Origin of the sequence: Paenibacillus pasadenensis, assembly GCF_023715725.1 — a bacterium.
GTDB lineage: Bacteria > Bacillota > Bacilli > Paenibacillales > Paenibacillaceae > Paenibacillus_O > Paenibacillus_O pasadenensis_A.
Genome location: NZ_JAMBOT010000015.1, coordinates 57672 through 101557, shown reverse-complemented (window position 1 = coordinate 101557; position 43886 = coordinate 57672). Strand labels below are relative to the sequence as shown.

Below are 43886 nucleotides of genomic sequence, written 5' to 3'. Positions count from 1 at the left end.
ATCGAGTTCTACAACCAGGAGCGTTTCCAGAAAAAACTCGGCGACCGCTCTCCGGTAGAGTACCGAATTGCAGTCGCCGCTTAATTTGCACTCTTTTTTAGCTGTCTACTTGACGGGGGTAAGACCAAGAAGTCTGTCGGCGTTATCGTTTATTTTGAAGTAGGAAGGATCAGCAAGCGAACCCCAACGGGTTAATACCGACATTAAAAGGCTTAATATGCCAAGCGGGCTCGCCGATTAACGTCGCCTACTCAAATTTCACAAGGAAATAATTCTTCTTGCCCCGGCGAAGCACGACATAACGTCCGTGCAGGCGCTGCTCCGCTGTGAGCACGGTGTCGATGCCGCTCTGCTTCACGCCGTTGACGTACACAGCGCCGCTTTCGATGTCCTGCTTCGCTTGACGGCGCGAAGGAGAAGCCTTCGTGTCAACGAGCAAATCGATCAGCCCCGTCTCAGCGTCAGCCGCCGCAACGGTCGTTGGCATATCCTGCAGCGCCTCTACCAGCTCGGATTCGTTAAGCTGCGTGACGTCGCCGGAGAACAGCGCAGCGGTAATTTTCTCGGCGCTCCCCACCGCTTCCTCGCCATGCACGATGCGGGTCACCTGGCGGGCAAGCTCGCGCTGCGCCTCGCGCTTCTCCGGCTGGGAAGCGACGAGCGCTTCGAAGGACTCGATTTCTTCCCGCGAGAGGAACGTGAAGTACTTGAGGAACCGAATAACGTCGCTGTCGTCCGTGTTGATCCAGAACTGATAGAACTGGTAAGCGCTCGTTTTGGAGCGGTCCAGCCATACGGCGCCCGACTCGGACTTGCCGAACTTTTTGCCGTCGCTTTTGGTGACAAGCGGCATCGTAATGCCGTAAGCTCCGCTGCCTCCGGTTTTGCCAATCAGGTCCAGACCGGCCGTAATATTGCCCCATTGGTCGCTGCCGCCTAGCTGAAGGTTGACGCCATGATCGCGGTTCAGCTTGTAGAAGTCGTACGCCTGCAAAATCATATAGCTGAACTCGGTAAACGAAATGCCGTTCGCCAGGCGGGAGTCGACGGAATCCTTGGCGAGCATGTAGTTAACGGTGAAGTTTTTGCCGATATCGCGCAGGAACGTAATGATGTCGAGCGAAGCCAGCCAGTCATAGTTGCTCACAAGCTGAGCCGGATTTTGCGCCGTCTCAAAGTCCAGGAAACGCGACAGCTGGCGCTTCAGCGATTCCGTCCAGCCCGCCACCGTATCGTCCGTATTCAAGGAGCGCTCCGTGGAGCGGCCGCTCGGATCGCCGATCAGGCCGGTGCCGCCGCCGACTAAAGCGATGGAATTATGGCCCGCCTGCTGAAAACGGCGCAGCATCAAAATGGGCAGCAGGCTGCCGATATGCAGGCTGTCCGCCGTCGGGTCGAAGCCGCAATACAGCGTTACCGGACCCTCGTTCAACTTTTGACTCAATTCCTCGCGGTTCGTCACCTGGTATACAAGACCCCGGTATTCCAAATCTTCCAGCAGCGCCGCGTTCACAGCGGCCTGTTGTTGTGCCATAATCTATCCCTCCAATATAAGTTCAGCCATCTCAGCGCGAAAAAAGAAAAGACCCCTCCCTGCAAACAGGGACGAGTCATCGCGGTACCACCCTAAATTGAGCTTTTTCGAATCAAAGCTCCGCTCTCCCGGATAACGGCCGGTTGCCGTCCCCGTTCTTCTGCCGCAGGGCAGGTTCAAACGGAAATGCTCCAGGATGTAATTCACGGGCGGCTGTCGCTCCGGCTCGCACCAACCGCCGGCTCTCTGAAATCGAAGCTCCGCTCCGCTACTTGTTCCCTTCTACGCTGAATATGGCTGTTTGATACGTATTTGCTCGGTAACACTTTAGCGAAAACGCCCCCTGCTTGTCAATGCCGAGAGCGCCGCAGCGCCTGCCGGAACGGGGAGAATCATCCTTTTCCGCATGCGCCGTCTAATCCCCCGCCAATTTTATCAAACAAGTCCGCTGTATACCTCGGTCACGTATTCAAAATTCACCTTGCCGTCTTCCTGTGTCTCGTCGAAAATGCGGCGCAGCTCTTCCAGCATCGGCTCATGTTTCGGATCTCCTGCCTGCGGCGCATAGGAAGAGGACAGCAGCCGTCCCTTTACGCCGTCGAAGTCGAACAGCTGGCGGTTTGAGAACCGGTTCAAGGTCATCGTGCCTTCACGGAAAAACGCGTTCAGCTGCTCCTCCGTAACGTTGCGGTGGTTCACCTTTCCATAATCGGTGCCGAGTGAATGCAGCAGCTCCTCGTACCGCTCTAGAAACGGACTGCCGCTCGTCTTGCGTGTATTCCAGATAAGAAACACCTTTTTGTCCGGCTTCAGAATGCGGGCGAATTCCGCGCGGGCGCCCTCCATATCGAACCAGTGAAAGGACTGCGCGCATGTTATAGCGTCCATGGAATTTGAGGAAATCCCCGTATCCTCGGCTGGCGCCAGCATAATGCCGAACAGCTCGTTCGGCCCGTGCGCCGTCCAGGCCGCCCGGGCCATATCGGCGTTTGGCTCGATCGCCATCACGCGCACTCCCCGTTCCATTAACAGACCGGAGAAAATACCCGTGCCCGCTCCGACATCGGCCACATAAGATTCGGCAGCGAGCCCTCCCTGCTCCATAATCGAATCCAGAGCTTCCGCCGGGTAGCCCGGGCGATATTTAACGTAATCCTCTACGCGGCTTGAAAACCGCTCCTTGCTGTCCATGAAACTTCCTCCTTAAGAACACAATCCTTGCTCTATTCCTGTTTGGGCTCATAAAACGTCAGGCGATTACCGGAAGGATCGCCAACCGATAGCTCAATGCCGCCCCAGGGCGGCTTTTCCAGACCGGGACGGGCGTAAGTATAGCGCTTCGCCAGCAGCTCGGCTTGATAACCTCTAATTTGGCCCGGCTCCATCTCGATCCGCACGTTTGCACCAGGGCTTCCGTCTCCATGATGCTCCGACAGATGCAGCTCAACACCGCCAAGCTCAACCGCCATATAGAGGGGCATGCCTTCCTCGAAACGATGCTCCCACAATACGGTCCCGCCCAGAAAACCGACATAAAACTCTTTCGCCTTGCTCTCGTCAAAACTGCGAAGTATCGGAATCGTCCGTTTGTTGTTCATCACGCTGCCGCGCCTCCTCTTCATCATCTCCAGCCCGTCCGACCAACAGCACTATCATAGCGAAGTCGGGACCGTTTGTCAGCCGCTGCGCGCCGCATGCCGGAATAAACGGTTAACCGTACTCCCCTGCCGATTGCGGCATAAGCTATATAGACCAAGTTCATCGGAAAGGCTGAACGCCCATGTCATACGCCGAACAACCCTTAAGACGTCTGTCCTGCCGAATACAGACACGCATTCAATCCGGAGCCGCAAGGGATAACAAAGACCAAAAAGCCGCCATTCCAAGGAATGACGGCGGCTTTATCATTGAAAAAACGGGCGTTTATCTGATTCGCGTACGTACGGAATCATCTGGAAAAACAGCGCCTTTGCCTTGCCTGACTGTAGGCGGCAGCCTGCTGGGCGGCCTGCTCTACGATCCGCCCGATCTTAAACATCCCGGATGTGCGTCCGGCTGGCTATTAACCCGGCTGACTCAGGGAGGCAAGCTGGAGCTGACGGACCGTTCCCTGCCTTTGGACGGATTCCGCCAGCCCGCAGCTTCTCCGGAGCCGCCTGCGGCACTGGCCTCCCCCGCATGGGAGATTACTTTGGAGCGGGTTGGAGACTAGCGGCTTCGGCTGCGCTTATCTCCAGCGGCAGATGAACCTCGCAAATGGTCCCTTGATTCGGCTTGCTGCGGAAATACAGCTTCCCGCCCATCGCCTGAATCAGATTGGTGACAACCATCAGACCAAGCCCGGTGCCCTTGTCCTTTGTTGTATAAAACGGCATGCCAATCCGCTTCAGCTGCTGATCGTTCATGCCGATGCCGGTATCGCGGATAAAAATCAGCGCTTTATCGTCTTCCTTGCGCGAGCTGATCGTCAGCACCCCGCCTTCCGGCATCGACTCTATCGCATTTTTGATAATGTTCAGGAGGCACTGCTGCAGTTTTTTGGAATCCCCCGTAACCGTAAGCGGCTCCTGCGTTCCATGCCTCGATACCAGCTCCACATTGGACATGACGCAGAGCGGTTTTATCCACTGCTCTACGCTGGCCAGCTCCTGCCTGACATTCAGCAGCCTTGGCTCCTCTACGGAAGGCTTCGAATAATTCAGGTATTCCGTAATGATTGAATTCGCCCCGTCGATTCCTTCCAGCGCATTGATCCGGTAGCGCTCCAGCGCGGCCGGGTCCAGATTGGGCCGGCCCATTAGCTGCAGGAACCCCCGTGCAGTCGTCAGCGGGTTGCGGATTTCATGCGAAATTGAAGCGGTCAGCTGGCCGATTAAATGGTATTTTTCGGCGTTGAACAGCTCCTCCGTCAGCCTCTCCTGATGCTTCACCAAATAATAGGTATAAGCAACGATCGGCGACGACAGCAGCGTGCCGATGCCCGTAGCGAGCATCCGCCGAAGCTCCATCTGCTCTCCTGTCCAGACGGACAGCCCTATGAACATCCCGATGTACGCCAGAATGAGCAGAAAATGGACAAGCAGCATTCGTTTGATCGACTCCGGCGACGGCATCCAATAGTGATAGGCGATGCCGACCGCCGTCACGGCGATGGACGATATCGTCCCGGGCATCCACTCATTCCCCGCTATGAATATATTGCCCCATATAAAAGCAGCGGTGGTAGCTACTCCGGGGATCCATCCTTCATATATGGCGATGAGAGCAACGCATACCGGCACAAGATGCAGCACGTAAACGAGCGGATCGATTTCCTCGTACGCCAAATAGAAATACGAGGTCAGCGCTAAAATCGCTACAAACAGCAGCTTGCGCCCGTATTTGATGAACGATACTCTCGGAGTGATGATCAGAAACAAAAGGCACGCAGTCAGATAGTACATCAGACCTTGGAACTCGCGCGCAAGAATGTATTCTATCACGGCAGGGATTTCCTTCCGATCAGCTAGCCGACAATTTTCCCGTTCCAGGGGAGGCCTTCTTGCCAGCGGGACTTGTCGTTACGCTGCCATAATCCAAGCAGCTCGAACTCGTACATTTCCCAAATCCGGCACTTGTCAGCCTTGATCTCATAATAATCGATAATGGCATTAACAGCTCTTCTCGCAGCCTCGTTGGCTCCTTCCATCGTAGCCAAATCCGTATTGGTCCGGACATAGTCAGAAGCCAGATACAGATTCGGAATCGCCGTATACGCATTGGGTCTTAAATCCCATGTATGTACTCGGTTAACAAGCAGCGGCTCCATGTTGGTCGCTTCATGCGGATTGGGGAACTGAATATCTTCGTCGAGGAACCAATGCTCAAGCAGTCCGTCATGCAGCACGTCGCTGCCGTGGTTAAAATGATCCTTCAGCTGCTGCCATACCTCCTGGCGAATCTCCTCCGCCGAGCATTTCATAGCCGGTTTGCCAAACAGCGGGCCGGGAGCCTCCCAATCCGACACGTCGACTGACAGCACGCCCTTCACGTTCCCGTTGCCGTATTCCGCAAGATCGGTATTGGGCCAGAATTGCTTTTGCGAAACGAGCGTAAGCGCCCAAGGGCTGTCCATACAGATGATATGGCCGTGGATCAGCGGCAATTCTTCGTTCAGATAAAATTGGATGCCGTTCATCCATTCGACCGATTCAGCAAGCGTCTTAAGCTTGCCGAGCAGCGGGTCGGCGCTGATAAGCTCCTCGTTCACTAGTCCCGCCATTACCTCAACCGGAAGCGCTGAGATGAAACAGTCTCCTGTCACCAGCTGTTCCTGCCCGTCCATAACGACGGTGATGCCGGTAATCGCACCGTTATCGCAATGGATTGCCTTCACAGGAGCATCCCGGTTAAACTGCACGCCGATCGAATTCAAATAGTCGTACCAAGGGTAGATCCACACCTCGTTGGTCGGGCCATTCAGCAGTCTGTCGGCGCTTCCGCCCGGCGTCACCATGTCCAGCATCAGCTCGGCGCCTACCGTTCCGATCGTGCAGGCGTTGGCTTCCTGAGCTTTGGCTGCGACGAGAATGCGGGACAGCCCGACAAATATGCGCTTGAACTGCTCCGACTGCTTGTCCGCCTCAATGAAATCCCACCAGGAAATCCGCTGATAGTCCAGGTAACGCCTCAGCTCGCAGCTGGAAGCAAGCTCGTACAGCTTCCCGCCGTAATGCGCCGCTTCCTCTGCCGTCAGCCCTAGATGATTCTCAAACAGCGATTGATAGAGAACCTTCAAATCCCGGATCGATTCCGGGAACTCGGTTATGAAAGGAAGCATGGCCCGGTCATTAAACGCAAGTCCAAGCCGGGTGCCTTCGATTAAATTGTCAAATACTCCGTGGCGGTTGTCTCCATACGGAATTCTTTTCATTGTATCGGTTACATGCTTGTAGAATTTAGGGAAAAACCGAAAGCCGTGCTCGCCGGGCAAATCCTTGCGCCCATCAATGCCGCTTCCTTTTACGTCCATGCTGCGGGCTTTGCCTCCCGGGGTGGTTCTTGCCTCATAGACAGAAACTTCAAACCCTCTCTCCGCAAGCTCATGAGCGGCGCTCATGCCCGCTACGCCTCCGCCCAGTACGACAACTTTCGGCAGCCTTTTCTTCAACCTACCCTCTCCTCCTCTAGCATCCAATATTTAGGCGTCTCTACCAATAGGTCATTTTTCTCATATACTCGTCCATAATAGTACCATCGAACTAATGTCGGTTGCTGTCGAATCTTATCGGTTATTGAAATTTTTCTGTATAAAGGTCGCTGAATGAAATATTTCTCAAATTTTGGAAACGCTAAATGCGAATTTACCTAACAAATTAAAAAACAATAAAATGCCATAATTCCGCCCGGATTTCCGTCCAGCGTCACCATGGCTTTGGATTAAAACGCTCGTTCTAACTCTTCGTTTCAAAAAAATTCCCTAACGGGCGCAAAGCCGCGTATGGGACAAATCCCTGAATTAATAGAATGAAAGAGGAACAAGCCGATAAGCGAGGAGGACGCCGATTCCCGTGCTTCAATCCATCCTAAAAAAAAGGATGATCATCGTCATCCTTCCCAAATACTCCATTCATCAGTTTCTTTGGTGCGACTTCGGCGCCAGCTCTCTATGCGGCTGGCTGATGGAGGAATCCAATTTTACGCGAGCCGCGATCTTCATTGGCAGCTCCGCTGTTCCTTTTGTGCTGCGCCAAACCATTAATTCTCACCGCAGCCCGCTTCAGCCCCGTCTGCTGCGCACGCACGGGAAACTTTGGTCCAAGCGAGCACGCAGCCGTCCACTGAATCCCCATGCTTCCGTCCGTTGACGGAAAGCGTGGTGTAATTTGACACTGATAATGATAATTGATATCATTTGCATGCCTTATTCATTTATACTGATCGTTTTAATATCCAAATCGAGGAGGGCACTCACCTTGTTTTTTAGAAATAAAAGATCCGTTCTGCTGCTGATCAGTCTCTTGTCGACCTTACTGCTCTCTGCCTGCGGCAGCAACACCAATAACACGCCATCTGGCGGCGAAACCAGTCCGGCCCCATCTGCCGCGCCAACCGCCTCGCCTGCATCTGAGCGCACGCTGACAGACAGCCTGGGCAACGAAGTAACTATTCCCGCCAATCCCCAGCGGATTATCGCTTCTTATCTGGAGGACTACCTCGTTGCGCTTGGCGTTACACCAGTCGCGCAGTGGACGGTGAAAAACGGCAAGCAGGAGTATTTGCAGGATTCGCTCAAGGACATTCCAACGATTCCGTACGATCTCCCGTTTGAAGACGTAACCAAGTTTGAGCCCGATCTGCTCATTATTGGCTCCAACGCTACCGTTGAAGGAGAAAAATACGGACAGTACTCCAAAATCGCTCCGACCTACGTGCTCGGCGACGCTGTAGTGAACGATTGGCGTAAGGCGCTGCTCCAAATCGGCGAAGTGCTGGACAAGCAGGCTGAGGCGCAGAAGGTGCTGGACGATTACGAGAAAAAAGCCGCCGATGCCAAAGCGGACATTCAAGCAAAGCTGCCCGGCCAATCGGTCGCCGCCGTATGGCTCGTGAAAAACAGCTTTTATGTCGTCAGCGACAAACAGTCGAGCGGCGCCCTGCTCTACGGCAATCTCGGCTTTACCGCTCCCGCCATCGTGAAGGAAATTTCCGCTACGGGTACAGGCAACTGGAACTCCATTTCCCTGGAGAAACTGGCCCAGCTCGACGCCGACCATCTGATTTTGGTCAACAGCGACAAAGATTCCGGCGCCAAAGCGCTGGAAGACCCGATCTGGAAATCGGTCAAAGCGGTGAAAAACGGCAACGTCTACGAATATCCGAGAACGTCCAGCTGGCTGTATTACGGCCCGATCGCCAGCTCTAAAATGATTGACGACGTCATGAACGACATCGTGAACAAGTAACAATGAACAGACCGTTCCCCCGGCTCCGTCCGGGCGGACGGTCTTTTTTTTCACACCTGTGTAGATGCCGCCAAGCCGCGCCAGCGCTGGATTCCCGCCATTGTCGCCCGATTCGAATTCAAAAATTGTTAACGTTTTCAAAAAGTGTTCATTGCTCTTCCTATTATCGCTATTTAACATGGGACATACGGTACGGGCCCGTACGAAGCGCTACTCACGGAAAGGAGTTGGCATCATCGTGAAGGCAGCTCCATCGGTCAAAGCAGCAACGGTGAAGCGCAGAACTCCGTCTTTTCGCTTTCGGGAAAACGTTCAGTTATATCTGATCATGCTTCCCGTTTTGCTGCATATTTTCATCTTTAGCTATATTCCGTTATACGGAATTGTAATCGCTTTCCAAAATTATTATCCCGGCAGCCCCTTCCTCTCCTTTAGCGGCGGAACGGACTGGGTCGGCTTCAAACACTTCACCGATTTCCTGAACAGTCCTTATTTCGCGCGACTAATGTACAACACGTTTAAATTGAGCTTTTTATTTCTCGTCTTCGGCTTCTGGGTGCCAATTCTATTTGCGCTGCTCGTGAACGAGCTCAGAAACGGCGTGTTCAAAAAATACGTGCAAACGGCGAGTTACCTGCCCCACTTCATCTCCAACGTTATCGTGGCCGGCATGGTGCTGTCTTTCGTCAACACGGACGGAATCATCAACTCAATCGTCAAGCTGTTTGGCGGAACGCCGATATCATTTACGACGGAACCCGGATATTTTGCATCCATTTATATCATTACGATGATCTGGAAATCATTCGGCTGGAGCAGCATTTTATACTTATCCGCCATGTCCTCCGTTGATCCCCATCTGTATGAAGCGTCCAAAATCGACGGAGCAAACCGGTTCCGGCAAATGCTGCATATTACGCTGCCGTCCATCCGGCCAACGATATTTATCCTATTAATTTTCGCCATTGGAGGCCTGCTTGGAGCAAACAGCGAATTCATCCTGCTCATCTATAACCCGACACTCTATGAAACGGCCGATGTTATCGGAACCTATCTGTACCGCTACGGCCTGCTGGGAGGCAATTTCAGCTCCGGTACGGCAATCGGGCTGTTCATCTCCGTCATCAACTTCTCGCTGCTGTTTCTGGCGAACAGGATGAGCCGCAAATATTCCGATTACGCGCTGTGGTAAAGGAGGAGGAGCGTCATCAACGTCCGGGTAAAACGAAATTCAACCGCCATTAAACAAGGCTCAATCTCGGTCGATATTGCCCTCTATGCAATCGCTGGCGTGATATGCCTGGTTACGCTGTATCCTTTTTACTACGTTATCATTATGTCTATCAGCTCGCCCCGCGAGGTCGCAGCGATGAACGTGCTGTTTTGGCCAAAAGGATTTTATCTGGGCTCCTATGAGCTGATCATCAAGGACGCAAAAATGTGGTGGGCGTATTCCAATACACTGATATACGTTATAAGCGGCACCTTGTTGAACTGCTTTGCGGCTGTGCTTGGCGCTTATCCGCTGACCGCCCGCAATTTGAAGGGGCGCAAATGGGTCATCGCCTATCTGATTATCCCGATGTATTTCGGCGGCGGTCTGATCCCGTCCTACCTGCTCGTCAACCAGCTCGGCTTGTACAACACGATGTTTGCCGTCATCATTCCCGGCGCGGTCAGTATCTGGAACATTATTCTCGTCCGCACGTTTTTTATGACGATACCGGAGGGGCTAAAGGAATCGGCGTTTATCGACGGCGCCTCGCACTGGCAGCTGCTGTTTAAGGTCATGCTGCCGGTATCCAAGCCGATTCTGGCGGTTATCGCCATCTACTCCATCGTCCTCATCTGGAACAGCTGGTTCGACGCGCTTGTGTATTTGCCAAACGAAAAGCTGCATCCGCTGCAAATGTATCTGTACCGTGTCGTCGTCCAGCAGTCCATCGACCTGAAGGAGCTCACCATGGACGAAAGCCGGACGGCGCTGGCCAATCTTTTGACGAACACGCAGCTGAAATATTCCATTATCGTGTTTACAACGCTGCCGGTCATCTTCACGTATCCGTTTTTCCAGAGGTATTTCATCAAAGGGGCGCTGCTGGGTTCATTAAAAGAATAGTCCGTAAAGATGAAGGGGGATTGTTCGATGAAAAAGGGAAATAAAATGAAGCTGCTGGCGCTGACCTCACTAGCCTTGACGCTGACTCTGACCGCATGCAGCGAAAACGCCGGCAACGGCGGCTCCTCCGAAGCGCAAACAGGTAAGCTGCGGCTGCTGGGACCGGATTTTGGCAACCGTTACATTAAGTTCAACGAACGCGACAAATATCCCGTCTGGACGGAGATCGACAAGCTGATTAAAGAAGCGGGACTTGATCCAAGTTATGAGCTTGTGCCAAACGAGCAGTATAACGTTGTTATTCAGACAAGGATGGCCTCGGGCAACAAACTGCCGGATATCGTCAACATCTCCGCGCTGGACAATGTGACTGTCCTTAATCTTGCCAAGCAAGGCGCGATTCTCGATCTGAATCCGCTCATTGAGAAGTACAGCAACGGAAATATCCGCAAGATGTACGACGAGCAGTTCCCTTTTGCCAAAAAATCGACCACATCGCCTGACGGCAAAATGTACTGGTTCAGCAGCCTGCACAAACTAACGTACAAGGGTGATCAGCCTTCCCCGGTATCTCTGACGATGCTGCTCCGCAAGGATTGGCTGGACAAGCTGAACATTCCGGTGCCAAAAACAGCGGAGGAATATTTAAGCGCGCTGGTCAGCATGCGCGAGCAGGACGCCAACGGCAACGGACAGAAGGACGAGGTGCTGCTTTACAATCCTGGCGTCTTCGGCAGCTCCATTGCGCAGTGGTTCGGACTCGGCTCCGACCTTACGGCAATTGATGACGAAGGCAAAAAGGTCGTATCGCCGTGGTACCAGGATGGCATCAAGGATTACTTCCGCTATCTCCAGCGGCTTGTGAAGGAAGGCGTGCTCGACACCAATATGATCGCCGCCAGCTACGAGCAGACGCAGCAGAAAATGATCGACAACAAGGTGTCGTCCTTCCACAGCTATAACCTTGAAACTTGGTCGGATCTTAATGTCGGGAATGGAGCAGGCTACTTGCCGCTCATGCCGCTGCAGGCGGTTGACGGCATTAAACCTGCAATGCAGGTTGAGCCTCATCATCTCGTCTGGGAGAAATACGCCATTACGAAGGATGTTAAAGACGTCGCGGCTGCGATCAGATTTTTTGACATGATCTATTCCGAGGAGTACGCCGACCTGCATTATTGGGGGATTAAAGATCAGACGTACCAGGTGGATGAAAACGGAGCCAAACATTTCATCAACAATGGGCCTGATTCCGAACTGGCCAAAAGCAAACAGGTGCAGGGAGCGCTGCTGTTCGGCGGCACTGTATTCCCGCGCGTCCAGCTGGCCAATCTCGAATTCTCGCTGGCGCGTGCCCCTAAATATAAAGCTGACAACCAGCTTGAAGTTCTGAAGTATAAGCCGTATTATTACAACTCCACGGCTAATTTTCTGACGATACCTAACGAGGAGCAGCTGAATGAAAAAACGCAAATTATGACTAACCTGACGACCTACTCCACTGAGCTGGCGACCAAGCTGGCGTTGGGCCAAAAGTCGCTGGATGACTGGGACCAATATATCGCAGAGCTGAAAAAGCTCGGCCTGGACAAGCTGATTGAAATTGATCAGCAGCTGCTGGACCGGTACAACAGCATTCAATGAACGAAGACGCTTGCAGAAGGGGGCTTTCTCAAGGATGCTTAACGGCAGCATTTTTCAAAAGACCTTCCTGTCCTACTTGCTTATAGTCATGATTCCCATCCTGGCGTTTAGTGCCATCGGCGTATACCGCAACGTAAAGGCGGAGCAGCTGAGGCTCTATGACAGCCAGATGGCGGACGCGCGGCGCACCTCGGATATTATGGACACAAAGCTGATTGACCTGCAGAACGCAGGCAGTATGCTGAGCCAGGAGAGCTGGGTCCGCAAACGGATGGAAAGAAGCGATGTGTTCGACCGTGAATTCGACGCGCTGAGCATGATAAAGCTTAACAAGGATTTGAAAAATCTGTTCAGCTCTTTGAAAATCGTCTCCTTCGGAGCAATTGTCTATCCGGAAAAAAAGCTGGTTCTTTCCCAGTGGGGCTCGTATTCCGAGCAGGATTTTTTTTCCGAGGTGGCTGTTTTTGGCAAGAATACGCAGCAGAATTTGCTCGACGGCGCCCGCAGTTACGCGTACTTCGACGTGGGCGAACCGTTGACGCTCAGCCTTTGGGGCAATGAAAAAAGAGTTATCCCCGTACGGCAAAGCCTGGAGGTAGCGGGCAAGCCGCGGGCGACGCTGCTGCTGTTTATCGACAGCTCGTACTTGGCGACATACTTGAAGGAATTCGGCGTCATTAATTCGGGGGAATTCACCGTAACTGCCGATGACGCCGTTGTATACCGCCATACGGCGGAACTTGCCGCCGGAGGAAGCCGCAGCGGCAAGCCCTATAAGGTTGAGCTTCCCTCTCAGGCGAGCAGCTGGAAGTATACGCTGCTTTATTACGATGACAGTCTGGTCGGGCTGAAACGCTGGTTTGGCTCCCTGTTTACTTTGCTGCTGGCGATGCTGGTTGGCGCCATTCTGGCATACGGGCTCGCCCGGGTCAGCTATCGTCCGCTCGCCGCCTTGCTTGGCAAGCTGTCCGAGATTGGCCGGGACAATACGGACGCGGAGCCGGTGCGGATTGGCTCCGAATACAATCAGATTGAGCGAAAATTCCGGCGCCTGCTGAACGAGAACCAATCGCTGCAGCAGGCAGCGGCCGAATTTGAAAGCGCGGCGCGCTCCACTCTGCTGCTGCGGCTGCTGAAGGGTTATTTTACGGACGAACGCCAGTCGCTTCTGCTCCGCAAATCCGGCATTGGCTATACCGAGGAGATGTATTACGGCACGATGCTGCTGCGGTTCGACGACATTGGCGAGGCGACCGGGCTGGACGGCCTATGGCAGCTTGAGCTTGGCGTCATCATCGCTGCGGAGCGTGTGTTCGAGCAGCACGGACTCCATTATCAGCTGTTCGAGGTAACGGATGCGGACAAAGCGATTATCGTTTCGTTCACGCAGCCGCCGGAGGACAGCACCCTGCTGCTCCGTATCGCCGCCGAGCTTGCTGACCTGATCGAGCGCCACTGCCGGAAGCGCCCCGAAATTCGCCACGGCACCGTCGAAAAAGGGCTTATCGGCATTAGCAAATCTTACTATGCGGTAAGCGAGAGCATGCAGAGAGCTCTGTTTCGCCGGGAGCATGTCCCGGGGCAGCAGGAGGAGCCTGTGCTGGCGGATAACCGCTATTATTACCCGACAGACTGGGAAGTGCAGCTGATCAACAACTTAAAAATCGGCAACCTGGATACGTCGATGCGGATTCTCGGCGAGATTAAGGAAGAGAACGAGCGGCGGAGCCTGCCTCCGGCGAGCGGCCAGCGGCTGGTGACGCTGCTGATGGAAACGATGCTGCGCGTATTATCCGAGATGAACATCGACTCCGGCCTGTATGCCAAGCAGTTCCGCAGCCGGGCCGAATCGGGCGATACCGGGGAAATGTGGAGTTATCTGTTCGAGGTCAGCACCGTCATTTGCGAGCGGATTCAATATTCCAACACGCCTTCGGCCATGGAAATCGGCAGCAAGCTGCTCGACTACGTCAACCGTAACTTTACGGAGTCCGATGTGTCGCTTAAAACATTGGCGGCCATGATTGGCATGTCAGTATCGAGCGTTTCCAAGACGTTCAAGGAAGTGGCTGGCGTCAACTTCTACGATTACTTGTCCCGGCTCCGGATGGAACGGGCCAAGGAGCTGCTGCGCGAAAGCGGCTGCGATATGGAGCAAATTGCTTCGACAGTCGGTTACGAAAATGTGTACTCGTTCAAACGCGCCTTTGCGCGTTACGAGGGCATCAAACCGGCGGAGTACGTGCAGAAATACGATGGCGCGGGGTGAAAGACACAAGCGGAAACGGCTGCTGGAGCCGTTTCCGCTTTTTATTTTCCAACGGACAGGGGGAATTATGAAGTACGGAACGTCAGCGTCAGCCCGCTGATGTCATATATGATTGAGCCGTAGATTGGCTCCCGCACGAATTGCACACGATCAAATCTTCTGTAAGAACCCGCAATACTAGATTCAAAAACGGCCATTGTTACGTTCACCAGTCCGTCCCGATCATAGTCCGCGCCCCCCCTGGCAGGATGGACGAGAAAACTCGAAGTGACCTCCTTTCTTGATCTTACACTAGGATTGATAACGTATACTGTGGTGCTTCCGCCGTTAGGACGAAGGTCAAAAGATGTTGGATACCCGCCAATATCCCCCGATATTTTGTACATGAAGAAAACGTAGCTGGTTTGATTTACGATGTTGAACGGTACGGGATCCTTTCCCATAGCACTACCTCCTTCAGATGCGAGGGGGCTGGGAAAGAACATGCCGATAACAACGCAAAGAAGAATGAAAAGCACAAGAATAACGCTTAATTGGGCGCTTCTGCCGCCGCCGATTCCGCTGATCTCGGCCTGCCCGGAATATTGAGTCATGATTGATCGCTCCTGTTAGTCTCTGAAATCCATCTAAATAGAATAGATTATGAGAGCAGCAGGAGGATTGCGGCGGCACGAACCTATTCAGGTATAAAATCGTCCAGATTAGCGGATTTCTCCACTTCATGCCATTCCATGTACAGTAAGACAGGCGGAATATAGATGGGGTTGCTCCACGAATAACTGCCATCGTGAAGGATACTGCCGATTAGCACTTCCCCTTTAGAATCGGTTTGCAGCTTCCATTTCCCGCTTGCCATTGCCTTTCCTTGCTCTACCATACGGTACGCTTCCGACCAGCTTAAACGAGGCCCTGGAAGATGTTCAATTTCGGCAATATGTCGCTCATAATTACGTATTCTCTCTTCGTCAATTCTGGCTGCTTCTTCCGAGTCTTCTTCAGAGTCCCATTCGAGTTCAAAATAAACTCCTTTAATTTTTGCTTTAAGTACAGCGTCACGGAAAGTATCGGTGACAAAGACGTGAGTCCCCACAGACTCTTTAACTTTAAAAATGTTTCCCTTAATACGTTCTGCATCAAAAACAATTTTTTTAAATGCAACAACTTTTCCATCCTCATATCTAATAGTGTCAGATTTTTCATAATTAACGGCATCTGATAAATTCATAACATTAATAATTATAAATTCATCGTCTCCAACAAAAACTTCTAACGGCTGTATTTGACCTCTCATGTATTCCTCAAGACATCTATACATCGTTTTACTCATAACAGGAATACTTAGCAAATATCTGGGGTAATCCTTTCCACTCCCTTTTTTTATCACACTAATTTCTGTTTTAATCCAATTTTCAATATACTTTCCTGTGCAAAACTCTAAATTGGTATCGTACTCTTTAATTGAAATGGAGTATTTAGCATCGGATTTTAATCTCCAAACCTTCATGTTTCATTCTCGTTCCTTTCTATCAAATTAATTTCGCCTAAATGTGCGGAATTCTCTACTTCATGCCAATCCATAGATCAAATTTTTATCGACTCTAGTCAGCAATTAATGTAGCGTCCATGCTGCGTGATCTCTCCTCTTTTGCTATACTCTTAAATATATGGAAAATTAAAGGAGTCTCTGACATCGATGAAAATTCTATCTTATTCGTCCTTGCTTGCGAGTGCTGTAATTGGAATATCGTTAGTTGCCAGCAGCTTAATTCTTCGTGATGGAGCCTCAACGGATACGGTCGCGTCCGCTATCGCCTCTCCTCTTCCATCTCCAGCCGCCTCAACGGTTCACGATAAACCTCTGCTTACAATTGCGGAAGCCGGAGAGCTGCTTGGCTTGACCGAGCAGGAGCTTAGGCAAATGATTGCTGCTGAAAAAAGTAAACTGAATCGCACTGGATCCTTTACCGGAGAGATGATTCCCTATATTAAAATCGGGAACAAAATTCTGATATCCCGCGATGGGCTTATGCGCTGGCTGGACGACGCTTCCCGCTCCAGAAGAGAATATGCGGATGGAATCGTGACTAATTAATTGCACTCTTGCCAAAACAAAAAGCGCCTCCCTTCGCAGGGCAGGCGCTTAATCGATTCAATCTATTACTTGGACAGAGCGTCCGTCAGAACAGGAACAACTTGCGATTTGCGGGAAACGATGCCTTTCAGCGTCGCTTTGTTGGCGTCCAGCTTCACGCTGAAGGCTTGCTCGAACGCAGCCGTCTCTTTGCCAAGAGCGATTGCAACGGAGTCATTGTTCAGGATGTCCGTCGTTACGAATACGAACAGGTCCAGACCTTTGGAAGCGATGATGTCGTTCAGAGCCGCTTCCACTTCCGCTTGGCGGGAGAATACGTCGTTCAGGTCAACTGCGTTGACTTGAGCGATTTCGACTTTAGCGGAGCCCATGGAGAACTCTTTGGAGTCAAGGCTGATCAGCTGGGCAACGGTTTTGTCGCTCAGATCCGCGCCTGCTTTGAGCATGCTCAGACCGTATTCCTCAGCGTTAACGCCGGCGATTTCAGCCAGCTCGCGAGCTGCGGCTACGTCCTGCTCGGTGCAGGTCGGGGATTTGAACAGCAGGGAGTCGGAAATGATCGCCGACAGCATCAGGCCGGCAATTTCCTTCTTCACAGCTACGCCATGCTCTTTGTACAGCTTGAGCAGAATCGTCGCGGTGCAGCCGACAGGCTCGGCACGGTAGTACAGCGGAGCCTTCGTTTCAAAGTTGGCGATGCGGTGGTGGTCGATAACCTCAATTACCGTCACTTGATCGATATCGCCCGCGCTTTGCTGGCGCTCGTTGTGGTCGACGAGAATAACCTGTTTAGCTTCCGCAGCTACCGCTTCAACAAGGCGTGGAGCGGCTACGCCGAACTGATCCAGCGCATATTGAGTCTCGCTGCTTACTACTCCAAGGCGAATGGCTTCAGCGTTCAGGCCGATTTGGTTTTTCAGCTCCGCGTAAGCAATTGCCGAACAAATGGTATCGGTGTCGGGATTTTTATGACCGAAAACTAGTACTTTTTCCATCATCGTACTCCTCCGCAAATAGATTCATATAAGACCTGTCCCCGATTATACCTCAAATCCGCCCGGCAAACCATACCTTCACAGCGAAAAACCGACAATTCCGATGGTTAATTCTTTTCCAGCCTGATTGATCAAGGGCACCAAGCAGTTTTTCGTCCGGCGGGTGGCACTAGAGCATATCCAAATGCCTCGCCCTGCAGCTATATGACAAGCTTTACTCCGCTTGTTTTTTGCTCCAGCATCTTGGAGACGATCGTGCCGATATGCGCTCCTCCTTCGACGGGCGGCGTTCCTCCCTGATGAATATTGGACAGCACAGTGCGGGCCGATTCCACCATTCCCTTTCTGGGCCGGTAACACATATAAGCGCTCATCGATGAGGATGACACGAGCCCGGGCCGCTCCCCAATCAGCATAACGAGGACATCCGGCTCCAATATTTCTCCGATATGATCCATTACCGCGACACGTCCGCCCTTGATGAATATCGGCGTGCCCGCCTTCAGCCCATAAGCGTTAAGCGAGTCCATCAACGCGGGGTACACGTCAGAGAGATTATGCTCAATCGCGTTGGCGCTCAACCCGTCCGAGACGACAATTTGCACTTGCGCCCGCTTCTGGCATCCTGCACGCAGCCGGTTGATGCTCTCTTCTGTCAGCAGCCTGCCCATATCGGGGCGTTTCAAATAATTTTCCGTATTCTCGTAGAGCGTCTCCACTTGAAAAAGCTGGAACTTCTCGATCAGCTTATCGCTAACTTCACCATAAACTGTGTCCACAGCTCCAGCGTGATCGCAGCGGAAAAGCAGCATTTCCCGGGTTAACGGCCGCGTCCCCGCTCTCCATACGCCAATCCGGGCAGGCGTCGCAGCTTGCAGCTCCTCCAGCATTTCCGCCGAACGCGGCTGCGGAATATTGTTTCTCCGGTTATGCCTTAACGGAGTAAACGATTCGTTTGATTCCGCCACGGCAGACGGCAGCTGTTCCTGTGGTTGGAATTCGTCCTTGATGTCGCTTCGGGTCGTTCCCTTTGACTGCGATGCCGTGCCAAGCCGCTGTTGGAGCTCCTGCATAATTCGGTTGGTCATTTCCTCCAAATCTAACGAATCCATGCCGCCTGCACCTCCTATCGAAATGAATGGAATATCGTCGGGTCTCCGGCGTCTGCCGTCAGCTTGCCGTTTGCCATAATCCCCATATTCTCCAGCCATCGCTCAAATGCAGGCGCCGGCCTGCGCCCGAGCGTTTCTCTTAAAGTCGCGATATCGTGGAAGCTTGTCGATTGATAGTTCAGCATGCAGTCGTCCGCCATTGCAACACCAATCAGGAAATTAACGCCTGCCGACGTCAGCAGCACCGACAAGTTATCCATGTCGTTCTGATCCACTTTCATATGGTTCGTATAACAGACGTCAACGCCCATTGGCAGCAGGTGCAGCTTGCCCATAAAGTGGTCTTCCAGACCTGCGCGGGTAACTTGTCTGCCGTCATACAAATATTCCGGACCGATAAAACCGACAACGGTGTTTACGAGAAACGGCTTGAACCTTCTCGCCAATCCGTAACAGCGCGCTTCCAGCGTCACCTGATCGATGCCGTGATGAGCGCCTCCGGACAGCTCCGAGCCTTGCCCCGTCTCGAAATACCAGAAGTTCGGCCCGGCGGATGTGCCTTGGCTGCGAACAAGCGCATCTGCCTCGTTCAGCAGCGCAAGATCGATGCCGAACGACGTATTCCCGGCTTGCGAGCCCGCAAGACTCTGGAAGATGAGATCCGCATAACCGCCGTTCCTGATCGCCCGCATTTGCGTGGAAATATGCGCCAGAACGCAATTTTGGGTCGGAATGCTCCATTTGTCCATGACTTCCTTCGTCATGTTCATAATCGCTTTTACGCTATCTGTTGTATCAATTACAGGATTGATGCCAATCACGGCGTCTCCGATCCCGTAGCTCAATGCCTCGTACAGGGCCGCCTGAATGCCGGTCACATCGTCGGCCGGGTGGTTAGGCTGCGCCCTTCCCGATAACACGCCGCGCTGGCCGATGGAGGTGTTGCAGTGGGTAATGACTTCGATTTTAGCGGCGGCTTGAATTAAATCCAGATTGCTCATCACCTTGGCGACAGCCGCGACCATTTCGCTCGTCAGTCCTCTGGAGATGCGCCTAATCTCGTCCGCTCCGGTCGTGGAAGCCAGCAAATACTCGCGCAGCTCGGCAACGGACCAATTGCGGATTTCGGCATAGATTTTCTCATTTATATCTTCCTCAATCACCCGGGACACTTCATCGTCTTCGGGCGGCAGAAGGGGGTTTTCGCGAATATCGGATAAGGTCAAATGGGCCAGCACCCATTTCGCCGCCATTCGTTCTTTGGCATTTTCGGCCGCAAGGCCTGCGAGCTGGTCCCCGGATTTCTCTTCGTTGGCTTTCGCCATTACTTCTTTTAAATGACGAAAAGAATACGTTTTGCCGAGCACCGTCGTCGATAGATTCATCCGTACTCCTCCTAACCGCTGTGGAAAGCCAGCGTCTTCACAATAACCGGAATCATCGTATCCCGGATCGGTTCCCCCAAATCCAAATAATCGCCAAACTCGACTTTGATCTGGTCTACGCACACAATGGATAATTCTCCGGACGAGCGCAGCTTCAGCGCTTGCCCGAGCGCCTTGCCCATATCGTTCTCGCATAACACGATCAGCGTCCGGCAGCCCGGAATCATCGTCCGGTAATGGGCAACAAGCGATTCGGAAAGCTGCCGGATCAGTTCGTAAGTGACGGTCTGCAAATGGGGAATAAACAGCGCAAAAGGCGGACAAACATCGGCATCGTATACTTGCAAGCCGAGCTCGATCGCCTTTTTCACCTCTAAATGGTCCAGCTTGATGACAGGAATGTTTTTCATCGGTAGCAGCCCCGGGGACATATGGATCGTAGCGCCGCTAATCTCCGTGCTCTGCATGCCCGCTCCGATTACCGTCGCCCTGAACGTATGGTCGGGAACAGCAAGCGCAAACGGATAATGTCTCGCTTCTTCGCGCAAACAAGCGGCCAAAAGCGGGCCGAAGTCGCCGTACACAGCCGTTTCCGGCAAGCTCTGCGGGTTGGCGGTAATCAGCATGCCGCCTACGCCGCCGGAAATCATCAGCTCTTCGACCGGCGGCATGATCGGCACTTTCCCATTCACGCTCAGCAGTACGCCCGTTGAATCCGTATCCCCTGCCAAGCAATCAAGCATGCTGCGGCTCATTTGCCTTGCGACCTCTTTCAGGTACCCGAAGCTTACCGTCTGGCCAGCCTCAAGCTTGAACCCGTTCGCATCCAGCCACGGCCGGATCGCCGCGGATATATAAATCACTTCGCCTTCCGGGCGAAGCCGGACCAATCTTCCGCCGACATGGAATGTCACCGTCTCCACCATATGCCCACGGCGGAAAAACGAGGTGTTCGCCGTCCCCCCGCCGACATCGACATTGCAGACGACTCCGCGCATTTGCAGCGATCGCTTCATCGCCCCGGAGCCTTTACCCGCAAGCAGCGACTCCAGATCAGCGCCCGCAGTCGCGACGACAAAATCCCCGGCTCTGTCGGCAAGCGAGTGCAGCAATTGCTTGGCGTTGCCCTTGTTCGCCGTTTCTCCGGTAATGATTACCGCGCCCGTTTTAATGTCGGACAGCCGGATGCCCGCCGCCTGATATTCCTTTTGCAGCCAAAGCGACACCTCGGCCATATCAATTTCAGTCTCGCTAAGAAGCGGCGTTGATGTTACCTCGCTCTCATAGGCGAGCAGACGCTCGGCAATTTCAAATCTCGGCAAGCCGAAAGGGCTCGATTTGCGGGCCAGCTTTAACCGGCTGACAATGAGCTTCATCGTGCTTGTGCCGAGATCGATGCCGACGCTTATGATCCATTGTTCATCCATAAGCTATCCCCTATCGCTCGTTCCCTTCGGCTGAAGCAGGCTTTCGATCCGTTCGCGCAGCTGTTCTACGCCCTCCAGCGTCATCGCGGACACTTCGAAGATGTCCCCTTTCGGCATCGCTTGCCGCAAGAAACGCTTCGCTTTGGCCGTATCCGCCTTCGGACTGTCGATTTTCGTCACCACACCGAGCGATGGAACCGGAAACCCTCCGGCAAAGCCGGGCGGAAAATAGCTGCGCTCCCGCGTCGCATCCTGAACGAGTACGAGCAGGCGCGTGTCGAAGGAGGTTGCGATCAGGAATCGGTACTGCAGCGGGTTCTCGCAGTATTCCCCGGGCGTATCAATGAGCCAGTCCCGGAATACGAGGCTTTGGGTTTTGGAAGCAGGCCGCTCCTCATCAAGCAGCGCCCGGATCAGCGTCGATTTGCCGGCTCCGACCGAACCGATGACCATCGCCCGCTTCATCTACGACCTGGTAATGGAAGCCGGGGTAAAGTCCAGCTTCCCGCTTAAAAACTCATTGACGGCTATTACGGCCATCTCTACCGCCGACACTTCGCCGCTAACGACAAGCGAGCCGGTGAAGCGATCCAGATAACCGATCCCGACTACGGCCGCTTTTGTCGCGATGTCTGCGGCGATGATCGCCGTTTCCGTCGGCGTAAGCGTCATAATGCCGATCGCGCCCGCTTCCTCGAGCCCCAGTCTCTCATATAGGATGGGATCGGGATTCGCAATAATATGGGACAAAGTGACCTGTTTGCCCGGTACATATTCTTGAATGACTCGTTGCTTTTCCATAACTTGGCCTCCTTACGGCTCCCCGACCTCCAGCGAATCGACGATTCCGACGATAATCGCATCAATCGGCACAACCTTCTGCGGAAACAGCATGCGTGCGGGATTGCCTCGGGAGACAATAACTCGCTCCCCTACACCGGCGCCGATCCGGTCAACGGCGATTACCGTCTGACCGGAACTGTTGCCGGAGCTGTCGATCGGCTGAACAATCATCAGCTTCAAGTTTTCCATGCCGGCTTCCTTCTGCGTCGCCCACACGCTGCCGACCACTTTGCCCAGGAGCATTTCCATCACCCTTTATCCGAAAAGTGCAGGACAATCCCTTTGTCCCGTAACAAATCTTTAGCCAAAGGGGACACGATCGTCCCGCGCTCCACTTCAAGCAAGCCATTGAGCGAAGCCGCCTGGGCGGATACCCAATCCGCCGTTATCAACGCGACATCCGGCTTAGTTGATGCCGTACGGGAGGCCGCTGCTGCGGCGGACGAGCCGTCTGCCTCATAACCGGCCCCATCGCTTTTCAGAAGCTGGAAGTAACGGACAACTTCCCCTGCCAGATCCTGTCCCGGCCCGAACGTAATGCCCAGCTCCTCCAGCTCAGCCAGCCGTTTTTGAAACAGCTTCGTGTAACCTGGAGACAGGCTCAGCACCTTTAACGTTTTGCGGTCGTTCCTTTTAACTCCCGGGCTATCCTTCCCGACCCACACCGGCTTGTTCAGCAGCAGCGCGGAGAACACGATTTCCGCTTTAACCGATCCTTTCAAGCCGGCAGCGATACGCGAGGCGTTATCCAGATCGATCTCCGGAATAACAACGCCGTCATAATCTTTGGGCAGTTCAATCGGAGCAGGCGCATATTCATCAACGGCAATCGTCTTGCCTGCGCCGGAAGACTCCATGCGGCTCATCCCGATCCACGCTGACGTTACGCCGTCCAGAAACATGAGATCATATTCGATTCCGTGATTGTCTAATAAAATAAATTGGTCCGAGTGCGCCTCATGCGCGCGGCTGTCGCAGAAAATAAAAAGCAGTTTCGGCGCTTTCCGCTGCGGATTCGGCTTGTCGGACAAGCTCATTATTTCCCTGGCAATATCTTGGACAAGCTGTCGAATGTCCACGTTTTCACCGCTTTTCTGTATCGTTAAGTCGAGAGGCCTACAATAGACGCCCGGTCTCCCTGATTGATAAATCCGGCATTCGCTTCGTCCGTGTCGATATGGAGATCAAGCGAGAAACGGGGGTCAACGCGGATGACGACCTCATGCAGCTCGAGCGGACGCTGTCCATGCGTCCGAACCTGCACGCGATCCCCGTTTTTCACCCCGTAAGCTTGGGCATCGCCGGGCGACATATGGATATGAGCCTTGGCCGCAATGACCCCCTGCTGAAGATAAATGAAGCCTTTCGGGCCGTAGACGGCAATGCCCGGCGTATCCGCGATATCACCAGACAGCCGTAGCGGAGGATGAATCCCGATCTGAAACCCGTCTGTTCGGCTGATTTCCACCTGCGAAGCGCCCCGAGACGGCCCAAGTATGCGAACGTCCTTAAGCATGCCTTTTGGACCGGCAAGCGACACCGTCTCTTTAGCGGCGAATTGGCCTTTCTGCGACAGCTCCTTAAGCGGAATAAGCGAATATCCGGAGCCGAACAGCTTCTCGATATGCTCGGCGGACAGATGAATGTGCCGGTTGGATACGCCGATCGGGATGTCCGGCAATGCCGGCGAAGCTTGTTTCCCCGGCATTGCGCCTGACTTTCCGACGGTAATGCCCCGGCTCTGCAAGAAATCTCTCGCCGCCGGCGTTAATCGGCAGCCGTCGCTGAGTACGTAAGGATTCGGCAATTCTCCTTTGCTCAGCGAAGCCCGCAATTGCATTTCCGTGATGAAGGGCATAGGCGATTATCCTTGAACGCGCGGCAGAATGCCCTCAATATCCGTGTGCGGTCTTGGGATAACATGAACGGACAACAGCTCGCCCACTTTTTCGGCAGCCGCTGCGCCCGCATCCGTAGCAGCCTTAACGGCGCCTACGTCTCCGCGCACCATAACGGTCACGATCCCGCCGCCTACATGCTCCTTGCCGATCAATTTGACGTTGGCCGCTTTCACCATTGCATCCGCCGCTTCAATTGCGCCTACCAGACCTTTTGTCTCAACCATGCCTAATGCCGTGTATTCTCCTGCCATTTGTAATTCCTCCTCATAGGATCAAATTAAAGTTATGAATGGCCCGCTTGAATTTCTTCCAGAACCTTACGAATAATGTCCTTTACTTCGTCGCGGCTGATCTCCGCAGCAAGTTTACTTTCAACTTGCCGGGCAGCCTGATCGACCCGATTCTCCAGCTCCATTTCCCGGAGGCCGAAGGCGACGCGTTTGATATTGATCAAATGCATCGGACCTACGTTGTCGGAAGTGATGTTGTGGCCGTAAGAGCCGCACCCGAGCGTCAGCGACGGGAAAATGCCGCTAGTCGCGCCAATCGCCCCGAACGTCGTCCCGGCATTCACAATTATGCGTGAAGCCGGCTTCTCCAGGCCGAAAGCTTCGATGACGTCCATCTCCTCGCAATGAATGCCAAGCGAATGTCCCAGCCCGCCGTTTTCCAGCAGCTTCGTGCAAATCAGGCAGCCGTCGCGCCAATTGTCGCATGTGTACAGCGCCAGAATCGGGCACAGCTTCTCGAGCGAGAACGGAACCGCTTTGCCGATTTCCGTCTCTTCCGCGACAAGGACCCGGGTGCCAGCCGGAACCGCGATGCCTGCCATTTCTGCGATATGGGCTGCAGAACGGCCGACAATATTCGGATTTAACCTGCCGCCCGCCAAAATGACCGAAGCAACCTTGCTTTTCTCCTCCGGATTCAGCAGATACCCGCCGTTAGCGCGAATTTGCTCCATGACTTTTGTTTTAACCGCCCGATCGGTTACGATCGCTTGCTCGGAAGCGCAGATCGTTCCGTAGTCGAACGTTTTGCTTTCGAAAATCCGCCGAACCGCCTCTTTCACTTTTGCGCTTTGATGAATGTACACCGGCACGTTGCCGGGTCCGACGCCGTAAGCCGGCTTGCCTGAGCTGTATGCGGAACGCACCATCGGCGTGCCCCCGGTAGCCAGAATCAAATCGGACAGCTTCGACTTCATCAGCTCCTGCGTCGCTTCCATCGTCGGCTCGGTCATGCAGGCGACCGCATCCTTCGGACCGCCCGCCCGCTCAATCGCGCTTTGCATGATGCGCGCCGTCTCCAGCGTACAAGCAAGCGCCGAAGGATGAGGACTGAACACGATGGCGTTCCTTGTTTTAATCGAGATCAACGCTTTGTACATCGTTGTCGACGTCGGATTGGTGGAGGGGACGATGCCGCAGATGACTCCGAACGGCTGAGCGATTTCCCACAGCTTGTTCGCCTCGTCCTTGCGGATAATGCCAACCGTCTTCATATCCTTGATGGCTGAATAGATCGTGCGTACCGCGAACAGATTTTTCGTCTTTTTGTCCGCTGCATTGCCAAAGCCTGTCTCGTCCACTGCCATTCGAGCCAGACGTTCCGCTTCGCGCTCTCCTGCCTCCGCCATTGCGCCGACAATCGCATCTACCTTTTGCTGGGACAGCGATTCCAGCGCTTTCTGCGCCGTTCTCGCTTTGCGCAGCAGCTCGCGGGCTTCCTGAATCGATCTAAGATCCTTATCTTCGATAGTCAAACCTCTTCACCCCTTACGTGCCGATATTCAAGTCAGCCAACTTTCAACGGTTAGCTTTCCTGCGCCGGCTTTACAGACTTGGGTGCAGCAGCTGCGCTTGCCGCTTTTGCAGTCGCAGCAGGCGCTCCGCTTGCCGCCGCTCCCTTAACCGCCGTCTTTTTCTGAATCCATTCCGTAAAATCAAACGCCGGTCTTGGAATAACGCTGTAATGAAGCAGCTTGCCAAGCGCCTTCGCCGTTTCCATGCCTGCACGAACGGCCTCCTGTACGGAGGATATATCCCCATAGATGTAAACGGTCATAATGCCGGCATCCGCCTTCTCATACGTGTGCACTTTCACATCAGCCGTCTTGGCCGCCGCGTCTGCCGCCGCAATCAGAGCGACAAGCCCCATCGTCTCAATCATGCCGAGCGCCTGTCCATTTCCTTCTGTCATTCGCTTCCCCTTTCTCGCTAGAAGTCTATCGGCTTAATCGCAACGCTTCTAACACCTGCAGCAAAGGCTTCAGCAGCCGCTGTGCAATCCGACTGGCTGCCGGTCAGCAGCGCGCCCGCGAAGTTTGTCTCCGTCGGCGGGCCGAAAAACCGGCAAAGCCTGACGTTCGCCGCCTTCATCGCGAGATCAAGAGCGATCATCGCCTCCGCCGGCGGCGCGATCAAATAAGCGAGCGGCTCGCCCGGGCGAATGCCCGCCAGCTCCGACAAATACGTTCCCGTACTGGAAACAACGTGAGCGTAGTAAGCATGAGAGCCTTCCTCGTTCAAGGAATAGAAGCAGGCGGAGCCCCTCATCGTTTCCACGGCGGCGTCCAGGCCGCTTTTCACTTCTTCCGGGCTGGCCCCGCCGAGAATGCCGATGAACTCGCCCGATAACGGCCCGGATGCATGCGCCGAACCCGCGTAAAACGACTTCGCGTACACAACCTCCACGTCGGCTTTTTTGGTCGCTTCGTCAATCGCGGTATACCCGACATCGTCAATCGTGCAAGTTAATATGCCCAGGCTGCGAATATGCGGCTTGACCTGCAGCTGCGCGCCAAGCTCGGGGTCCACGTTCGGAATGACGCGCGCGGCAAGAGGCACTGCCCTTACTTCCCGATCCATCCTGACAACCACCTTATCATCCGTTTGTTCACCGCTTGATTTCCGTGACTCAGCCTGCAGCTTCCAGCTTTCCTTTGCTGTCTTTCGGTTTTTTCAGCGCTTTAGTAGCGATATACTGATAGTCGACTTTCACGACTCCTTCGGTCGTTCTTAAATCATCCAGCAAGTAAGGAATCTTCTTAAACTTATCGACTTTCAGATTCAACCGCAGATTTACCAGCGAAGCCTCATGATCCTCTGCCTGTGAATCCGTTGAAATCTGAGTAATCGTCGCCCCGTACTGCTCCATTCGCGCTATAACCGTTTGCAAGCAGGACGGCCCGTCCGTCATGGCCAGGCCAAGCTCGATATGCTTGCGGTTTCGAGTAAAATACTTCTCCAGCTTGTTCAGCAGAAACAAACTGACAAGCACGAGAAAAGCGGTAAGCAGCGCCCCATAGTAGAAACCCGCGCCTACGGCCAAGCCGAGCGCGGCGACAACCCACAGCGACGCGGCCGTCGTCAGGCCCGAGATCGACAGGCCAGTGCGCAAAATCGTTCCCGCGCCGAGAAAACCGATGCCGCTGATTACTTGGGCGGCCAGGCGGGCAGGGTCCATACGAACATTCGCTTCATAGGCGAATTGGCTGAAACCGTAAATCGACAGCAGCATGATGAGCGCGGAACCCAGACAAACGAGAATATGGGTGCGGAAACCCGCCGCATGATCTCCCCATTCTCTCTCCAATCCGATTAAGCCGCCGATAATCAGCGCGGACACGATCCGAATCGTCAGTTCGGCATGGCTGATCTCCCATATGCCGGGCGTCATGTGCAGGTCCATTTTACTCGTCCCATTTCACACTGATTCTTTGCTTTTTCTCGAAATACACGATTTCTTCGTAACCCGTGCGCTTGGCTAATGCCATCGCCTCATCCAGCATCGTGCCGATATCGTCCGGAAAATGCGAATCCGAGCTTAGCGTAATCGGCACGCCGTGCGCGTGAAGCCTGCTCAGGAACGCGGGGCTTGGACACATTTCCTTAACCGGATACCGGTAAGCAAGACCCGTATTGATCTCCGAAGCGACGTTCGCTTTTTTCAGCGCTGCAGCTACCTCGTCATACAGATCCAGCAGCAGCTTCTCGTCAGGTCTGTACCCGAACACTTTCAAATTGTCGAGATGGGCTATAATATTGAATATTCCGGAGTTGGCTGCTTTGATTACATGCTCGAATAAATACTTGTACAAGCCTAACAAATCCTTGCTTTCATACAGTTCCTTCGTCTCCGGGTTGTCAAAACCCCAGCCATCCAGGAAATGAACGCTTCCAATAACGTAATCCAGCTCGTACTTGTCCAGAAGAGACTTCAGCTCCTCCTCCCCTCCCGGAAAATAATCGGCTTCCACGCCGACGGATAAAGGGTAGCCCTTCCTCTGCAGGTTGCGCGCGGCTGTGAGGAACTCGTCAATCGAGCCAACGCGAACCCGGTCATACCAGTAACGCTGAAGCTTTCCAAGCTCGCTGTCGTCCATCAAAATATATTTCTCGTAATAATCGCGGAACTCCTCGAACCGGTAAAGATGATCGACCATCCCGAAGCGCTGAATCCCTTTTTTCTGGCCTTCAATCATGTACGCCTCCAGCCATCTTTCGGAGAAGCAGCCTTCGTCCAATCTTACTTTCAGTCGATCTACCGTATGTTCAATCCATGAGAGCGTATTCGGCTCGCTGTCCGGCTTCGATTCCCCAGGCACAATTTGCAGCGCCTTGGCCGTTCTCTGCAGCCAAGAGAAGGAATAAGGGCCTTCCTCAAGATGGAAATGAAAATCTACTTTCACTGTTAGTCCTCCTTGTCGGCGATGAAGATTGCAATATCTCTGTCGTTCAGGTTATTTTGCCATTCCTCCGGGCATTCACGATCGGTCACAATGGAGTAGACGTCATCCAGCGAGCATATTTTGGCGAACGTCGCTTTGCCGAATTTGGACGAATCTGCGAGGAAAATCGTCTCATCGGCTCTCTCGATCATCTTGCGGGAAATCGTAGCTTCCGAAAGCGCGTAATCCGTAACGCCGTCCTTCAGCGACAAGCCGCCTGCCGAGAGAAACGTTTTGTTCACCCTAAGCTGGTCCAGCATCAATTCGGAAAGCGGGCCGGACGTTGTTTTCTGATGTTTGTTCAGCTCCCCGCCGGTAAAAATAATCCGGCCCGGAAACACTTCCATCGCTAGCAGCATCGCCGGCGCCGAATGGGTGACAATCGTTACATCCGCACGGTCGCCGAGGTTGCGAATCACTTCCAGCATCGTTGTCCCGTTGCCGAGCATGACCGTGTCCCCGTAATTGATCATGGCAGCGGCATATTTGCCGATAGCCGCCTTCTGGGCGGCATTGATCTGCGTTTTCTGCTCAAACGGCAGCTCCGACGAATCGGCTCTTACTTTGACGGCCCCGCCATATACCTTTTTCAGCTTTCCGTCGTTGTCCAGACGTTCCAAATCGCGTCTGATCGTCTCGGCGGATACGTTAAACTCGTCGGCGAGCACCGTCACCTCGACTTTGCCCTCTTTGCTTACGTACTCCAATATTTTTTTCTTTCTCTTCTCAAAGGATAAAGACATAAAGCCACCCTATTCCGATTTATTAAAGCTTTTCATTCGTCGTTTAACGCGAACACTTCATTTGGATTTATGTTGATTGTTGTTGTTTGTTAGTTGAATTATAAGCGCTTACACCATTTTAGTCAACAAACTTCCATAAGTTCAGAGCGCTTCGGCATCGGATATCAAAAAAAGCCGCCTGTCCGGAATCGGACAGGCGGCTTAACAAGATTAGTGACCAGCGGCATACTCCCGCTCTTGCTCGGCCACGGCTTGAGGATCCATTTTGCCGTTGCCCATGAAGAAAGCAAAGATCAGGGCAAGCGCTGCCGGAATGAGCGCCCAAGCGAAGGTTTGGACGATCGAGGAGGATAGTTCGCCCGTAATTTTCTCCAGCAGATCCGGCGGAATTTTGGCGCGCATAGCCGGGTCCATCAGCTCGCGCGGATCATGCAGCGTAAAGCCTGGAAGCCCGGCCCCGTCCGCCGCTCCAGCAACAGCTCCGCCAGCCGTGCCGCCTGCTCCAGCGGCGTCGGCGCCAGCAGCTGCACCCGGCTCAGCTCCGCCTCCAGCACCAAGCACTTTGGCCAGTTTATTGGAGAACAGGTGGCTTTGGATAATGCCGAAAATCGTAATGCCAAGCGCCATGCCAAGCGCCCGCAGGAAGTTCAGCGTGGAGCTGGCTGCGCCGCGGTCCTGCACTGGCACGGAGAACATGCCGGCATTGCTCAGTACGGAGAAGGACGCGCCGATGCCAAGTCCGACAAGCACCATAAACAGCCTCAAGATCCAGATGTTCGTGCCGCCGGAAATTGTCGTGAGCAGGCCGAGGCCAATGACAAGCAGAGCGAGCGTCGGAATCATAAGCGTGCGGTACTTAAACTTGGTCATCAGGAAACCGCCCAATGTGGCCGTTACTACGGAACCGACCATCATCGGCAGCAGCACGAGACCGGAGTTGGTCGCCTTGCCGCCCATTACGCCGGAGATAAATATTGGAATGTACATCGATGCAGTGACAAACGCCGCGCCCGCGAAAATACCAATCAGGTTACTGGACGCGTATACTTGGCTGCGGAACATGCGGAACGTAATGATCGGCTCCTTGGCGCGCAGCTCGAACATAACAAACAGCACAGCCAGCAGCGCAAAACCGCCGAACAGTCCAAGAATGAGCGCGGAATCCCAAGCGTAGGTCGTTCCGCCAATCGTTTTGCCGCCAAGCTCAAGCGCAAAGATCAGACAGATGACGGCGCCGACAAGCGTAGCCGCTCCGCCCCAGTCGATTTCCTGGCGGCTGTGCTTTGCGGACTCCTTGTAGAAAGCCCAAACGAACACAAGTGCGAGTAGACCAAGGGGCAGGTTGATGTAAAAAATCCAGTTCCAGTGAATGTAATCCGTAATGTACGCCCCAAGCAGCGGGCCGAAAATACTGGAAAGACCGAATACGGCGCCGAACAAACCGCCCAGCTTGCCGCGTTTCTCTGCCGGAACGGCATCGAACATAATTGTAAATGCGACTGGAATCATCGCGCCGCCGCCAAGGCCTTGAATGGCCCGGTATATAGCCAGCTGCTCAATCGATTGGGCAATGCCGCAAAGAGCAGAACCAATCATAAATACGATAAGTCCAAACACAAAAAATCTCTTTCTGCCGTACATATCGGACAGCTTGCCGAAAATCGGCATACCAGCCATTTCCGCGACCATATAAGCTGAAGTAACCCAGACGAATTTGTCGAGCCCTCCTAACTCCCCTACAATCGTCCCCATTGCCGTTGACACGATCGTTTGGTCCATGGACGCCATCAGCATGCCAAGCAGCAAGCCGGCGATAACCAGGCCCGTGTTGTTGCGTGAGGTCTGATTCATACGTTTGATCCTCTTCCTTTCCTTGTGCTGCCGGCTTCTCCGCCGGACGCATACCCAATTATTATAGCCATGTACCCCGGGCATAAAATCAGCCTTCAGACGGATTAAATTCCGGATGCTTTACAACTATAACAAAACAATCCTGACAACAGTCTGTCAGGATCGCTCATCCACCGCTTGCTGATTCATGTATTTTGCTTCAATACGCTTGCACACATACCAGGAGGCAAAAATAAACACAACAACGTAGAGCAGTTGAACCGGATCACGGTAAAAACGAGCCACATCATGGCCGACATAGGAAACGGTAAGCACCATAATTCCTTTGCCTATGGCAATCGCCGTAAAAAAACGGGCGACACTCATGCGCGACACGGCTGCAGCCATATTGACCAAAACAAACGGGCCGACAGGGAACAGGCTTAGCACAAATACGTAACTGAACGCATTGCGGCGAATCCAGCCCATGCTGGCCTGCACCTTAGGCTTGTCCGCCCAGCGGCGGGCAAGCCGGTGTCCTGCGGCAGCCCGCACGATAAGAAACGTCGTCATGCAGCCGCCGACGATACCGATCCACGAATAAAGAAAACCGGCCCAAAGACCGTAAACCGCTGCATTAACGCCAACGATCAGCAGGGTCGGCAGCGGAGGAATGAATGATTTAAGAAACGTGAGCAAGATGCCCGGCAGCGGCCCGAAGGACCGGTAGCGGTCCAGCAACTCTAGCAAACGTTCCTCAGTCATATAGGACATGATTTCGTTCAACATATGGTATACTCCTCACGGGAGAGACTTGGAATCCGTTTCGCCCTCCAACAGCCTTTGTGCTTCATTTTACTCTTGAGAAGCGGCGGAGGAAAGAACATTAAGCAAGGATTTCGGGCAACCGGCATAACCCGCCCTCCCCAGCATACCCTAACAGAAAAAGCGGAGACGCTTCGATCCTAAGGAGTTTATATGAATCCAATCCTGCTTGGCAGCTTGGCGACGGCAGTGTGCACCATTGTCGGGGCACTTCCTGCCTTGTTTTTCACGAATATTACCCATAGAGGCAAGGACGTTCTTCTGGCTTTTACGGCTGGAATTATGGTTGCCGCCTCCACATACGGCCTCATTCCGAGCGCCCTTAAGCTGTCGAATATGCTTACGCTCACGGTGGGCATCCTGCTTGGAACGATCGTCCTGATGCTGCTGGAGCTGCTTATTCCTCATACCGATCCGTCGCATGACTCCAACGTCGATCTGTCTCCGGGCAGTATGGCAGCCTCGCGAAAATGGTTCGGGATGGACCGCAGCTCCATGCTGTTTCTGACCGCCATGGCGCTGCATAACTTGCCGGAAGGACTATCCGTCGGCGTCAGCTATGGGAGCAGCGAAGCCCAGCTTGGGCCGATCGTGGCAGTCAGCATCGGAATGCAAAATATCCCCGAAGGCTTCCTGACCGCGCTTTTCCTGATTACCCAAGGGATGCGCCGAGGTCATGCGGTGCTCATGTCCATCGGCACCGGCGGGCTGGAGCTGCTCGCCGCGCTTGCAGGAGTCAGCTTTGTATCCGTCATTGAACCGATTGTGCCGTACGGCCTTGCTTTTGCGGCCGGAGCGATGCTGTTTGTCGTGTACAAGGAGTTGATCCCCGAAAGCCATGGCGACGGCAACGAACGCGCCGCGACGTTTTCGTTCATCGTAGGTTTAATCGTGATGATTGCAATGACCCATACATTAGGCCAATAATGCGAAAAAGACCGCCCCTCGTCGCAAACGACGCCTGGGGCGGCCTTTTTTTCATGCCATGCTCTTATTCCTTGCCGGGAAGCTCGCAGGCTTCGTCAGGCGCGCAAGCCGCTCCGTCTTCAACCTCTGCGCTGGATGATCCGCTCTGCTCCTGCTCTGCCCAAGCCTGCTGCAGCACCTGCAGGAACGCCGCTGGCGACTGGGCTCCGGAAACGCCAAGCTTACGATCAAGCACGTAAAACGGCACGCCGCGAATGCCCAGCTCGGAGCCGATTCCTTCCTCGGCGCGCACCAGCTCGCTGTAGCGTTCGGAAGCGAGCACTTCCTCCGCCTCTGCCTGCGGCAATCCAGCCTCAGCGACCAGTCCGGCGAGCACGCTGCGGTCCTCCAGCAGCAGGCCATCCGTAAAGTACGCCTTGAACAAACGCTCCGCCATAACGTCGCCTTTGCCCTTTTCTACCGCCCATGCCATCAGGCGATGCGCGTCAAACGTGCTGCCCCGCTTGATGTCGTCAAAGTTAAAGGTCAATCCCATATCCGCCGCCTGACGGCCCAGATTGGCGTTGTTCGCCCGAATCTGATCCGATGTAGCGCCGTACTTATCAGCAAGAATGTCATGGATATTGCTGCCTGGAACGTACTTTGTGCCAGGATCAAGCTCGAAGCTGCGATAAACAACCTCAACCTCGTCTTTATGCTCAAAAGCAGCCAGCGCCTCCTGGAACTTCCTTTTGCCGATATAACAGAACGGACAAGCGTAATCCGACCAAATTTCCACTTTCATGAAGTGAACCTGCCTTTCCGGCGGCAAAACTCCGCCCGCAAATGTAACTATAATAGTTACATGTTAACACAAGAGGGCTTCATGAGCAAACAACCCGTTAAATGCCGCTGTCGCCGCCAAAAAATGGCTTCAAGCCGCCATTGTCCGGCTGTCGCTCCAAATGCTCCTGCGTCTGCGTTTGCGTCTCCGGTTCTTCAACCAATAGCCGCAGGGCGTTCAGCTTGTTCTCCCAATAAAGGTCGAAATACGCCAGCCAGCGCCGCAATTCCAGAAGCGGATCGGGGTTCATTTGGTAGCGCGTTTCCCGCCCGACCTTCCGCTCCCGCACAAGTCCCGCATCGGACAAAATATGAAGATGCTTCGAAACGGCCGCCCGCGTCATGGAAAAATGGGGTGTTACTTCTTTAAGCGGCAGCTCGCCTGCATCCTGCAGCAGCAGAAGCATTTGCCGCCGCGTCGGATCGGCGATCGCCTGATAAACATCGGGCTTCGGCTTCTGCAGTCCCACCTCTAGCTCTCCAAAACAGACGCCAGCTTTTTGACGATGCCGACCCAGCCGCCGCCCATCCGCTCGCGCACTTCGCTATGCGGCTGGCCGAACTCGGTTACGCCTTCCTCCAGCCAGCCGGAATGAATCAGCGTGAACTCCGTAACGCCTGGCTCAAGCTCCTTCAGCAAAAAGGTGACCGTCCAATCCTTGCTCCACTTGAACGAAAGCTTATGAGGCGGAGACAGCTCGGTTACGACACATGGAGAGTCGCCGAACGGCCCCGAGCGCAAAATGAATTCCGCCCCTTCCTCCGGACGAAACGTATTGGGCATAAACCACGAAGCGATTCCTTCCGAAGTTGCGGCAGCCTGCCACACTTTATCAATCGGCGCTTTAATCACTTGTACCTGGCGGACTTCCGGCAGCTGGCGCGAGGATATGCTCATCTTATAATTCCTCCATTATTCTGTAATTTGAGATTAGGACATGCCAAAACACAAAATTAGGATACCATAGGGTATCCTAATTTGGCAACGGCTCTTACTCGTAGTGGAGTCATTAAGTTTTACCTCTTCGCCTAATTTTTACCAATATTTAGCGATACGTACGCTTTTCCATTTGATCGAGGCTTTTAAAGGTATAACCCTGCGACCGGGCTCCGTCAATGATGCGGCTCAACGCTCCCGCATTGTCGCTCGACACCGCATGCAGCAAAATGACCGCGCCGGGATGAAGCTGAGCCATTACGCTGCGATATGCATAATCCGCACCTTTTTGAGCGGACGTATCCCAATCCTTGTAAGCGACCGACCAGAAAATATTCCGGTAGCCTTCAGCGGCGCTTGCTGCCAGCATCGTTTCGCTAAAAATTCCTCTTGGCGGCCTTAAATAGTCCATCTTCTGCACGCCGGTCAGCCCGGCAACCGCCTGTTTGACGTCCGCCAGCTCTTTACGGATTTTATCCTGCGGCAGCGTGCTCATATCGGGATGGCTCCAGGAATGATTGCCGACGAGATGGCCTTCCGACGTCATCCGCTTAACCAGCTCCGGCTCGGTTTTTACGTAATGTCCCGTAATGAAAAAGATTGCCGGAACCTGCTTCTCCTTGAGCACGTCGAGAATTTTGCCCGTCAGCCCGTCCTTTTCATACCCGTTGTCGAACGTCAGATACAGCTCTTTTTCCGCCGTATTCCCTAGAAACACTGCCCCGTGCTTTTCCACCATCGGCATAAAACCTTCCTCCGCTATAGATGGAAGCGCGCCGTTTTGACTTTTTTTAAATCCGAAATGATAGGCCTTGCTCCAGCCTGCCGCCTGCACATCCTCGCCGTGATGCGGGGGCAATTCTGCCGCTATTGGAACGACATAATTAGCATCATGAACGACTGCGCTCTGGGACGCTCCAGCGCTGGACGGAAGCGCTGCGGCCGAAACGAGCAGCAAGCTGCCCGCAGCTGCGAGTATGCTTTTTTTCATCCTTAACCCCTCCTGCCAATCTGTGCACAATCTCCCTTGGTATGCGCGCTCCGGGAAGCTTTTATTCACAATTTGCGGGACAAGAGGATGTTTACATGTGTATAACTTATCCTGTGGATAAGTGGGCAAAATTTGCAAAACCTTTATATTAAGCCCCCGCTGCCCTGTTCATACTGGGGATAATGTTGTGGACAAACAAAAATCCGGACAGCATCTGCTGTCCGGATAAGGATCACTGCGCCTGGTATGCAGGCAGCTCTGTTAACCTTTTTTGGTCAAAGAAGTAATCGTGAGCTGTTTTAAGGAAGCATCTCCATCCACAGCCTCTTCTGTGTACTCAATCGATACGGCGTCCCCTTCTGCCAGCTGATTCGCTGTCTCTTGAACCGCCTCGCTGAGCTGGAACGCCTGCGCCTTCCCGTCGATTTCAATTTCAACGGTATGAGAGTCCGCCAAGCCTACAAATTTGCCCTCGGCTTGTTTCGTCTCCCCCTGCCCGGAACCCGGCTCCTCCGTCTCATTCCCCGAAGACGACGGTGCTGGCGAAGGCGACGGAGAAACAGATGGAGAAGGCGACGGGCTTGAGCTGATTACCGGCGACGGGGATGGAGAAGGAGACGTTGTCCCTTCCTGATTGTCGGCATTACCCGAGCACCCGGCCAGCACGAGCAGCAGAACGGCGCTCGAAAGCGCATATAGTCGGTTTTTAGATGTTCGTTTATTCATAGGTGCAGCACCTCCATTCTCTATAACGAACGGAACCGCCTAAATGTTCTGGCCTGCTCAAAACAATCCGTTTTAGCTGGCGGAGGTCAGTGTGATGGAGCCGTCCTTAGCCGTATACATCACATGCCAGTTCAGCAGCTCGGCAATGAAACGCAGCGGTACGAGCGTTCGGCCGTTTTTGTCAATTACGGGAGCTGCAGGAGCTTTTTGCGCAGCTCCATTAACCGAATAGCTGTTTTTGCCGATCCAGAAGCCAAGCTTGTCGGAGCCGGCGCTTACCCACACTGCTTTGGATTTGTTGTCAAACGATACCGTAGCGCCGATGCCCTCGCTCAGGAAGCGCAGCGGAATATACGTCATGCCGTTCCACAAAACCGGAGTTGTGTCCATCTGCGTTGCGGAGCCGTTAACCTGAAGCTGCTTGCTGTTCAGCTTCATCCATACCGTCGTAGTTGACGGCTCAGTAGGCATTGGCGTCGGAGCTTCCTCCATGAATTTATCCTTCATCTGGGTCACAATCGCGCCGCCAAGCCCTTGACCGACTCCAAATACAAATTTGAAGCCTTCGCGTCCGGTTGCATAAGCAGCGTCATATTGACCCGCAGCATACTGATCAAGCGCCGTTTGAATTTGCGCTTCATGTTTCATCAGCGCCTCGGTTGCAGCAGCCGCAGGCAGATTACCGCCGGTAGCCGATCCCAGGAAGGCTCCGAATTCTTTGGCAAAGTTGTTGATGCGCCCTTGCACCGCTTGTTTAGCGGCTGCATCGTTATTTTTGACGGCGGTCACATAATCGGCCTGCGCGTTAATGTGGTCGCCCGTCCAAAGCTTCTCAAAGCCGTCCGCTCCGGCGCTGCCGTACAGGGAGCCAATCGCCGCTTTCCAATCGGCCGTATTCATCGCTTCAGCGGCTACGAGAGCTTGCGAATCCTTGGCACCGTCCCATTGCTTCTGCATTTGCAGCACCGACAGCGCCACATGCTCCGAGACGAGCTGGTTCAGAGCGGAGCGCAGATCGGCTGCTTTGGTGTCCGGCTTCGAACCGGCGAACTTCTCCGGCATCTGAGCGACGATGGCGCCCGACAGCGCTTTGCTGATTGTAAACATCGTTTTGTAGCCTTCGCGGTAGGCCTTGTAGGCATCGGCGTAATCGCCTGCAGCATACTCGTCAAACACAGTCTGCACCTGGCTTTCATGCAGCTTAATCGCTTGCATGGCAGCTTCCTTCGGAAGCTTGTTGCCCGTTGCTGCGGCCAGGAAGCTGGAGAATTCATCCACGAAGCTCTGCACCTTCGCTTCCGCCGCTTTTTTGGCATCCGCATTGTTCATTTTCACTGCTTTAGCCAGTTCATCCGTTGCTTGGTTATGCCCCCGGAAAATGCGGCCGAACTCGTCGGCGCCGGCTTTACCGTACAGCGATTCAATGGCCGGAAGCATATCCAGCGCGTTCTGGTCCAGCGCTTTAAGCGCGGCTGCTGCATCCTTGGAGCCGTCGTAGGCTTTGGTCATAGCGGCGACAGCCAGCGCAAAATGCTCGGAAAGCAGCTGGTCGAGGCTTGCTCTCAGATCGGCGGCCGGCGTAACGGCCGACGGCTGAGCTGCCGCTTGGGCGGGAGCTGCAGCGGCAGCGCCTGCTGGCACCGCAAGAGCTAGAGTCAGTACGGGTATAATCATCTTTTTCATGTTCATCACGTTCACTCCTCAAGTTTGGATTATGGCAATTGTTCTTGAACCTGCTTCAGCTAGGGAAACGCTTTGATGAACGGTTTGGATGACTAATTCCGAAAAAATAAAATAAATATTCCAAACCGTTTCAACGCTGTTTGGAACGGTTAATGATAAAGCCAAAAAAGGCTGTCCGGGTCACATAAATGACGTCGGAACAGCCTTTTTAATAGAGATGAACCTACAGCGTACCGTACGATTCCAGCCCCAGCTTCTCCACAAGCTCGCCGCTCTCGCGGTTCAGTCCGGTAATCGTCACCGACTTGCCAGCCACCGCATATTTGCCGCGCATACGCGCAATGGCGTTGACGCCGGAATGGTCCCATACGTGGGAGCGGGTAAAATCGACCGTAATCCGGTCCGGATCGCGCGCAGGATCAAAAGCCTCGCTAAAATCGGCAGCCGTTGCAAAAAACAGCTGTCCGGTCACGTTATAAGCGATGCTGCCATCCTCATGGAACCGGGACTCAACCTTAAGCCGCGAGATACGCCGGGCGAACACCACCGCGCTGAGCAGAACCCCGACGATAACGCCAAGACCGAGATTATGCGTATAAAGCACGACGGCAACCGTCACGACCATAACGAGCGAATCTCCGATTGGAGCGCGCCGCATCTCCCCGATCGACCGCCAATTGAAAGAGCCGATGGCAACCATGAACATAACGCCGACTAGAGCGGCCATCGGAATCTCTTTGACGGCAGGGCTTAGGAACAATATGAGCAGCAGGAGCACCACTCCCGCAGTAAGCGTAGACAGCCGTGTGCGACCGCCGGAGCGGACATTGATTACCGACTGGCCAATCATCGCGCAGCCAGCCATGCCGCCGAAAAATCCCGTTGCCAGATTGGCAAGCCCCTGGCCTTTAACCTCGCGGTTTTTGCTGCTTGGCGTATCGGTAATTTCATCGAGAATATTGGCCGTCAGCAGCGACTCCAGCAAGCCTACCAGCGCCATCGAAAGCGAGTATGGCAAAATAATCATCAAATTGTCCAGGTTCGGCACAAAGTCCGGCAAATGGAATACCGGCAGCGTTCCGCTAAAGTTGGCGACGTCGCCTACAGTTTTTACATCCAGCTTGAACAGCAGCACAGCGGCGGAAACAACGATAATGGCCGCCAGCGCCGACGGAAACTTTTTAGTCAGCCGGGGAAGACCAAACACGATGAGCAGCGACAGCCCCACCAGCGCGTACATCGTCCAGCCTTGGCCCTGAAAATGAACCAGCTGAGCCATAAAAATCATAATGGCGAGCGCATTTACGAAACCGTTCATGACGGAGTGCGGCACAAAGCGGATTAAATTGCCCAGCTTCAAATAACCGATCACAAGCTGTATGACCCCTGTCAAAATGGTTGCGGCAAACAGATATTCCACGCCGTGATCGCGCACGAGTCCAACCATCAGCAGCGCCAGCGCGCCGGTTGCGGCCGAAATCATCGCCGGACGCCCTCCGGCAATCGAAATAATGATCGCAATCATGCAAGAGGTAATCAGTCCAACCATCGGGCTGACTCCGGCAATAATAGAAAAAGCGAGCGTTTCTGGAATAAGCGCAAGCGCGACCGTAATGCCGGAAAGCAGATTTGCTTTTGGATTCGGCAGCCACTCCTGCTTCCAATTGGATATGAAATTCAAAAAGATAACCCTCCCGTTCAGTCCAACTCTGAAAAACAATCCGTTGCACCTCGTATGGATAGCATTATAAGGCTTGGCGGGGAGAGAGAACATCATTGCAACCTTCAAAGAAAGCGCTGACATGTGGTTATATCTCCTGAAATCTCATTGTAGCTTCATTTTTTCACTAGCATGGAGACGATACAGCACAGCACAAACAGCCATACCGGAGCGCAGAATTATCCATCCTGCTCCGTTATGGCTGCTTCTGATTTCCAACCCGTACTCTATTGATTCGTGAAATACAGCGCCTGCGGTCCGGACGAACCGCCGGTCAGGCTAAGCCTGGACGGGATTGTTTTTCCCTTGCGGCTTACCTTAAGCTCGGCGAACTGCCAAGCCTTCGTAAAGTCCAGATAACCGGAATTTAGCAGCTTGCCGCCCCAGCCGATCGTGTAATGCCCCGAGCCGCCTGCAGCGTTGAGGTACACGCCGATGGTGCGTCTTTTGTCGCTTTCATTGTTGATCTGTACGGAAAGGTCGTAAATGACCCCGTAGTTGCCGCTGTTGACGACCGTTGCGCCTGAGATGGCGTCCCGGCCGTTCTCGTATTCACCGGGCATAAAGTCCGCCCATTGGCCGGAAGGAGCGGAAGAGACGCGGATAAGCGAGTTGCCTGCAGAGGTGTTGTACACCAGCGTTCCGGTGCGGTCATAATGAGGAAAGGTGCCGCGCACATGTTTGTCGGGCGGCAGCATCGGCTCCGCCAGCGGATTGGCTGGCCGCTGGCCGGCGTAGCCAAGCGTCGTGACCGTCACCGGCGCATTGCCGCCTGCCGCAGATTCAGCCCGCAGCTGCAAATAGCTGGTAAGCGTATCGGATGACGGAACCGCGTAGGTTTTCCAATACGTTTCGCCCGGCTCCAGCACGGCAATCGGCCTTTTATAACCGCGTGATTTCAAAAAGGCGTCGAGTGCGTTCTGCCCGGCTTGATCCGGGTAGTAATCAATGCCCGCCCCGGTCCCTTCTTCATACAGCTTGACCTTGTAGCCGCTCGTATTGGTTACGGCGGCCGCCACGTTCAGCAGCGATCCGGTCATATTGGCCTGGTGGGAAAAGATGCGAAATGAGCCGCTGACCGTGTCCCGGTAAAAGCCTCCCGCTGATGTCGGCGACTCCGGGGAGTTGCTCAAAATGAGCGTGCCTCCCGACGGTGACAGCACCGGCTTGCTCATCGGGGCAGCCGGCTTCAGCGTTTCAATCGGCACGATCCGGTTCGGATTCGACATTGCTGCCGTCTGCAAGCCTGAGCCCGCATCCGGCTGCAGCACCGGACCCGCAGAAGCAGCCGGATTCGCCGGGCTTCCGCCCGCTTCCAGAACCGTCACCGGCAATTCCGACGCTGCGGCCGTACCGCCCGACAAAAGCACGGCTGCAAGCGCAGCCGAAAGAAGCCTCTTCACTCTTTCACCCATCCATCATTCCTCCTCATCCGAATTGAATGCTGGCCAAGCTGCTGCCTAAGCGTGTACGCCCTATCCGAGCATGCGCGCTCAACGTCGCTTTCCCGTCACTTCGGCGCTCCGATCACCTCCTTCGATATTTCATCCGACCAGTGGCGCTCTACGCCGCGCGACTCCAGCAGCTCCATGTATCCGGTACGCAGTGCGGCGTCGCCGTGAACGTCGCGCGGCAGCATGCCGGAGCGGATGCAATAAGCGGCAAGCAGTCCTGCGGCTTCACCGATGTTCCACTCCGTCGGATGCAGCCGGTAGCAGCCATTGGATATTTGCGTCGTCCCGATATTTTTGCAGGCGGGAAGCAGATTGTTCATCCGCTCCGGGATTAGCGCGCCGAGCGGAATTTCATAGGGATAACTGGGAATATAAAAGCTCCGGTTCGTAATCGTCGTATGATGCAAATCCAGATGGTAACTGCCCACGCCAACGCTGTCCTCGTAACGCCGGATGCCGGCATCGCCGCGCATCTCCTTGCTCACGTCGGCCTCCGTCACCGTTTGCAGCGCGCGGATGCGTCTCGATTCACGAATATAGGCGGACTTGGCCAGTCCGTCCTTCGTCCCCAGCACATCTCCGCGCAGCCGCAAGCCGGGGTAGCCTTTGCCACCGTCCAGTCTTGGAGCTTCTGTTTGCAGCCAGTATACAACCGACAGCGACAGCTGGCGCGCGGCGTACAGACGGTCGCGGCGCACATCGTCGGACACGTCCATAATTGTGCCGAGATAATAGTCGTTTTGCGGCCAGTTTAGCAGTGACAGGTCTCCCGGGTATAACGGCTTCGACAGATGCCGGGGATCGAGAATACGCCGGTAATCCCATAAGGAGGTTACTCCCTGTTTATTGGGGAGCAGGGTGAACTCCTTCAGCTTCCCGGGATTGTTCGCGTCGGTGGAAAACCAGCTGAGCAGCGGATGCGGCGAAAACGGCGGCACGAGCCGGCTCCAAAATTCATACATTTCCGGCGGCCGCGCAGGCGTAAAATTCTCCTCCGGCAAATATTCCATTGCCGCCACATGCGTAAAGGCTTGCACATCCTCGGCAATTGCCTCTTCCGGCGCATGCGGCTCGCCCGTCTCTGCGCGGGACTCGGCGCCGATCCGGTACTCCGTGCCGGTCATCGGCAGCAAATCGCCGGTTTCCGTCGCATCAAGCACGTACGGCGCGCGAAGCCGCAGGAATGAACCGTCCTTGCTGCGCACCGTTACCGAGCACACCTTATCGTCTTCCGTCTCGGCCCGGACAGGAACCGTGTCCAGCAGCAGGCGCAGACGCCCGCTGTTTGTATAGGAAGAAAGCATCTCTTCCAGCACGGCAAGCGCCACTTTCGGTTCATGGGCAAGCCGGCTGACCCAGCCGTTGCCGGGATTGAGCAGCGGATTGTCTCTCGCTTGCGGCGTCAGCGGGTAATTGTTCCGGTAGTAAGCGCGAATCCGGTTGCGCAGCTCACGAAACGTTGCGGTGCAGCCGCTCGTTTCAATCCAGCGATGCTCATCCGGCGGCACGGCCTGTGAGGTGAGCTGTCCGCCAATCCAGTCGGTTTCCTCCGTCATAATTACATTTAAGCCTTCCCGCGCTGCGGCGAGCGCAGCGGCAGTTCCGCCTAAGCCTCCGCCAATGACAAGCACATCGGCGGTCAGCTCGGCGGCCGGTTTCTTTTTCATTTCCGTCATGCCGATTCCTCCTCCTTGTTGCCCGTAATTGCTTGCGCCAAGTCAGCCGCCATGAACGCAGCGCCAATGCAGCCGGCTTGGTTGCCAAGCTGCGCCTGCAGCACGCGCAGCCCTGCTGCGCCTTCCGCCGCAAGCGCCTGCTCAAGCAGCGGCCGCCATATTTCCAGCGATGCTGCCGCCCCGCCACCAAGCAGGATCGCTTCCGGGTCGAACCCGGCCTTGAGGTTGGCGGCGAACACCGCCAGCAGAGAGGTGTACTCCCGCAGCGTCTCCGCCGCCCGCGCCTCGCCGGTGCTGAACGCTTGCAGCAGCTCCGCCGGGGACAAGCTCGCGCGCTCAAACGCCGCCTCGGCCGAACGCATTAGGGCTGCGCCGGACAAATACTGCTCGGCGCAGCCTCTGCGGCCGCAATTGCATGGCAGCCCGCCCGGCACCAGCACGGCATGGCCCCATTCGCCGCCGCTCCAGCCTGCGCCGTGCAGCAAGCGGCCGCTCTCCATGTTTGCGCCGCCGACGCCGGTGCCGAGCGTCAACATGACGGCGCTGGACAATCCT

At 54.3% G+C, this 43886-nt stretch carries 45 protein-coding genes and 1 other annotated feature (1 of these 46 only partly in view); of the genes, 10 read left to right on the top strand and 35 right to left on the bottom strand.

Features of this window, described 5'->3' with window-relative positions:
* A complete protein-coding gene (locus M3223_RS24600) occupies window positions 1-84 on the top strand; it encodes an IS3 family transposase (protein WP_353057724.1) in 84 nt (27 codons plus the stop codon).
* A gap of 163 nt (window positions 85-247) precedes the next feature.
* On the opposite strand, the gene tyrS is transcribed toward M3223_RS24600, so the two are convergent.
* The 3 genes from tyrS to M3223_RS21855 all read right to left on the bottom strand — a co-directional run bounded on the left by tyrS (window position 248) and on the right by M3223_RS21855 (window position 3132).
* Entirely contained in the window at window positions 248-1534 is a 1287-nt protein-coding gene (gene tyrS / locus M3223_RS21865) for a tyrosine--tRNA ligase (RefSeq protein WP_251565596.1), read from the bottom strand.
* A gap of 64 nt (window positions 1535-1598) precedes the next feature.
* Window positions 1599-1828, bottom strand: a binding site (T-box leader).
* Between the two features lie 141 nt (window positions 1829-1969).
* Window positions 1970-2725 carry a class I SAM-dependent methyltransferase gene (locus M3223_RS21860; RefSeq protein ID WP_251565594.1) on the bottom strand — a complete coding sequence of 252 codons (756 nt, stop codon included), beginning with the start codon at window positions 2723-2725 and terminating at the stop codon, window positions 1970-1972.
* Window positions 2726-2757: 32 nt separating this feature from the next.
* Window positions 2758-3132, bottom strand: a complete 375-nt coding sequence (locus tag M3223_RS21855; protein WP_251565610.1) for a glyoxalase superfamily protein — start codon at window positions 3130-3132, stop codon at window positions 2758-2760.
* A gap of 182 nt (window positions 3133-3314) precedes the next feature.
* Here M3223_RS21855 and M3223_RS21850 point away from each other — a divergent pair, with 182 nt between their 5' ends.
* Window positions 3315-3746 (top strand): hypothetical protein, encoded by a 432-nt coding sequence (locus tag M3223_RS21850; protein ID WP_251565592.1) that lies wholly within the window; start codon window positions 3315-3317, stop codon window positions 3744-3746.
* Here the strand turns inward: M3223_RS21850 and M3223_RS21845 are convergent.
* Together M3223_RS21845 and M3223_RS21840 are read right to left on the bottom strand one after the other, a co-directional pair.
* Window positions 3721-5016, bottom strand: coding sequence for an ATP-binding protein (locus M3223_RS21845; protein ID WP_251565590.1), 1296 nt, complete (start codon window positions 5014-5016; stop codon window positions 3721-3723). The genes M3223_RS21850 and M3223_RS21845 overlap by 26 nt on opposite strands.
* Window positions 5017-5039: 23 nt before the next feature.
* Window positions 5040-6683: a hydroxysqualene dehydroxylase gene (locus tag M3223_RS21840; RefSeq protein WP_251565587.1), complete on the bottom strand. Its 1644-nt coding sequence runs from the start codon at window positions 6681-6683 to the stop codon at window positions 5040-5042.
* Window positions 6684-7083: 400 nt separating this feature from the next.
* On the opposite strand from M3223_RS21840, the gene M3223_RS21835 reads away from it, so the two are divergent.
* From M3223_RS21835 to M3223_RS21810, 6 genes are all read left to right on the top strand, one after another.
* Window positions 7084-7380 (top strand): hypothetical protein, encoded by a 297-nt coding sequence (locus M3223_RS21835; RefSeq protein ID WP_251565585.1) that lies wholly within the window; start codon window positions 7084-7086, stop codon window positions 7378-7380.
* A gap of 108 nt (window positions 7381-7488) precedes the next feature.
* Window positions 7489-8478, top strand: coding sequence for an ABC transporter substrate-binding protein (locus M3223_RS21830; RefSeq protein WP_251565583.1), 990 nt, complete (start codon window positions 7489-7491; stop codon window positions 8476-8478).
* 238 nt (window positions 8479-8716) lie between these two features.
* Entirely contained in the window at window positions 8717-9670 is a 954-nt protein-coding gene (locus M3223_RS21825) for an ABC transporter permease (protein ID WP_251565581.1), read from the top strand.
* Window positions 9671-9847: 177 nt separating this feature from the next.
* A complete protein-coding gene (locus M3223_RS21820) occupies window positions 9848-10597 on the top strand; it encodes a carbohydrate ABC transporter permease (protein ID WP_251565579.1) in 750 nt (249 codons plus the stop codon).
* 27 nt (window positions 10598-10624) lie between these two features.
* Window positions 10625-12241: an extracellular solute-binding protein gene (locus M3223_RS21815; protein ID WP_251565576.1), complete on the top strand. Its 1617-nt coding sequence runs from the start codon at window positions 10625-10627 to the stop codon at window positions 12239-12241.
* Between the two features lie 34 nt (window positions 12242-12275).
* Entirely contained in the window at window positions 12276-14510 is a 2235-nt protein-coding gene (locus M3223_RS21810) for a helix-turn-helix domain-containing protein (protein WP_251565574.1), read from the top strand.
* A gap of 65 nt (window positions 14511-14575) precedes the next feature.
* Here M3223_RS21810 and M3223_RS21805 read toward each other — a convergent pair whose 3' ends face one another.
* Together M3223_RS21805 and M3223_RS21800 are read right to left on the bottom strand one after the other, a co-directional pair.
* Entirely contained in the window at window positions 14576-15103 is a 528-nt protein-coding gene (locus tag M3223_RS21805) for a hypothetical protein (RefSeq protein WP_251565572.1), read from the bottom strand.
* A gap of 83 nt (window positions 15104-15186) precedes the next feature.
* Window positions 15187-16014 carry an imm11 family protein gene (locus M3223_RS21800; protein WP_251565570.1) on the bottom strand — a complete coding sequence of 276 codons (828 nt, stop codon included), beginning with the start codon at window positions 16012-16014 and terminating at the stop codon, window positions 15187-15189.
* 189 nt (window positions 16015-16203) lie between these two features.
* On the opposite strand from M3223_RS21800, the gene M3223_RS21795 reads away from it, so the two are divergent.
* Window positions 16204-16602 carry a helix-turn-helix domain-containing protein gene (locus M3223_RS21795; RefSeq protein WP_251565568.1) on the top strand — a complete coding sequence of 133 codons (399 nt, stop codon included), beginning with the start codon at window positions 16204-16206 and terminating at the stop codon, window positions 16600-16602.
* 65 nt (window positions 16603-16667) lie between these two features.
* Here the strand turns inward: M3223_RS21795 and M3223_RS21790 are convergent, their stop codons facing one another.
* The 18 genes from M3223_RS21790 to M3223_RS21705 form a co-directional block, all read right to left on the bottom strand.
* Complete coding sequence (locus M3223_RS21790) at window positions 16668-17597, bottom strand: manganese-dependent inorganic pyrophosphatase (protein WP_251565608.1); 930 nt, start codon at window positions 17595-17597, stop codon at window positions 16668-16670.
* Window positions 17598-17797: 200 nt separating this feature from the next.
* A complete protein-coding gene (gene eutC / locus M3223_RS21785; RefSeq protein WP_285891401.1) occupies window positions 17798-18709 on the bottom strand; it encodes an ethanolamine ammonia-lyase subunit EutC in 912 nt (303 codons plus the stop codon).
* Between the two features lie 14 nt (window positions 18710-18723).
* Entirely contained in the window at window positions 18724-20094 is a 1371-nt protein-coding gene (locus M3223_RS21780; protein WP_251565566.1) for an ethanolamine ammonia-lyase subunit EutB, read from the bottom strand.
* An 11-nt stretch (window positions 20095-20105) separates the two neighbouring features.
* Entirely contained in the window at window positions 20106-21521 is a 1416-nt protein-coding gene (locus M3223_RS21775; RefSeq protein ID WP_251565564.1) for an ethanolamine ammonia-lyase reactivating factor EutA, read from the bottom strand.
* A 3-nt stretch (window positions 21522-21524) separates the two neighbouring features.
* A complete protein-coding gene (locus M3223_RS21770; protein WP_251565562.1) occupies window positions 21525-21986 on the bottom strand; it encodes a EutP/PduV family microcompartment system protein in 462 nt (153 codons plus the stop codon).
* Window positions 21987-22322: an ethanolamine utilization microcompartment protein EutS gene (eutS, locus tag M3223_RS21765; protein WP_251565560.1), complete on the bottom strand. Its 336-nt coding sequence runs from the start codon at window positions 22320-22322 to the stop codon at window positions 21987-21989.
* Window positions 22323-22334: 12 nt separating this feature from the next.
* Window positions 22335-22607 carry a EutN/CcmL family microcompartment protein gene (locus tag M3223_RS21760; RefSeq protein ID WP_090785059.1) on the bottom strand — a complete coding sequence of 91 codons (273 nt, stop codon included), beginning with the start codon at window positions 22605-22607 and terminating at the stop codon, window positions 22335-22337.
* A 5-nt stretch (window positions 22608-22612) separates the two neighbouring features.
* Window positions 22613-23443, bottom strand: a complete 831-nt coding sequence (locus M3223_RS21755; RefSeq protein ID WP_251565558.1) for a hypothetical protein — start codon at window positions 23441-23443, stop codon at window positions 22613-22615.
* A gap of 23 nt (window positions 23444-23466) precedes the next feature.
* Window positions 23467-24222, bottom strand: a complete 756-nt coding sequence (gene pduL / locus M3223_RS21750) for a phosphate propanoyltransferase (protein WP_251565556.1) — start codon at window positions 24220-24222, stop codon at window positions 23467-23469.
* A 6-nt stretch (window positions 24223-24228) separates the two neighbouring features.
* Complete coding sequence (locus M3223_RS21745; RefSeq protein ID WP_090779453.1) at window positions 24229-24516, bottom strand: BMC domain-containing protein; 288 nt, start codon at window positions 24514-24516, stop codon at window positions 24229-24231.
* Between the two features lie 32 nt (window positions 24517-24548).
* The gene (locus M3223_RS21740; RefSeq protein ID WP_251565554.1) at window positions 24549-26030 is read right to left on the bottom strand and encodes an acetaldehyde dehydrogenase (acetylating); all 1482 of its coding nucleotides are present in this window, start codon (window positions 26028-26030) and stop codon (window positions 24549-24551) included.
* 50 nt (window positions 26031-26080) lie between these two features.
* Complete coding sequence (locus M3223_RS21735; protein ID WP_251565553.1) at window positions 26081-26467, bottom strand: BMC domain-containing protein; 387 nt, start codon at window positions 26465-26467, stop codon at window positions 26081-26083.
* A gap of 17 nt (window positions 26468-26484) precedes the next feature.
* Window positions 26485-27135 carry an ethanolamine utilization microcompartment protein EutL gene (eutL, locus tag M3223_RS21730; protein WP_251565551.1) on the bottom strand — a complete coding sequence of 217 codons (651 nt, stop codon included), beginning with the start codon at window positions 27133-27135 and terminating at the stop codon, window positions 26485-26487.
* Between the two features lie 49 nt (window positions 27136-27184).
* Window positions 27185-27958 carry an MgtC/SapB family protein gene (locus tag M3223_RS21725; protein ID WP_251565549.1) on the bottom strand — a complete coding sequence of 258 codons (774 nt, stop codon included), beginning with the start codon at window positions 27956-27958 and terminating at the stop codon, window positions 27185-27187.
* Window position 27959: 1 nt separating this feature from the next.
* Window positions 27960-28958 carry a histidinol-phosphatase HisJ family protein gene (locus M3223_RS21720; RefSeq protein ID WP_251565547.1) on the bottom strand — a complete coding sequence of 333 codons (999 nt, stop codon included), beginning with the start codon at window positions 28956-28958 and terminating at the stop codon, window positions 27960-27962.
* A gap of 2 nt (window positions 28959-28960) precedes the next feature.
* A complete protein-coding gene (locus M3223_RS21715) occupies window positions 28961-29740 on the bottom strand; it encodes a DeoR/GlpR family DNA-binding transcription regulator (protein WP_251565545.1) in 780 nt (259 codons plus the stop codon).
* A 210-nt stretch (window positions 29741-29950) separates the two neighbouring features.
* Entirely contained in the window at window positions 29951-31591 is a 1641-nt protein-coding gene (locus M3223_RS21710) for an MDR family MFS transporter (protein WP_251565543.1), read from the bottom strand.
* Between the two features lie 156 nt (window positions 31592-31747).
* On the bottom strand, window positions 31748-32359 hold the full coding sequence (locus M3223_RS21705) for a TVP38/TMEM64 family protein (protein WP_251565541.1): 612 nt from the start codon (window positions 32357-32359) through the stop codon (window positions 31748-31750).
* A 189-nt stretch (window positions 32360-32548) separates the two neighbouring features.
* On the opposite strand from M3223_RS21705, the gene M3223_RS21700 reads away from it, so the two are divergent.
* Window positions 32549-33322, top strand: a complete 774-nt coding sequence (locus M3223_RS21700; RefSeq protein WP_251565539.1) for a ZIP family metal transporter — start codon at window positions 32549-32551, stop codon at window positions 33320-33322.
* A gap of 64 nt (window positions 33323-33386) precedes the next feature.
* Here the strand turns inward: M3223_RS21700 and M3223_RS21695 are convergent, their stop codons facing one another.
* The 10 genes from M3223_RS21695 to M3223_RS21650 all read right to left on the bottom strand — a co-directional run.
* A complete protein-coding gene (locus tag M3223_RS21695; protein ID WP_251565537.1) occupies window positions 33387-34106 on the bottom strand; it encodes a DsbA family oxidoreductase in 720 nt (239 codons plus the stop codon).
* A gap of 97 nt (window positions 34107-34203) precedes the next feature.
* Entirely contained in the window at window positions 34204-34614 is a 411-nt protein-coding gene (locus tag M3223_RS21690) for an ArsR/SmtB family transcription factor (protein WP_353057726.1), read from the bottom strand.
* A gap of 2 nt (window positions 34615-34616) precedes the next feature.
* Window positions 34617-35042 (bottom strand): SRPBCC family protein, encoded by a 426-nt coding sequence (locus M3223_RS21685; RefSeq protein WP_251565535.1) that lies wholly within the window; start codon window positions 35040-35042, stop codon window positions 34617-34619.
* Between the two features lie 148 nt (window positions 35043-35190).
* Window positions 35191-36072, bottom strand: a complete 882-nt coding sequence (gene pdaA, locus M3223_RS21680; protein ID WP_251565533.1) for a delta-lactam-biosynthetic de-N-acetylase — start codon at window positions 36070-36072, stop codon at window positions 35191-35193.
* 261 nt (window positions 36073-36333) lie between these two features.
* Entirely contained in the window at window positions 36334-36798 is a 465-nt protein-coding gene (locus M3223_RS21675; protein WP_251565530.1) for a hypothetical protein, read from the bottom strand.
* Window positions 36799-36870: 72 nt separating this feature from the next.
* Complete coding sequence (locus tag M3223_RS21670) at window positions 36871-38487, bottom strand: copper amine oxidase N-terminal domain-containing protein (RefSeq protein WP_251565528.1); 1617 nt, start codon at window positions 38485-38487, stop codon at window positions 36871-36873.
* A 217-nt stretch (window positions 38488-38704) separates the two neighbouring features.
* Window positions 38705-40162: a SulP family inorganic anion transporter gene (locus tag M3223_RS21665; protein ID WP_251565527.1), complete on the bottom strand. Its 1458-nt coding sequence runs from the start codon at window positions 40160-40162 to the stop codon at window positions 38705-38707.
* A gap of 266 nt (window positions 40163-40428) precedes the next feature.
* Complete coding sequence (locus tag M3223_RS21660) at window positions 40429-41616, bottom strand: hypothetical protein (protein ID WP_251565525.1); 1188 nt, start codon at window positions 41614-41616, stop codon at window positions 40429-40431.
* Between the two features lie 95 nt (window positions 41617-41711).
* A complete protein-coding gene (locus M3223_RS21655; RefSeq protein WP_251565523.1) occupies window positions 41712-43331 on the bottom strand; it encodes an FAD-dependent oxidoreductase in 1620 nt (539 codons plus the stop codon).
* Window positions 43328-43886 carry the 3' portion of an ROK family protein gene (locus M3223_RS21650; RefSeq protein WP_251565521.1) on the bottom strand. Its footprint extends 392 nt past the window's final position, so 559 of the gene's 951 nt are visible here — the last part of the coding sequence; its start codon lies off the right edge, out of view; it ends in the stop codon at window positions 43328-43330. Before M3223_RS21650 ends, M3223_RS21655 begins: the two co-directional genes overlap by 4 nt.

Excerpts from the sequence above, each read along its gene's own strand:
- tyrS (WP_251565596.1), bottom strand. The coding sequence starts at position 1,534 with ATGGCACAACAACAGGCCGCTGTGAACGCGGCGCTGCTGGAAGATTTG.
- M3223_RS21860 (WP_251565594.1), bottom strand. The coding sequence starts at position 2,725 with ATGGACAGCAAGGAGCGGTTTTCAAGCCGCGTAGAGGATTACGTTAAA.
- M3223_RS21855 (WP_251565610.1), bottom strand. The coding sequence starts at position 3,132 with ATGAACAACAAACGGACGATTCCGATACTTCGCAGTTTTGACGAGAGC.
- M3223_RS21850 (WP_251565592.1), top strand. The coding sequence starts at position 3,315 with ATGTCATACGCCGAACAACCCTTAAGACGTCTGTCCTGCCGAATACAG.
- M3223_RS21820 (WP_251565579.1), top strand. The coding sequence starts at position 9,848 with ATGAACGTGCTGTTTTGGCCAAAAGGATTTTATCTGGGCTCCTATGAG.
- M3223_RS21815 (WP_251565576.1), top strand. The coding sequence starts at position 10,625 with ATGAAAAAGGGAAATAAAATGAAGCTGCTGGCGCTGACCTCACTAGCC.
- M3223_RS21810 (WP_251565574.1), top strand. The coding sequence starts at position 12,276 with ATGCTTAACGGCAGCATTTTTCAAAAGACCTTCCTGTCCTACTTGCTT.
- M3223_RS21805 (WP_251565572.1), bottom strand. The coding sequence starts at position 15,103 with ATGACTCAATATTCCGGGCAGGCCGAGATCAGCGGAATCGGCGGCGGC.
- M3223_RS21800 (WP_251565570.1), bottom strand. The coding sequence starts at position 16,014 with ATGAAGGTTTGGAGATTAAAATCCGATGCTAAATACTCCATTTCAATT.
- M3223_RS21795 (WP_251565568.1), top strand. The coding sequence starts at position 16,204 with ATGAAAATTCTATCTTATTCGTCCTTGCTTGCGAGTGCTGTAATTGGA.
- M3223_RS21790 (WP_251565608.1), bottom strand. The coding sequence starts at position 17,597 with ATGGAAAAAGTACTAGTTTTCGGTCATAAAAATCCCGACACCGATACC.
- eutC (WP_285891401.1), bottom strand. The coding sequence starts at position 18,709 with ATGGATTCGTTAGATTTGGAGGAAATGACCAACCGAATTATGCAGGAG.
- M3223_RS21780 (WP_251565566.1), bottom strand. The coding sequence starts at position 20,094 with ATGAATCTATCGACGACGGTGCTCGGCAAAACGTATTCTTTTCGTCAT.
- M3223_RS21775 (WP_251565564.1), bottom strand. The coding sequence starts at position 21,521 with ATGGATGAACAATGGATCATAAGCGTCGGCATCGATCTCGGCACAAGC.
- M3223_RS21770 (WP_251565562.1), bottom strand. The coding sequence starts at position 21,986 with ATGAAGCGGGCGATGGTCATCGGTTCGGTCGGAGCCGGCAAATCGACG.
- eutS (WP_251565560.1), bottom strand. The coding sequence starts at position 22,322 with ATGGAAAAGCAACGAGTCATTCAAGAATATGTACCGGGCAAACAGGTC.
- M3223_RS21760 (WP_090785059.1), bottom strand. The coding sequence starts at position 22,607 with ATGCTCCTGGGCAAAGTGGTCGGCAGCGTGTGGGCGACGCAGAAGGAA.
- pduL (WP_251565556.1), bottom strand. The coding sequence starts at position 24,222 with ATGCCCTTCATCACGGAAATGCAATTGCGGGCTTCGCTGAGCAAAGGA.
- M3223_RS21745 (WP_090779453.1), bottom strand. The coding sequence starts at position 24,516 with ATGGCAGGAGAATACACGGCATTAGGCATGGTTGAGACAAAAGGTCTG.
- M3223_RS21735 (WP_251565553.1), bottom strand. The coding sequence starts at position 26,467 with ATGACAGAAGGAAATGGACAGGCGCTCGGCATGATTGAGACGATGGGG.
- eutL (WP_251565551.1), bottom strand. The coding sequence starts at position 27,135 with ATGGATCGGGAAGTAAGGGCAGTGCCTCTTGCCGCGCGCGTCATTCCG.
- M3223_RS21725 (WP_251565549.1), bottom strand. The coding sequence starts at position 27,958 with ATGGACCTGCACATGACGCCCGGCATATGGGAGATCAGCCATGCCGAA.
- M3223_RS21715 (WP_251565545.1), bottom strand. The coding sequence starts at position 29,740 with ATGTCTTTATCCTTTGAGAAGAGAAAGAAAAAAATATTGGAGTACGTA.
- M3223_RS21710 (WP_251565543.1), bottom strand. The coding sequence starts at position 31,591 with ATGAATCAGACCTCACGCAACAACACGGGCCTGGTTATCGCCGGCTTG.
- M3223_RS21705 (WP_251565541.1), bottom strand. The coding sequence starts at position 32,359 with ATGTTGAACGAAATCATGTCCTATATGACTGAGGAACGTTTGCTAGAG.
- M3223_RS21700 (WP_251565539.1), top strand. The coding sequence starts at position 32,549 with ATGAATCCAATCCTGCTTGGCAGCTTGGCGACGGCAGTGTGCACCATT.
- M3223_RS21695 (WP_251565537.1), bottom strand. The coding sequence starts at position 34,106 with ATGAAAGTGGAAATTTGGTCGGATTACGCTTGTCCGTTCTGTTATATC.
- M3223_RS21685 (WP_251565535.1), bottom strand. The coding sequence starts at position 35,042 with ATGAGCATATCCTCGCGCCAGCTGCCGGAAGTCCGCCAGGTACAAGTG.
- pdaA (WP_251565533.1), bottom strand. The coding sequence starts at position 36,072 with ATGAAAAAAAGCATACTCGCAGCTGCGGGCAGCTTGCTGCTCGTTTCG.
- M3223_RS21675 (WP_251565530.1), bottom strand. The coding sequence starts at position 36,798 with ATGAATAAACGAACATCTAAAAACCGACTATATGCGCTTTCGAGCGCC.
- M3223_RS21670 (WP_251565528.1), bottom strand. The coding sequence starts at position 38,487 with ATGAACATGAAAAAGATGATTATACCCGTACTGACTCTAGCTCTTGCG.
- M3223_RS21660 (WP_251565525.1), bottom strand. The coding sequence starts at position 41,616 with ATGGGTGAAAGAGTGAAGAGGCTTCTTTCGGCTGCGCTTGCAGCCGTG.
- M3223_RS21655 (WP_251565523.1), bottom strand. The coding sequence starts at position 43,331 with ATGACGGAAATGAAAAAGAAACCGGCCGCCGAGCTGACCGCCGATGTG.